This window comes from Dactylosporangium salmoneum (assembly GCF_039532525.1).
Classification (GTDB): Bacteria; Actinomycetota; Actinomycetes; order Mycobacteriales; family Micromonosporaceae; genus Dactylosporangium; species Dactylosporangium salmoneum.
The window spans coordinates 56,387-114,057 of the sequence record NZ_BAAARV010000074.1 but is presented as its reverse complement, the minus strand read 5'-3'; the positions used below and the strand labels follow the sequence as shown (position 1 = coordinate 114,057).

Below are 57,671 nucleotides of genomic sequence, written 5' to 3'. Positions count from 1 at the left end.
GGACGAGCTGGCGTCGGTGACGGCGCCGGCCGTGGTGGTCTGGACCAGCGACGACCCGTCAGGGCCGGCCGCCGCCGGCATGGCGATGGCCGAGCAGCTGCCGCACGGCACGTTCGCGCTCATCGACCGGGCCGGCCACTGGCCGCAGTGGGAGCAGCGCGCGGCGTTCGACCGCGTCGTCCTCGACCACCTCCTGGTGGCCGCATGAACCGGCAGGTCGTGGCGGCCGCCGACCGGCTCGACCGGGCGGCCGCCGACGGGGTGCCCTGCGCGCCGGTCGCCGACCTGATCGGCCCGACCGACGTCGACGCCGCCTACGCCGTGCAGTCGCTGCTCACCGCGCGGCGGCTGGCCCGCGGCGCGCGGATCGTCGGCAAGAAGATCGGCCTCACCTCCGAGGCCGTCCAGCGGCAGATCGGCGTCGACCGGCCCGACTTCGGGGTGCTCTTCGACGACATGCGCTTCGGCAACGGATCCGCGGTACCGCTGGAATCCCTCCTGCAGCCGAAGGCCGAGGCCGAGATCGCGTTCGTGCTCGGGGCCGACATCACCGAAGACGACCCGGCGGCGGTGCGGGCGGCGGTGGACCACGCCGTCGCCGCGCTCGAGGTCGTCGACAGCCGGATCGCCGACTGGCGCATCGGCATCACCGACACCGTCGCCGACAACGCCTCCAGCGGCGTCTTCGTGCTCGGCGACACCCCGCTGCGGCTGGCCGAGTTCACGCCCGCCGACGTGCCGATGCGCATGTACCGCAACGGCACCCTGGCCAGCGAGGGCGACGGCCGGGCCTGCCTCGGCGATCCGCTCAACGCCCTGACCTGGCTCGCCCGTACCGCGATCACCCTCCAAGCGCCGCTGCGCCGCGGCGACATCGTGCTCTCCGGCGCCCTCGGGCCCATGGTCCCCGTCGGCGACGGCGACCGGTTCGAGGCAGAGATCGGCCCGCTCGGTCGCGTGTCCGCGACGTTCTCGAAGAAAGGCTGACAAGGCTCACATGGTGCATCACGTGGCGATCATCGGGTCGGGCAACATCGGCACCGACCTGATGATCAAAATCAAGCGCGCCCGGGGACCGCTGGAGGTGGCGGCCATGGTCGGCATCGACCCGGCGTCCGACGGCCTGGCCCGGGCGCGGCGCATGGGCGTCGCCACCACCGCCGAGGGCGTCGACGGGCTGATCCGGATGCCCGAGTTCGAGAAGGTCGGGATCGTGCTCGACGCGACCAGCGCCGCCGCGCACGTCGCCAACGCGGCGGCGCTCGCCCCGTACGGCCGGCGGATCGTGGACCTGACGCCGGCCGCGCTCGGGCCGTTCGTGATCCCGCCGGTGAACCTCGACGAGCACCTGTCCGCCCCGAACATCAACATGGTCACCTGCGGCGGCCAGGCGACGGTGCCGATCGTCGCCGCCGTCGCACGGGTCACGCCGGTCGCCTACGCCGAGATCGTCGCCACCGTCGCGTCGCGGTCGGCTGGTCCCGGTACCAGAGCGAACATCGACGAGTTCACCGAGACCACGGCGCACGCGATCGAGTCCGTTGGCGGGGCCCGCCGGGGCAAGGCCATCATCATCCTCAACCCGGCCGACCCGCCGCTGATCATGCGGGACACCGTGCTGTGCCTGATCGGCGACGCCGACCATGCCGAGGTCCGCGAGTCGGTCGAGCGGATGGTCGCGGAGGTCGCCGCATACGTGCCCGGGTACCGGCTCAAGCAGGCGGTGCAGTTCACCCCCGTCGACCCGGCCGAGGTTCGGCTCCTCGTCCCGGACGACGCCGACGTCCGGTGGAAGGTCAGCGTGTTCCTGGAGGTCGAGGGGGCCGCGCACTACCTGCCGGCGTACGCGGGCAACCTCGACATCATGACGTCGGCGGCCATGCGGGTCGCCGAGCGCATCGCGGAGGTGTCGGCGTGACCTCGATCTATCTCCAGGACGTCACACTGCGGGACGGGATGCACGCCATCCGGCACCGCATCACGCCGGAGCGGGTCGGCGCGATCGTCGCCGCCCTGGACCGGGCCGGCGTCGCCGCGATCGAGGTGACCCACGGCGACGGGCTCGCCGGGTCCAGCCTCACCTACGGCCCGGGCAGCCACACCGACTGGGAGTGGATCGACGCCGCGGTCGCCGCCGCGTCCCGGGCCACGATCACCACCCTGCTGCTGCCGGGCGTCGGCACCGTCGCCGACCTGCGCGAGGCGCACGCCCGCGGAGTCACCTCGGTGCGGGTCGCCACGCACTGCACCGAGGCCGACGTCTCCGCGCAGCACATCGCGGCCGCCCGCGACCTCGGCATGGACGTGTCCGGCTTCCTCATGATGAGCCACATGCTGCCACCGGCCGAGCTCGCCGCGCAGGCCCGGCTGATGGAGTCCTACGGCGCGCACTGCGTCTACATCACCGACTCCGCCGGCCGGCTGACCACCGAGGACGTGCGGCTGCGCGTCCGGGCCTACCGCGAGGTGCTCGGCGCCGGCACGCAGATCGGCATCCACGCCCACGAGAACCTGTCGCTGTCGGTCGCCAACTCGCTCGCCGCGGTCGAGGAGGGGGTGTACCGCGTGGACGCGTCCCTGGCGGGCCAGGGCGCGGGTGCGGGCAACTGCCCCATCGAGCCGTTCGTCGCCGTGGCCACGCTGCGCGGCTGGGAGCTGGGCTGCGACCTGATGGCGCTGGAGGACGCGGCCGACGACCTGGTGCGGCCGCTGCAGGACCGGCCGGTGCGGGTCGACCGCGAGACACTCACGCTGGGCTTCGCGGGCGTGTACTCCAGCTTCCTCCGCCACGCCGAGGCTGCGGCGGCCACCTATGGCGTCGACCCGCGCCGCCTGCTCGTTGAGGCGGGCCGGCGCAAGCTGGTCGGCGGTCAGGAGGACATGCTCGTGGACATCGCGCTGGAGCTGACGTCGCGCTAGGTTCTGGACCGCCCGGGCGCTGGCCGGCCCGGGCGGCCTGGCCGAGGAGGACGTCGAGTGCCCGGCCGCTGTTTGCCTAGGCTCCCCGCTCTGCGAGCGTGACCTTCCGGCCGGTCCGGGCCGCCTGCCGGATCTGCTCCAGCATGCGATGGCGCCGGACGGCGTGCTCGAAGCCGGGAACGCCGTCCGTGTCCGGCGGGAGGCTTCCGGTGATCTGGTCGCGCAGCAGCGCGTACGCGTGAGCGACGTTGTAGGCGGGCTCGGCGGACCGCCCGGTCCATTGCGGGAGTGACCGCTCGTAGTGGGCGGGAACCGGAAGTTCGGTCAACCCGCCGCCGTTTCCCCGGGTGCCGTACAGCCGCAGGCGACCCCCGAACAGACTACGGTCGGCCTTGACGACGAGATCGCCCTGCGTGCCGTTGATCTCCCAGTGAAACCTGGTCGCGGAGGGCATGCCACCGCGGAAATGCATTGCCGCCACGGCCCCCGACTCGAGCAGACCGGTGACGGCGACCTGGTCCTCGGTGTGCTTGGGCGCGACCGCCCCGCTCGTCGCGTGCGTGACCTCGGGACACAGATTCTCGATGTGCGCCGATACCTCACGGAACTCGCCGAGCACCATGGCCAGCGCGTCGACCGAGTGCCCGAAGGGAATCGACAACAGCGTCGCGCCGTTCCCGGCGTACAGCACGTACGCATGGCCGTCGTCGTAGGTGGCGCCCCAGGCCCCGCCCGACCCGAGCATGCTGGTCGACAGCACCCGGCCCACGTAGCCCTCGGCGACCAGATCCCGCAGATAGCGAAGCGGCGGAGCCGACCGGGCCTGCAGGCCGACAGCCGTCAGCAGCCCCCTGCGGTGCGCAAGGCCGGCCAACTCCTCGGCCTGCGCGAGGTCGACACCGAGCGGCCACTCGCTCAACACCGGGTTTCCCGCTTCGAGCGCAGGTCGGATGAGCTCCAGGTGCTGCGGAACCTTCACCGTCACCACCACGAGATCGACTTCCGCGTGGCGGGCCATCTCCGCTGCACTGCTGAAGGTCAGCGGCACCGCGTACTTCTCGCCGGCCGCCCGCGCCGACTCGATGCTGCTGGCAGCGAGGGCCCGCAAGTCGTAGCCGTCGAGCCCGGCCAGCGCCGGCACATGGGCGGAGGCCGCCCACCCGCCGCTCGCGCTCAGCCCTACGACACCGACGCGAATCGGCTGCTGGTGCGAAGCGGTGGATGTCATGGGTATGCACCTCCGTGTTCGTGGTCGCCCGTTCGATCAGCTCCAAACCCGAGCCGGCAATTCCCGTGCTCCCGATTCTCCGGCGGCTTGGTGCCCACGTGCACGGTCAGACCGCAGTTGCGCAACGCCTCGTACGGCGGCCGCCTGCAGGTTCACGACGGTCGGCGCGCCGGAGGTGTGCCTTCTCAGGACGTCGTGGCAGGAGTTCCCCCTCACCGGACGCTCAACCGCGCTCATGAAAGTCGGAAGCCTGACGGCATCGATGCCGGTCGGTCCAGGCGCTGCGAACCTCGGTTCCGGGCCATCGCGGCATCGGACTTGGGTCACGCGGGCCGGGCGCCGCCGTCGCGTACCTACGTTGGAGGTTCAGGCAACCGCGGAACTTCAGGAGGACTCGTCATGACGCAGGTCAAGAGCCCGCCTCACCCCATCCGGGAGTCCGACGGCAAGGGATGGCTGGACCTCGGCCCCCGGGACATCCGGCGCGACCAGGAGAACCCGGACATCTTCATCCCGCCGGCCACCGACAATGGCACGTTCCCCAACATGCGGTACTCCTTCTCCGACGCGCACCAGCGCCTGGAGAACGGAGGGTGGGCCCGCGAGGTGACCAACCGCGAGATCCCGGCGTCGCTCGACCTGGCCGGCGTGAACATGGCGCTGGAGCCGGGGGCCTACCGCGAGCTGCACTGGCACAAGGAGGCCGAGTGGGGGCTCGTGCTCGTTGGCAGTTGCCGCTTGACGGCGATCGACGAGCAGGGCCGTTCGTTCATCGACGACGTCAAGGCGGGCGACATCTGGAACTTCGAGGCGGGACTGCCGCACTCCATTCAGGGCCTGGAGGACGGCGTCGAGTTCCTGCTGGTGTTCAGCGATCCGGACTTCTCCGAGAACTTCACGTTCCTGCTGTCGGACTGGTTCGCGCACACGCCGCAGGACGTCGTGGCGGCCAACCTGAAGAAGTCGGTGGCCGAGATCGGCGAATTCCCGAAGAAGGAGAAGTACATTTTCCAGGCCGATCTGCCGGGGCCCATCGCCCAGGTCGACCGTCCGGTGCCGCAGGGCAAGGTTCCCTCGCCGTTCACCCTCCACATGGAGGACGTCGAGCCGATCGAGTCCGAAGCGGGGCGGGTGCGGATCGTCGACGTCAACCGGTTCCCGGCGGCGAAGACGATCTCGGCGGCGATCGTCGAGGTCGAGCCGGGCGGCATGCGCGAGCTGCACTGGCACCCGAAGGCCGCGGAGTGGCAGTACTACATCCAGGGCAAGGCCCGGATGACCATCTTCAACTCCAACGGGCTGTCGCGGACGTTCGACTTCACGGCCGGTGACGTGGGCATCGTGCCGCTGGTCGCCGGGCACTACGTGCAGAACATCGGCGACGAGAAGCTGATCTTCATCGAGGTGTTCAAGCACCCGGAGTACTCCGACATCTCCGCCAACAAGTGGCTGGCGTCGAACCCGGCCAAGGTCGTCGCCGATCACCTCGACGTGACCACCCAGTTCGTCGAGTCGCTGCCGCTGGAGGAGACGCCGGCGCCGGTCGTCTGGTACGACCAGTCCAAGGCGCGGCGGTGAGGCCATGGCACGGTACCGGCCATCGCCGGACTTCTCACCTGAGCGTGGCGCCGGGGCGAGATCCGGGGGCAGGCCCCACAGCCCCCGGCGTACGGGCGGCGGGGATCGGTAGGTTCCAAGCGTGACCGAGCCGATTCCTGGGACGACCACGGCGCTCGACGTCGGGGTGACGGCGTGGTCGGCGCCGAACCCCTTCGGTGAGCCCACGGCCTTCGTCATGGTCCACCCGAGCACCGCCCCGGACGACGGGACGTTCGCGGACGCTGTCGAGCACCTCGGGTTGCGGCGGCTGGACGCCGGCCGGGACATCCTGCCGATCGGCACCGACACCCTCTACGCCTCGCTGAAGGCGATGCGGGTCGAGCTCTGCACCCCCGACCGGGTGTGGCTCAGCCATCAGGTCACCGACGAGTGGACCAAGAACGCGATCGGCCGGCGTTACATCGTGCTCGTGATCGGCACCGCACCCCTGTCGGGTGGCGCCGACGCCGACGCCATCTCGGCCTACCTGGCCGACCGCACGAGCGTGTACGCCGCCCTGGTCAAGATCCGGGTGCGCTTCGACCAGGGGTGACCCTCACGGCCGGGCGACATGCACCCGTCCGGGGCGGGTACTGCGGGCCGGTGTGTGCTTCCGATCGCCTCCACGCCGAGTGCTCCATCGTGACCGGCGGGTTCGGCGCGATCACGGGGCTGCTGCTGGGCAGGCCCTCGCGCGAACCGCGGCTGCTGCTCGTCCATCGCCTCGACGAGCGCGACCCCGGCAACCCGGCCGCCGGACCGCCGGGCTCCCTGCTGGTGACGCATCCGCGGGCGGTCCCCCCGGAGTCGCGGGGCGGCCGCACGCTGGCCCTCGCCGCGCCGCTGACGCGGGTGACGAACGCTTCGCTGGCGCCGGCGACGAACCTGCACCAGACCCCTCTCGTGCGCGCGTCGCGCTCGATGATGGCCGGCCTGCTGAACGACCTGGACCACGGCGGCCGCCGGTTCGGGCTCGGCGTCGACGACGTGCTCCTGAGCCTGCTGCGCGGCATCGTGCTCGAACACCCGGACGCGAGCCGTCCGGCGCCGCCGGAGGCGACGATGGCGGCGCGGCTGCGGGCGTTCGTCGAGGCCCGCCATACGGACTCCCGGCTGGACGTTGCGCAGGTCGCCCGCGAGCTGGGGATCTCCCGGCGGCAGCTGCACCGGCACGCCCCGGACGGCGGCGTCGCGGCAATGCTGGCCGAGCGCAGGCTGGCCACGGCCCGCGACCTGCTGGCCGCGCATCGTGCGCTGACCGTGGCCGAGGTCGCCGAGCGGTCGGGGTTCGGCACTGCCTCCCGCTTGCGGGCGCAGCTCGCGCGGCGGGCCGGCGGCACCCCCAAGACCCTTCGCCAAGCGGCATCGGGCTGACGGGATGCGGACGACTGCGGTCCTCGCACCGCCGTTCCGGCTCGACGACGCGGCTCGGGATCGGCTGCACGGTTTGGGCATCTCGGTCCGTGGCGACGGTGCTCACCCGGAGGTCCGGGGCGAGCCGGCCGCGGGCGAGCTGCCCGACCTGGCCGGCGCCATCCGGTTCGGCGCCGCGCACGACGCGCTGGCCGTGGTCGTCGGCGGCGGACGGGATGCGCCCGCATGGCGTACCGGTGGTGCCGGCGGCCTGGCGGCGGCGACGGAGGCATCCGCGGAGTTGGCGAACTCGCGGCTGCTGATGGTCGTGGTCATCCCGGCCACCGTGGCGCCCCGGCCCGGACCGGTGGCCGTGCTCTCCCCGGGCGGATCGGTCTCGACACACGAGCTGTACGTCGGCGCGGCGCTGGCGGCGGCGAGCGGCCGCCGGGTCGAGCACGTCAACGGACGCGGCGCCGCTGCCTCGGCCGCGCAGAGCGGCGTCCCGGCCCGTGCTGGCCTGCGCGCCGCCGTGATGCAGTGGCGCGAGCGCGCCGAGCCCCGCCCGGAGCGGTCCCTGCACAAGCTCTCCGTCCGGCCCGCGGTCATCGTCATGGCGGTCCCGCCCGGATCGGCCGAGGCGCCGGCGGTCATCGCCGCCCACCCCGACGCCGACGTCGTGCTCGTGTTCGACGCCGTACACGCCCGCCACGGCGCCGAGGTGGCGCGACAGGTCGCCTCGCTCATCGAGCTCGCGGTCGGGGTCGGACAAGGGGCCTCGGCCGCCCGGCCCGCCCCGCCGCCTCCGGCGCCGCCGTCCGTCGCTTCACCCGCCGTGCGGGCATCCGACGTCATCCACATCCGGCTCACCGATACGGCGCTGGAGCTCACCAACCGCACGTGCGAGCGGGTGCGGCTGCGGGTCACGCTGGGGTCCGCGGCCGCGCCCGGGGAGCCGCTCGCCGCGTTCGAGATGCTCCTGCGGCCGCAGGAGCGTCACGCCGAGCCGATCACCGCCGCACCCGCCATGGCCGAGCTGACGCCCCCGACGGCGGTACTGCGGCACTGGAGCCACGGATCGGCCGAGGTCTACGAGGGCGGCGAGCGGAGGATCCTCCGGGTCGAGGCCTCCGTGCTCGACCCCGACGACCGCGTGCGCGCCACCCGCACCTACGACGCAACCAACGGGCTCGACTTCTCGGTGACGGCGCGCGATCTCGAAACCCTGCTGGGCCGCCGGGCCGAGCTGTTCGCGGAGGTCCGCCCGCGGGCCGTGCCCGCCCCGGCCCGGGACGTGCTGGCCGCGCTCGAGTCCGCGCTGCGGGTCGGCGCGACCGCTCTGGCCGTCCTGGACCGGCCGTGAGCGCATGGCAGTGGACGACAACGACGCTGTGCGTGCCGATGCATGGGGCCTTTGCGAAGCTGGCCGAAATTGCCGGGTCGCAGCGCGGCGTCGTCGACCGGCGGGCTGGCTACGACTGACCTCCACGCCGCGCGGCCCGCGAGCGTGCCCGGCAGGGAGCCGAGGAGCTGGGCGGCGACGTAGGGCGCGACTGCGGCGCGGGGAGGCCCGAAACGCCACATGGCGAATGAGAAGCACCAGCGACCACCGGCCCACCCACGGCGGCCAGCGCGAACCCCAGATGCCTGACGCCGCCACGGGAGCACTGCAGCCCCATACCGGCGATCGCGTCACCGGCCCGAGCAGGAGAATGGAAATTGCAGGCACGGCGGCGGGGCGAGGTGATCCGACCGTGCCGCAGTACGCGTCCCGGGAGAATGGGGCCGGTTATGGAGGCTTGGCTGGTGCGGGCGAAGCCCCCGCCGCTTGCGCTGGGGATCGCGGCCGGGGCGCTGTTCGTCGTGGTTGAGACGCTGCTGGTGTACGTGTTCGCGCGCGTCGCGTCGCCAGATGCCCTGGTGGTGATCTTCATCCTCGGCGTGCTGGTGGTCTCCTGGATCTGGGGCCTGTGGCTCGCAATGGCGGTGACAGTGGCGAGCGCGGCTACCTACAACATCTTGTACGTCCCGTCCGTTCGCAACCTCGACATCACGAACGCCGAGGAGTGGGTGGAACTCGCGGTGTTTCTCGTGGTGTCGCTGCTGGCCGGCTCGATGGCGCGGCTGGCCCGTGCCCGAGCGGCCGGGCTGGCCGAACGCCGCGAGGAGGCCGACCTCCACGCCGAATTGGCGCACCTCATGCTGGGCGCGGAGGATCTGGGTGCGGTACTGCCAGAGGCTTCGCGCTGCCTGGCGCGGGCAATGCGGCTGCCGTACGCGGCGATCGAGCGCGACGGCGTCCCGGGCGACGAGCCCCGGCTGGCGCTCCCGCTGCGCTACGGCGCCCGCACCAGCAACCTCATCCTTCCCCCCGACCTGCCGGAGCCGATCCAGCGGCGGCTGCGCGAAGGAGTGGTGCCGGGCCTGGAGCGGCTGCTCGTGACCGCGATCGACCGTGAGGAGATCGGCATCTCCCTCCGGGCGAGCCAGGACGAGCTGCGCGCGCTCGCGACTGAGCAGGCGAGCTTGCGGCGGGTCGCGGTACTCGTCGCGCGTGGTGAGCCGCCAGCCGGCGTCGTCGCCGCCGTCACCGCCGAGACGGCGTCGCTGCTGGACGCGGACGCCACCATGCTGATGCGCGAGGAGAATCCCGGCACCGCCACCGTCGTCGCCGAGCACAGCACGGCCGGCGTCGAGCCGTCGCTGGGCCAGCGGCTTGCCGTCGAAGGCGGCGTCACGGAACTGGTACTCCGCTCCTCCCGCCCGGCCCGCGTGGACAGTTACGACGGTCGCCGCGGCGCGCTCGCCGACGTGGCGCGGGCGCGTGGGTACCACTCGTCGGTCGCCGCGCCGATCACGGTGAGCGGCCACGTGTGGGGCGCGCTCGTGGCGCTGTGGTCGCGGCGCGAACCACCGCCGTCCGGCGCCGAACAGCGGCTGGCGCAGTTCACCGAGCTCCTGGCCACCGCGGTCGCGAACACCGAGAGCCGCAGGCAGCTCAACGCGTCGCGGGCCCGGATCGTCGTCGCCGCCGACGAGGCCCGCCGCGGCATCGAACGCAACCTCCACGACGGCGTACAGCAGCGCCTGGTGGCACTCGGCCTGGAACTTCGCGCAGCGGAGGCATCGCTGCCCGCCGAGTCCGGCGAGCTCAGGGCCCAGCTGTCCCGGACGAGCGAGGGCCTGGCGAACGTCCTCGGTGACCTGCGGGAGATCTCCCGGGGCCTCCACCCGTCCATCCTTTCCCAGGGCGGCCTCATGGCCGCGCTCAAGACGCTTGCCCGTCGAAGTCCCGTCCCGGTCACTGTCAGTCCGGGGCCCAATCGCCGGATGCCCGACTGCGTCGAGGTCGCCGCGTACTACGTCGTATCCGAGGCGCTTACGAACGCCGCCAAGCACGCTGAGGCCTCCGCGGTCGACGTCGACGTGGACATCGCGGTCGACGACACGACCGGGCGGGAGATCCTCGTGGTCGCGGTCCGCGACGACGGTGTCGGGGGAGCGGACCCAGACCTCGGCTCCGGGCTGGTGGGCCTCACCGACCGGGTGGAGGCGCTCGGCGGGCAGCTGCGCTTCTCGAGTCCGGCAGGTCACGGGACATCGGTATCCGCCACACTGCCGATCGACATCGACAGCCAACGGCTTCACGCCGCATCGCAGACGCCCGCTGAGTAAAGGTGTGCTGCGGGTCGACTACTTATGGCCTGGCCAGTGGCCGCCTCCTGCGGCGGCTACGCAGGCGACCACCGAACTTGTCGGCCGGCTCGCCCAGCGGCGGCCCGACGCGCTGTTCGTGGACGCGCCCGTCTCGGGCACCAAAGGTCCCGCCGAGAACGGTCAGCTGCTCATCCTCGCCTCCGGTCCGGCCGCCGCAGAGCCAACTGTGCGCCCCGTGTTCGCCGCGATCGGCCGCAAGACCCTGTGGCTGGGCGACGCCGGCCGAGGCAGCGCGACGAAGGTCGTCCTCAACGCGTACATGTCCATCCTGATCGAAGGCGTGGCCGAAGCCCTCGTACTCGCCGACCGGCTGGATGTCGACGCCGGCGTTGCGCAGGACGCGATGGGAGGCGGCGACCTCCTCGGCCCAGAAGCCGGTCGGGTGGGTGGTGCCGTCGGCGAGGGTGAGGCTGTCGGCGGCGCTGACAATCATCAGGACCCTGGTCATGGCTGGTTACTCCTCAGGGTTTCGTACGGGCTCAGGCGGCGGTGCCGGCGTGGACGGCGGCGGCCGCCGGTTGGGTCTGTTCGGGCGAACGGCGCCGTGTGGCGTGCCCGGTGGCGGCGAGCAGAACGAGCAGCCCGAGGAAGCTGAGCGCCGCTCCGGCCCACAGCGTCGAGGTGTACCCCAGTCCGGCGGCGATGGTGACGCCGCCGACCCAGGCGCCGAGCGCGTTGCCGACGTTGAAGGCGGCGATGTTGGCTCCCGAGGCCAGGGTCGGTGCCTGCCCCGCGTACTGCATGATGCGCATCTGCAGGCCGGGGACGGTGGCGAAGCCGAATGCGCCCATGAGCGCGAGCGAGACGATCGTCAGTACCTGGTTGGGCGCGGTGAGCGCGAAGAGGACCAGGACGGCGGTGAGCGCGGCGAGGACGACCATGAGCGTCTTGGTCACTGACCGGTCAGCGGCCTTGCCACCCAGGCTGTTGCCGATGAACAGGCCGGCGCCGAAGAGGACCAGCAGCCACGGTACGGTGCCGGCGGCGAATCCGCTGACCTTGGTGAGCGTGTATGCGATGTAGGTGAACGCGCCGAACATGCCGCCGAAGCCGAGGATGGTGATCAGCAATGAGAACCAGACCTGCGGATGTGCGAAGGCCTGGATTTCGTGGCGCAGGCTCACCGGTGCGGTGGCGGTGCTGGTGCTGGCCGGGACGAGGGTGGCCATGCCGATCAGGGCGAGGACGCCGATGCCGGTGATGGCCCAGAAGGTGGAGCGCCAGCCGAGTTGCTGGCCCAGGAATGTGCCGAACGGGACGCCGAGGACGTTGGCGGCGGTCAGACCGGTGAACATCATGGCGATGGCGGCGGCTCGCCGAGCCGGGGCAACGAGACTGGCGGCGACGACGGCGCCGATGCCGAAGAACGCCCCGTGGGAGAGGGCGGCAACGACCCGTCCGGCCAGCATCACCGAGTAGGTGCCGGCCAGCGCGGAGGTCAGGTTCCCGGCGATGAACAGCACCATCAGGCCGGTGAGCACATGTTTGCGGTTGAACCGCGTGACAGCGGCGGTCAGGCCGATCGCGCCGGCGGAGACCGCCAGGGCGTAGCCGGAGATCAGCCAGCCGGCGGCGGACTCAGTGACACCGAAGTCGGTGGCGACTTCGGGGAGAAGACCCATGATCACGAACTCGGTGAGGCCGATGCCGAAGCCTCCGATGGCCAGGGCGAGAAGGCCGAGGGGCAGGCGCTGCGTCGTAGCAGACATGATGGTTCTCCAGGTAGCAGTACATGCAGCGCGTTTGCAACTACCAGCGCGCACAACTTGATACTTGCACGCGCCTCATATCGGCGCAAGCGTGCCGTGACCCACAAGCCAAGCGTCTGCAACTATCGGCGTACGCGCCTATAATCGGGACAGGACTCAGGAGGGCGACATGGGCATCGGCGACGACGCGGTCGAGATCCGTGCCCAGGGCTGGCGAACCCTCGCCGCGCTGCACGGCCTCATCGACGCGGCCCTGGAGAAGGCGCTGCAGACCGAGCACCAGCTGTCCGTAGTTGAGTACACGGTGCTCGACGCCCTCTCCCGCCAGGACGGCTGGCACATGCGCATGCAGCAGCTGGCCCGCGCGGCCGCGCTGTCCAGCAGTGCCACCACCCGCCTGGTCAACCGGCTGGAAGACCGCAGCCTGCTCACCCGCGTGCTGTGCCAGGACGACCGCCGGGGCATCTACACCGAGCTCACCGCCAGCGGTCGGGCCCTGTTCGAAGCGGCCCGCCCCACCCACGACGAGGTCCTCGCCGCCACCCTCGCCGAGGCCGAGCGGCTGCCGGAGCTGGCGCCGCTGGTCGATGCGCTGCACCACCTGCCCGCCAAGGTGCCGGCCAGGACCAGTGCTTGATCATCCCGGTTACCCGTCGCGCCTCGGCTGGTACCGCAGCACCTTGAGCCGCAACCGGCGTTCATGCCTCGTCGATTGGAATCTTGACCAGTAGCGCCGTGCCGTGGCTGGCCGGGCTCAAGACTTCCATGTGGCCGCCGAGGGCCTCGATGCGGTCCTGCAGGCCGATCAGCCCGGTTCCCTTGCCGAGGCTGGCTCCGCCGATCCCGTCATCCTGTACCGAGAGCCGGAACACCGCATCCTCCGCCTCGGCGTTGACCTGGACCATGGTCGCCCGGGCGTGCGTGGCGGCGTTGGCGAGCGCTTCGGACACGATGTGATACGCGGCCACCTCGGTATGTTCGGGCAGCCGCCGGCCGATGTTGAGGTTCAGTTCCACCGGAATCGCGCTGCGGCGGGCGAGCGACTTGATTGAGGCGCCGAGGCCGCCCTTGCACGTGATCGCCGGATGGATCCCCTGCGTGACGTCCTGCAGGCTCGTGAATACGCTGTTCAGGCCCTGCGCAATATGTGACAGCTGAGCCTTGTACCGGTTCAGCTCGGGCGGCATCGACGCCTCGGCCATGCTCGTTTCGAGCCCGAGCGAGACGACACGCTGCAGTACGCCATCATGCAGCTCTCGTTCGAACAGTCGTCGAGCGTTGTCGGCGGCGGTGACGATGCGGGCGCGGGAAGCGGCGAGCTGCGCGCGACTCTCGACGTTGGCGACCGCGGTTGCGATGAGGTCGCTGAAGTCGGCCAGGCGTGCTTCGGTGTCGGGTGGCATGGCATCGGCCGTGAACGACATCACGGCGAGCACTCCCCAGAGACGGCCTTGAACCATCACGGGAACGCCGACCGTTGAGTGTATGCCGAGCCCGCGCGTGGTCGCCGCCGCCGGGCCCGTGGCACTGTCGTAGCTGTTGATCCGGGCCGGACGCCTGGTGCGCCGTACCGTCCCGACGACGTTGTCTCCTTCGAGCAGGATGGACGTCGGGCCATGCAGCTCGTCGAGATCTGCAAGGCAAGTGGCGGTGCAGTTCGGCTCGTAGCGCATCAGCGCCGTGCGGACTCGACCAAGGGTTCGGCAGAGCTCTTCCGCCATCGCGTCGAACACGTCGGTGAGTGAGGCCCCACGTACGACCAGCGTGGCCACGCGCCGCCACGCGAGTTGTTCTTCCGTGAGCATCGTGGACGCTTTGCGGCTCGCCTTCAGCGAGTGGACGATCGCCTCATGCTCACGTGCCGCGGACAGCAGCGGCTCCAGCGCCGGCACCACCCGTTGCCGCAGGCGTTCCATTGTCTGTTCGGGCAGGTCCGCCGGAACCAGCAGGGTGCCCAGGCGCCTCGCACCGTCACACAGCGGGAATGCGGCCCGCTGTCCATCCCCCGCAATCACATCGAGCTCGATTGCCGCTGATGGAAGTTCAAGCACTTGCGCGAGCCGCTGTGATGCCGGGCCGAGCGCCGAGCGCAAGTCATCTGCGCACAGCAGACGTTTGGCCAGATCGGTAGTGAGGGTGGCTTCCGGGCGGCGGTCAGGTGCCTCGGCGGCACGGGACCGGGCCAGGTCTGCAAGGCGGCTGGTCACCAGCCCAGCCGCGATGAAGACCACGAGGGCCGGCAGATCCCGGCGCGTGGTGAATTCGAACGCCCAGAAGGGCGGGACGTGAAAATAGTTGAAGGCAAGGGCGCTGGCCGCCGCCGTCGTGACGCTGAGCCAGCGTTTCCACACCATCGAGATGGCCAGGATGCCGATGAGATAGATCAGGCCTGAGGCGGCCATCTGAGAGTTTCCCCTGAGGGGAAACAGCACGAGGGTCTCCGCCGCGATGAACGCCACGGCGACGACCAGCCCGATCCAGGGCGGTGGCGGCTTCGGCCTCAGCAGCAACGGAACCAGGTTTGCGGACACCAGCGACGTCTCTCACTCGCTGTCAACACGCGACGCCTGCGCTTACGGTCACCGCGGGTGTGATCCGTGGATCGCTGGGCGTGCTGACGCACCTTCCTGCAGGGTCATTTTCACGTAACGCGAGGCAGCGCTTTGATTGAGACAGCGCTCCACGATGTACCCGCATCGAACGACGATCAGCCGCTACACGGGTGCGCCGGCCGCCCCGGAACTCACTAGCCTGGTCGCCCTTCGCCCGGTGTCTGCTGACGCGATGAGGCGTGTCAACGCGGCGCCAGCCGCTTCAGCCAAGGATTGAAGTCGGCTCAGTTCCTCGTCGGTGACGTGGTGCGGCTGGATCCAGTAAGCGCCGATCGCCCCGAGCGGGTCCTCGACGCGCATCGGGACGATGGCCAGGCTCTTCACGAACGTCGGTCGGTACGCCTCTTGCGGCACCCGTTCGTCGACCTGGATGTCCGGCACGATGGCCGGCTGACGATGGAGGATCGACCATCCGCTGATGCACTGCCGCACCGGGAATCGCTGACCCTTCCACAGCGGGCTCACCGCGTCCTCGTCGGCGTAGAAGCAGTAGCCGTGGTCCAGCAGTACCACGCTGGACCCGTGAGCGTTCGCCAAACGCCTGGCGGTGCGACGGATGATCTGTTGAGCCTGCTCCAGGTCCTGTACCAGGGCCAGGTCGGCCACCGCGGTGTTCAGCAGCTCGGACGCATCCATCATCGATGGTCCTTCCCATTACGATGCCGCACGCCGTAGACAACGACCCCTACGTACGACACACACAAAATGCCGGTGTCCGGCGTTTTAGCCTATTCCCGCCTGTGCGCAAGGTGTTCTCGTTCTTTCGGGTGATCGTCGCGGTATCCTCCGCTGCGGGTGAGGTGTGAGCCGGGTCCTGGACGCGCTCAACCCGATTCGGTGCTTCAGTACGCCGAAACGGCAGCGCGATGCCGTCCGCGGCGTGACGATCGGCCGGGTGGCGGGGAGATTGGGCGGTGTTTGGTGGCTGCGACCTGCCGCTGGGTGAGCCGACCTGGGTACGCTTGAACTATGCGTTCGGAATTCCTGTTTCGAATGGTGCGTCCGACGCCTCCACCAATTGGCGTGGGGATCGCGGTGGCTGTCCTCCTGGTCGCCGTAGAAACTCTTTTGATCTATCCGCTCGAGTTGATAACAAGCGGGCCTTCATTGGCTCAGATATATCTCCTCGGCGTCGTCATCGTATCGCTGGTTTGGGGAATGGCGCTAGGATTCGCCACCTCACTGGTAAGCGTCCTGGCATACTACTACTTCCACGTCCCACCCATTCTAGGGTTTGCGGTCGCCAATACCCGGGACTGGGTCATGCTCGGTGTCTTCGCTGCAGTCGCCGCGGTGATCGGCGCGCTGGCGGACCTGTCCCGATTGCGAGCGGTACAGGCTCAGGAATCCGACCTCACCGCTGAGATGGCCGGTCTGCTGCTCAACACGGACGATGTTGCCGCCGCGCTGCCCTCGGCCGCGCGACGGATCGCGCACGCGCTCGACCTGTCGGGTGTAGTGATCAAGCTCGGAGCCATGCCCGGCGCCGGCCAGCAATCGGTATTTCCGCTGCGCGACGGCGCGACCGTGCTCGGGACCCTGCAGGTCCCTGCCGGCATTCCTGTGGCGTCGCTCCAGCGTCTGCAGGAGAAGGTCATCCCGTTGGTCGAGTCGCTGCTGCGCGTGGCGCGTGAACGCGCGGCCATACTCGACTCCCTCCGAGAAGGGCGCGATGAGCTGAGGCTGCTCGCCGATCAGCAGGCCGCGTTGCGACGGGTGGCGACGTACGTCGCGCGCGGCGTCAGTCCGGCCGAGATCTTCTCCGCGGTTACGGAAGAGGTCAGCCAACTCCTGGGCGCGCGTGACACGATGCTGCTGCGCTACGAGTCCGGCGCCATGGTCACGATCGTCGCGACGAGTCAGCCCACACTGCCGCCGTCTGTCCGCAACGGATGGTCGGCCACCGGCAGCAACATCGCAGCCCTGGTGCGCCGAACCGGTCGCGCCGTCCGGATGGACGACGACGAAGACATCGACAGCCCCGGCACCCGTAACCGTGCACCGGGCATCCGTGCAGCGGTCGGTTTGCCGATCTCCGTCGAGGACCGGCTGTGGGGCGTCATCGTCGTCTCGTCGATGCGAACCGAGCCCTTGCCGCCCGACGCCGAGGAACGCATCAAGGACTTCACGGACCTTGCCGCCACCGCCATCGCGAACGCCGGCAGCCGCGCGGAACTCATCGCGTCCCGTGCCCGTATCGTCGCTGCCGCCGACGAGGCACGTCGGCGCATTGAACGCGATCTGCACGACGGAGCCCAGCAACGGCTCATCGCAATCGGGCTCGATTTGCGCGCGGCCGAGAATTGCACATCGCTTGAGCAGGTCAAAGTACAGGTGTCGGATGCCGCGACAGAACTCAAAAGCATCCATGAGAATCTGCGAGAAATCTCGCGAGGCATTCACCCCCCGATTCTGACCACCGGCGGACTGGAGCTGGCGCTCAGATCGCTCGCCCGCCATTCTGTAGTCCCGGTGGAGCTTGACATCCATCTTGATCGACGTTTGTCTTCGAGTGTCGAAGTGGCCGCCTACTACATCGTGTCGGAATCACTGACGAATGCGGCAAAGCACGCACACGCGTCCCTCGTGCGCATCGTCGCGGAGCTGCAAGGCGAGACGCTTCAGCTCTCGATCCGCGACGACGGAGTCGGGGGAGCCGACCCCGACAAGGGATCCGGACTCACGGGCCTGGTCGACCGAGTGGTGGCGCTCGGTGGGCAGATGACCATAACGAGTCCTACGGATGGCGGGACATCATTGTCGGTCGCCATTCCGACCCGTTCGCCCTCCGGTCAAGCGCTGAAGTGAAGACAGACCCGCCAGAAGCGGCTGGGAGGTGGGTTGCGACGGAGCGCATCCGCTACCCGGTGATCAGGGAAGTACCGTAGAACGGTGGCCGACGACGGTACTCGGGCTGAGCTGGAGCAGTTGCGCTCGGCCGTCGCCGGCGAGGTGAACGGGCTTGAAGCGGACCTGCGGGCCGTGTTCGAGGCGAGTCAGGACTCCAACGCCGACGACGAGCACGATCCCGAGGGCAGCACGATCGCGTACGAGCGCGCGCAGCTCACCGCCGTGCTCGCCGCGACCCGCCGCCGGCTGGCCGACCTGGACGAGGCCTTGGCGCGCCTGGACTCCGGCGGGTACGGCATCTGCGAGCGCTGCGGCCGTCCGATCCCCGCCGGCCGTCTGGCAATCCGCCCGTTTGCTCGCACCTGCGTCGCCTGCGCATGAACTCACCGCGTGCGTCGGTGCAGCGAAGCTGAGCATCGCGAGATCCGCGACTCGCCGTCCGGTTTAACCGTGTTCCCGCCGGAAAGTACGCGGCCGGAACGCAGGCCGCGGAGCGCGCAGCGGGGGAGCCGGAATGGCGACGTACGGTTATCGATGCCCGCGCGACGGTGACTTCGACGTCTCCTTCCCGATCGGTGATGCCGCCGCGCGTGTGCCGTGCCGGGTCTGCGGCGGCGAGGCGGTGAGGGTCTACACCGCGCCGCTGCTCGGCCGGGGGCCCGGCCCGCTGGCCGCGCACATCGAGCGGTCGGAGCGCAGCGCGGAAGAGCCCGAAGTGGTGTCCGGCCCGCCCGTGCGGCACCGACCTCGACGGCCGGTCCATCCCGCCACCGCGCGCCTGCCGAAGCCCTGACCGCGACCGTGCCGAGACGAAGGGGTACCGATGCCGGAGCTGCTGTTCCCGCTGGACTCGACGCGCAGGTTCACCGACCAGGAGAAGGTCGGCCACAACCGGTGGCACCCCGCCATTCCCCCAGCGGTGACGGTACGCCCGGGACAGTGCTTCCGTGTCCACTGCCGGGAGTGGTTCGACGGCGCGATCCACAACGACGACTCCGCCGAGGACATCCGCGACGCGCCACTGTCGGTGGTGCACGCGCTCAGCGGGCCATTCGCCGTGCAGGGCGCCGAGCCGGGTGACCTGCTCATCGTCGACATCCTCGACCTCGGCCCCATCCCGCAGGAGGACTCCGGCCCGCTCGCCGGCCAGGGCTGGGGGTACACCGGCATCTTCGCCAGACGCAACGGCGGTGGCTTCCTGACCGAGCAGTTCCCCGACGCGTACAAGGCGATCTGGGACTTCCGCGGAGAGCGCGCGACCTCGCGGCACGTGCCGTCGGTCTCGTTCACCGGGATCACGCACCCCGGGCTCATGGGTACCGCACCCTCGGCCGAACTGCTGGCCAAGTGGAACCAGCGGGAGGGCGCCCTGCGGGCCACCGACCCCGATCGGGTGCCCCCGCTGTCGCTGCCGCCCGAACCCCGCGATGCGATCCTCGGCAGCCTCTCCGGCGCGGACTTCGACCGGGCGGCGGCCGAGGCGGCCCGCACCGCACCGCCGCGCGAGAACGGCGGCAACCAGGACATCAAGAACTTCACGCGAGGCACCCGCGTCTTCTACCCGGTCTACGTTCCCGGCGCCAACCTCTCCGTCGGCGACCTGCACTTCTCCCAGGGCGACGGCGAGATCACCTTCTGCGGCGCGATCGAGATGGGCGGCTTCATCGACCTGCACGTCGACCTGATCAAGGGCGGCATGCAGACCTACGGCGTCGAGGAGAACGCGGTCTTCTTTCCCGGCAACACCCCGCCGCAGTACAGCCAGTGGCTCGCCTTCTCCGGGCTGTCCGTCACCACCGAGGGCGAGCAGCGCTACTTGGACTCCCAGCTGGCGTACCAGCGCGCCTGCCTGCACGCCATCGACTACCTCACCAAGTTCGGGTACGCCCCGGAGCAGGCGTACCTGCTGCTCGGCGCCGCCCCGATCGAGGGACGCCTCTCCGGCGTCGTGGACATCCCCAACTCGTGCGCCACCGTGTACATCCCGACCGAGATCTTCGACTTCGACGTGCGACCGTCGGCCCGCGGACCGGCCCGCATCAACCCGGGCCAGGGCGCGCCGAGGGCCCGCTTCTGACCGGACGGCGCGGGCCTACCCGCCTGGGCGGGTTCCCGGGCGGGCCAGGCCCGACTCGTACGCGAACACCACGGCGCCGATGCGGTCCCGCAGCCGCAGCTTGGCGAGGATCCGGCCGATGTGCGTCTTCACGGTCGTCTCGCTGAGGAACAGCCGGCCGGCGATCTCGGCATTGCTCAGCCCGAGCGCGACCAGGCCGAGCACCTCCCGCTCCCGCTCGGTCAGCAGGTCGGAGCGCGGATCGGGCTCCGGCGCGGCGGCCCCGGTCAGGTACCGCTCCAGCAGCCGCTGGGTCACCGACGGCGCCACCATCGCGTTGCCGCGCAGCACGCCGCGGATTGCCACCAGCAGTTCCGCGGCGGGCGCGTCCTTGAGCACGAACCCGTGCGCGCCGGCCCGTAATGCGGCGTAGACGTACTCGTCCAGGTCGAAGGCGGTGATCATGAGCAGCCGCGTCTCGGGCACGGCCGCGGCGATGCGTGCCGCCGCGTTCACCCCGTCGAGGGTCGGCATCCGTACGTCGAGCAGCACCACGTCGGGCAACGTCTGCTCGGCCTGGCGCACCGCGGCGGCCCCGTCGGCGGCCTCGCCCACCACGGTCAGGTCGGGCTGACTGTCCACCACCATCCGAAGCCCGACCCGCATGAGCTCCTGGTCGTCGCAGATCAGTACCCGTGCCGCCACATGCCGATCCTGCCAGCGCGCGCCTGTGCCCTCGCTGTGCGCGGCTGAGAGCCGGCTGTGGAGTCGTACGGCAGCGTCGCGACCACGCGGAAACCGCCGCCCTCGACCGGCTCGGCGGTCAGCGTGCCGCCGACGAGGCCGGCCCGCTCCCGCATGCCGGCCAGCCCCCGCCCGGACGACGGCAGGCCCGCGACGGCGCCGGTTCCCCCGGGGTCGAGCACCTCGATGCGCAATGTGCGGCGTTCCGGAGTACCAAATCCAACAACGACATCGGCCCGGGCACCCGCTCCGGCGTGCTTGATGACGTTGGTCAGGGCCTCCTGGACGATGCGGTACGCCTGGGCAAGCACCTCCGGCGGAACCTCGTCCGCGGTCCCCGAGACGCGCAGCCCGGCGCCGCAGCGGCGTACCAGGTCCTCGAGGTCGGCCGCCGTGCACGCGTGCTCGTCCAGCGCCGCCAGCAGACGGCGCAGCTCCTCCAGCGCGGCCCGCCCGGTGGTGCTGATCAGCTCGAACGTCCGGTCGACGACGGCCGGGTCGGCGTGGCGCATCAGCCGGGCACCCTCGGCGTTGACCACCATGACGCCGACGTTGTGGGCGAGCACGTCGTGCAGCTCGCGGGCGATCCGGGCGCGCTCGGCCGCGGCGGCCGTGGCGGCAAGGGCCCGGCGCTCGGCCGCCGCCCGGGCCTGCCGTGCGCGCAGGTACTCGCCGAGCAGCCATGCCACGGCGAGGGACAGGCAGAACCCGGCGGAACCCCAGAGCGCGCCGATCCCGGGGTACCAGCGCACGGCCCAGGCGACGAAGAACCCGGCGCCGACCGCGGAGACCACCGCCGCCGCCTTGCGCCGGCCCGCCTGCACCACCGTGCACACCACGACCTCGACGGCGAAATGACCTAGCGGTAGGTGCTCGCGCCAAACTGTGCCGAGCAGCCCCAGCCAGGCCGCGCCGAGCACCACCGCGGCCGCGGCGAGCGGTCGTTGCCGGCGCCACAGCAGCGCCGAGGCGAGCACGACGAGCAGTGCCACCTGGACCCAGCGCGGCCGCCCGTCGGGCAGGGCGGTCAGTGAGACCCCCGTCAGCGCAGTGGCGAGCGCCGCGTCGCGCGTCCACCCCATCCCGTCCAGCCCGTACACCCGACCTAGAGTACGGGCCGGCTCCTCCCGCGGAAGGACCTTCGCGAGCCCACAGCACGACGCCCGGTTACGACGGCCCTCCATAGCGTCGCCGGCATGTCGATCTTCCAGGAGTTCCTGCTGCACCCACGCACGACCGGCGCCGTCGCGGCGAGCTCGCCCGCCCTCGCCCGCGCGCTCACCGACGGCCTGCGGCTGGAACACGCCCGTACCGTCGTCGAGCTCGGCCCGGGGACCGGCCCGGTGACAGCGGCCATCCTGCGGCGCATGGCACCCGGCACGCGGTTCGTCGCGGTGGAGGCCAACGGGCGGCTGGCTGCGGTGCTGCGCCGGCGGTATCGCCTTCGACCGGTCGAGGTCATCCACGACTCCGCTGAGCGGCTCGCCGACATCGTCGACGGCCCGGTCGACGCGGTGGTGTCCGGCCTGCCATGGACGGTCCTGCCGCGCCCGGTGCGCACAAGGATCCTCGACGCGATCGGCGCGGTGCTCGCGCCGGACGGGGGGTTCACCACGTTCGCGTACGTCCACGCCGCGTGGACCCCGCCGGCGCGGGACTTCGCCGCCGAGCTCGGCGCGCGGTTCCGGACGCTGGAGCGCACGCCGCTGGTGTGGGCGAACCTCCCGCCCGCCTTCGTGCACCGCGCGCTCCACCGCCGTTAGTGCGGCCGTCGGGGGCTTCGACGAAGATCTCCAGGTCGGGTGGCCGGCCCACGGCGGCGTCGAATGCCTCGACGATGTAGCGGCGGGCGTCCGCGCGTAGTTCGTGGCGCCAGGCGTGCACCGCCGGTCCGTGCCAGTGCGACGGCAGGGCCCAGGTGCGCATCGCGTACAGCGGCGCGTCGCGCCGCCGCGCCTCGCGGATGGCGTACCGCAGGGCCGCGAGGCCGGCGAGGGATTGGGAGACACCGACGACGACGCGGCGTTCGCGCTCGAGCACACCTGTGACGGTAGACGCAGCTGTCGCCGGGACGCCGTCAAGGAAGCATCAAAAAACCGGCGCCGGCGTATGGATTCTGTCAAGGCACCTGGGCAGGGCAAACCGTCGGGTCTTCACTGGCAGCGGGCCGGATGGAAGGCCCTGGATGCAAGTGTCGAAGCAGGTGCGACTCATGCGTGGGATGTGGTCCGCGCCGACCGGCATCACGCTGGCCGGCGGTGCCGCCGCGGTCGTGGCCACGGCCGTGGTCACCGCCGCGGTGTTCGCGCCGCCGGAGCTGGTGGCGCGGCTCGTCGCGATGGCGGCATGTGTTGCCGCTGTCGGGGCGTTCGGCGGGAACCTGACCGCCGCGCTCGCCACCGGCTCGATCGCCTGGACCGTGCTCAACGGGTTTCTCGTGAACCGGCTGGGCGTGCTCACGTGGCACGGCGCGGCCGACGCGGTCCGCCTCGGCGTGCTGCTCGGCGCGGCCACGGGCGGGTGGCTGACGGCGTGGTCGAGGCAACGGCTGCGGCACCGGCGGGACGTGGTGCGGATGCGCGTCTGGCTCTACGGCGACGGATTCGCGTCGTCGATTCATGCACACAAGGAGGCGAGCCCTCGTGGCTGACGTGTGGTTCCTGCTGCTGACGATCGCGGCGTTCGTGATCCTCGGCCTGGCGGTGCGGGCGGTGGAGCGGCTGTGAATGCCGAGAACCTCGTCGGCCTCGTCCTCGCGGTCGCGCTGACCGCGTTCCTGATCGCTGCCCTACTCTTCCCGGAGCGGTTCTGATGAGCCCCACCCTGGCGGGCGTGCTGTTCATCGCCTCGCTGATCGTCGTCCTGGTGGTGCTGTACCGCCCGTTCGGCGACTACATGTACCGGGCGATCACCGCGACTCGGCACCTGCGCGTGGAGCGGGTCATGTACCGCGCGACCGGTGTGAACCCCGACGGCGAGCAGTCGTGGGGTGTCTACGCGCGCAGTGTGCTGGCGTTCTCCGCGGTGTCGATCCTGTTCCTGTACCTGTTCCAGCGCTTCCAGAACCACCTGTGGCTCAGTCTCGGCTTCGATCCCGTCAAGCCGGACCAGGCCTGGAACACCGCCGTGAGCTTCGTGACGAACACGAACTGGCAGTCGTACTCGGGCGAGTCCACGATGGGTCACCTCGTGCAGATGTCGGGGCTGGCGGTGCAGAACTTCGTGTCCGCGGCGGTGGGCGTCGCCGTGGCGGTCGCCCTGGTGCGCGGGTTCGCGCGGTCGAAGTCCGAGCAGCTCGGCAACTTCTGGGTCGATCTCGTGCGCATCAGCGTGCGGATCCTGCTGCCGATCGCGGCGCTGGGCGCGCTCGTGCTCATCGTCGGCGGCGCGGTGCAGAACCTTTCGGGTGGTACGGATGTGACCACCCTGGCGGGCACCGCGCAGCACGTCACCGGCGGGCCGGTCGCCTCCCAGGAGGTCATCAAGTTGCTCGGCACGAACGGCGGCGGCTTCTACAACGTCAACAGCGCCCATCCGTTCGAGAACCCGACGGGCTGGACGAACTGGTTCGAGATCTTCCTGATCCTGCTGATCCCGTTCTGCCTTCCGCGTGTGTTCGGCCGGATGGTCGGCGACAAGCGGCAGGGGCTGGCGATCGCCGGCATCATGGCGATCCTGGCCATCGGCAGCGTCATCGCGCTCAACGCGCTGCAGATCCACCACGGCGGCACCGTGCCGACCGCGGTCGGGGCGGCGGCCGAGGGCACCGAGACCCGCTTCGGCGTGCCGCAGTCGGCGACGTTCGCCGCGGCCACCACGCTGACGTCGACGGGTGCGGTGAACTCGTTCCACGACTCCTACACCGCGCTCGGCGGCATGGTCACGATGCTGAACATGATGCTGGGCGAGGTCGCGCCCGGCGGCACCGGATCGGGGCTCTACGGCATGCTCATTCTCGCGATCATCACGGTCTTCGTCGCCGGGCTCATGGTCGGGCGGACGCCCGAGTATCTCGGCAAGAAGATCGGCGCGCGGGAGATGAAGTTCGCGTCGCTGTACATCCTCACGACCCCGGCCCTGGTGCTCGTCGGCACGGCGATCGCCATGGGCTCGGAGACGGCGCGCAGCTCCATGGCCAACCCGGGCGCCCATGGCCTGTCCGAGGTGCTGTACGCCTTCACCTCCGCGTCGAACAACAACGGCTCCGCGTTCGCGGGCATCGGCGTCAACACGACCTTCTACAACACGGCGCTGGGCCTGTGCATGCTGCTGGGCCGGTTCCTGCCCATCATCTTCGTGCTCGGCCTGGCCGGCTCACTGGCCCGGCAGCAGCCGGTGCCCGAGTCGACCGGCACGCTGCGCACCCATCAGCCGCTCTTCGTCGGCATGGTGGTGGCCGTCACGGTCATCGTCGTGCTGCTCACCTACCTGCCGGCCGTCGCGCTCGGCCCGCTCGCGGAGGGCATCCAGTGACCACCCCGACCACCGTCCAGAGCAAGACCCCGCAGGGCATCTCGACGAGTTCCCCCACGCCGCAGCGGCGCATCGCCGGCGGCCTGCTCGACCCGGCGCAGCTGTGGAAGTCCACCCCGGACGCGCTGCGCAAGCTCAACCCGGCCACGCTGTGGCGCAACCCGGTCATGTTCATCGTGGAGATCGGCTCGGTCTTCACCACGGTCCTCGCCGTCCTGCACCCGTCCGGGTTCGCCTGGGCGATCACGGTGTGGCTGTGGCTGACCGTGCTCTTCGCCAACCTGGCCGAGGCGGTCGCCGAGGGCCGCGGCAAGGCCCAGGCCGACACTCTGCGGCGGGCCAAGCAGGACACCATGGCCCGCCGGCTCGTTGACGGCGTCGAGGAGTCCATCCCCGCCACCACCCTGCGGCAGGGCGACATCGTGGTCGTCGAGGCGGGTCAGATCATCCCGGGCGACGGTGACGTCATCGAGGGCATCGCCTCCGTCGACGAGTCGGCCATCACCGGCGAGTCCGCGCCGGTCATCCGCGAGTCCGGCGGCGACCGGTCCGCGGTCACCGGCGGTACCAAGGTGCTCTCCGACCGGATCGTCGTGCGGATCACCCAGAAGCCGGGGGAGTCCTTCATCGACCGGATGATCTCCCTGGTCGAGGGCGCGAACCGGCAGAAGACGCCGAACGAGATCGCGCTGAACATCCTGCTGGCGTCGCTGACCATCATCTTCCTGCTGGCCGTGGCGACGCTGCAGCCCCTGGCCATCTACAGCAAGGCGGTGCAGGCGTTCGCGCCCGACAGCGCGGCCCTGAACGCCGACGGCGTCACCGGCATCGTGCTGGTCTCGCTGCTGGTCTGCCTCATCCCGACCACCATCGGGGCGCTGCTGTCCGCGATCGGCATCGCCGGCATGGACCGGCTGGTGCAGCGCAACGTCCTGGCGATGTCCGGCCGCGCGGTCGAGGCGGCCGGGGACGTGAACACGCTGCTGCTGGACAAGACCGGCACGATCACGCTGGGCAACCGGCAGGCCGGTGAGCTTCTGCCGGTGCAGGGTGTGGCGGCCGAGGACCTGGCCAGTGCCGCGCAGCTGTCGAGCCTGGCCGATGAGACCCCGGAGGGCCGCAGCATCGTGGTGTACGCCAAGCAGCATCACGGCCTGCGTGAGCGGACCACCGGCGAGCTGGCCCATGCCACCTGGGTGCCGTTCACCGCCCAGACCCGCATGTCGGGCGTGGACCTGGAAGGTGACCGGCGCGTGCGCAAGGGCGCGGCGACGGCGGTCATGAAGTGGGTCCGGGAGAACGGGGGGCGTCCGACCGAGGAGGTGGGGTCCATTGTGGACGCGGTGTCCTCCTCCGGCGGTACCCCGCTGGTGGTCGCCGAGCACGTGGAGGGTCAGCCGGCCCGCACCCTGGGCGTCATCCACCTCAAGGACGTCGTCAAGCAGGGCATGCGCGAGCGGTTCGACGAGATGCGCCGCATGGGCATCCGCACGGTCATGATCACGGGCGACAACCCGCTGACGGCCAAGGCGATCGCGGAGGAGGCCGGCGTCGACGACTTCCTCGCCGAGGCCACCCCCGAGGACAAGATGGCCCTCATCAAGCGGGAGCAGGAGGGCGGCAAGCTCGTCGCGATGACCGGCGACGGCACCAACGACGCCCCGGCGCTCGCCCAGGCCGACGTCGGCGTGGCGATGAACACCGGCACGTCGGCCGCGAAGGAGGCCGGCAACATGGTCGACCTGGACTCGGACCCGACGAAGCTCATCGAGATCGTGGAGATCGGCAAGCAGCTGCTCATCACCCGCGGCGCGCTGACCACGTTCTCCATCGCCAACGACATCGCCAAGTACTTCGCCATCATCCCGGCGATGTTCGCGGCCGTGTACCCGGGTCTGGACGCGCTGAACATCATGCGGTTGCACTCGCCGACGTCGGCGATCCTGTCCGCGGTCATCTTCAACGCCCTCGTCATCATCGCGCTGATCCCGCTCGCCCTGCGCGGCGTGCGCTACCGGCCCGGCTCGGCCGCCGCGATGCTGCGCCGCAACCTGCTCGTCTACGGCGCCGGCGGCGTGATCGTGCCCTTCATCGGCATCAAGCTCATCGACCTCGTCATCATGAACATCCCGGGGATCTCCTGATGCGCCTCCCAGCCTGGATCGCCCAGCACCTCGCCGCCCTGCGCGCCCTGGTCGTGCTGACCATCGTGCTCGGCCTGGCCTACCCAATGCTCATGCTCGCCGTCGCCCGCATTCCCGGCCTGTCCGGCCATGCCGGCGGATCGCTGATCGACCGCGACGGCAAGCCCGTCGGCAGCGCCCTGATCGGACAGTCCTTCGTGGATGGTCAAGGACAACCGCTGCGGCAGTACTTCCAGTCCCGCCCCTCCGCCGCCGGCGACGGCTACGACCCCACGTCGACCTCGGCGAGCAACCTCGGTCCCGAGAACGTCGTGGACGGCCCCGACAAGCCGAGTCTGCTCACGCAGGTCTGCGGCCGTAGCAAGAGCGTCGGGGAGCTCGAGGGAGTCGACGGATCCCGTCCCTTCTGCACCCCGGGCGGCGTCGGCGCGGTCCTCGCCGTCTACCACCGCGACGGCACCACCGGTCCGGTGACCCGCGCGGTCAGCCTCAACGAGGCCTGCCCGGCGACGCCGTTCGTCACCACCTGGGAGGGCGTCACCGTCGAGTGCGCCAAGCCCGGCGAGGACTACACCGGCGGCATCACCACCCCGGTGCGCGGCAACGCCCCCGACGACCCGGCGGTCCCGGCGGATGCGGTCACCGCCAGCGGCAGCGGCCTCGACCCGCACATCAGCGTCGCCTACGCGAACCTGCAGGTCCCGCGGGTGGCCAAGGAACGCAAGCTGTCCGAGGACGCCGTGCGCAAGCTGGTGGCGGAGCACACCGAGGGCCGTACGCTCGGATTCATCGGGGAACCGGCCGTGAACGTGCTCGAGCTCAACCTCGCTCTGGATCGGAGCTGACATGACGGCGCGCGGGACGCTGCGCGTGTACCTGGGTGCAGCCCCGGGCGTCGGCAAGACGTACAAGATGCTGGAGGAGGGGCGGCGCCGGCTCGAACGCGGCACCGACGTCGTCGTCGGATTCGTCGAGACGCACGGCCGTCCCTTCACCGAGGCCATGCTGGACGGCCTCGAGGTCCTGCCGCGCCGGCCCATGACGTACCGGGGTGCGGCCTTTACCGAACTCGACCTCGACGCGGTGCTGGCCCGCCGGCCCGAGATCGCCCTGATCGACGAGCTGGCCCACACGAACGTCCCGGGCAGCCCGCACGCGAAGCGGTGGGAGGACATCGAGCGGCTCCTCGCGGCCGGCATCGACGTGCTCACCACCGTCAACGTGCAGCACCTGGAGTCGCTCAACGACGTGGTGGAGTCCATCACCGGGGTACCGCAGCGCGAGACCGTCCCCGACGCGGTCGTGCGCCGCGCCGAGCAGATCGAGCTCGTCGACATGACACCCGAGGCGCTACGCCGGCGGATGGCCCACGGCAACATCTACAAGCCGGAGAAGATCGACGCCGCCCTCGGCAACTATTTCCGCGTCGGCAACCTCACCGCCCTGCGGGAACTGGCCCTGCTGTGGCTGGCCGACAAGGTCGACGACCAGCTCGACCGCTACCGCGCTGAGCACGGCATCGACAAGACGTGGGAGACCCGCGAGCGGGTGGTGGTCGCGCTGACCGGCGGCCCGGAGGGCGACACGCTCATCCGCCGCGCCGCGCGGATCGCCGCCCGCACCAAGGGCGCCGACCTCATGGCCGTCCACGTCGTGCGCGGGGACGGCCTGGCCGCAGCGGACCCGGCCAACCTCACCCGGCAGCGGCTGCTCGCGGAGTCCCTGGGCGGCACCTACCACCAGGTCCTCGGCGCCGACGTCGCCGGCGCGCTGCTGGACTTCGCCAGCGGCGTCAACGCCACCCAGCTCGTCCTCGGGGCCAGTCGCCGCGGCCGCCTCGCCCAGATCCTCTCGCCCGGCGTCGGCGTCACCACCACCGCCGCGTCCGGCGCCATCGACGTCCACCTCGTCACCCACGAGCAGGCCCGCCAGGGCCGGCTGCGCCTGGCACGTCCCGGCGGCGGCCTGACCCTGCGCCGGCGGCTGCTGGGTGTCGCCGTCGCGGTGACGGGCCTGCCGCTGCTGACCCTCGGCCTCGGCACCATCCGCGAGGACATGTCCCTGCCCAGCGACATCCTCGCCTACCTCGTGCTGGCCGTCGGAGCCGCGCTCGTGGGCGGGCTCCTGCCGGCGCTGATCTGCGCCGTAGGCGGGTTTCTGCTGCTGAACTGGTTCTTCACGCCGCCGCTGTACCAGTTCACGGTGGCCGAGCACGAGAACCTCTTCGCGCTCGTCGCGTTCGTCGGGGTCGCCGTCGCCGTCGCCACCGTCGTCGACGGCGCCGCCCGCCGGGCCCGCGACGCCGCCCGCGCCTCGGCCGAGGCCCAGACCCTCGCGACCCTGGCCGGCAGCGTCCTGCACGGCGACAACCCGCTCGACGCGCTGCTGGAACGGGTGCGCGAGTCCTTCGGCCTGACCAGCGTCACGCTGCTGGAACGGGACGCCGAGCACGCCCCGTGGCGCATCGCGGCCACCGTCGGCGGACAGCCGTGCACCACACCGTCGGACGGGGAGAGCGAGGTTCCCATTGACGACGACGCCGCCCTGGTGCTGCGCGGGCATCCGCTGCAGGCCGCCGACCGGCGCCTCGTCGAGGCGTTCGCCGCCCATGCCGCGATCGCGCTGCGGCAGCGCCGCCTCGGCGAACAGGCCGCCGCGGCCGGCAGCCTCGCCGAGGTCGACAAGCTGCGCACCGCCCTGCTCTCCGCCGTCAGCCACGACCTGCGCACGCCGCTCGCGTCGGCCAAGGCCGCCGTCGGCAGCCTGCGCAGCCCCGACGTGCACTTCTCGCCGGAGGACACCGAGGAGCTGCTCGCCACCGCGGAGGAGTCCCTCGACAAACTCACCCGGCTCGTCGAGAACCTGCTCGACATGTCCCGGCTGCAGGCCGGTGCCCTCGCCATGACCCTGCAGCCGGTCAGCATCGCCGAGGCGGTGCCGCGAGTCATCGACGATCTGGGGCCGCTCGGCACCGGTGTGCGCATCAGCCTCGCCGCCGACCTCCCCGAGGTCCACGCGGACCCTGCCCTGCTCGAACGGGTGCTCGTCAACGTCCTGGCGAACGCGGTCCGATACAGCCCGCCCGGCAACCCACCGATCATCGGCATCAGCGAACATGCGGGCAAGGTGGACATCCGCATCATCGACCACGGCCCCGGGATCCCGGCCGCCGACCGGGAACGCGTCTTCCAGCCCTTCCAGCGCCTCGGCGACCGCGACAACGCCACCGGGGTCGGCCTCGGCCTGGCGCTGTCGCGCGGCCTGGCCGAGGCGATGGGTGGCACGCTCGCCCCGGAGCCGACGCCCGGCGGCGGGCTCACCATGACCCTCACCCTGCCCAGCGCCGACATCATCGGCCCCGTCCGCGCCGATCCCGTGCTCCCTACCTATCTCGACACCTCAGCCGTGGGAAAGGCGGAGCGATGACCCGGACCCGTATCCTCATCGTCGACGACGAGCCGCAACTGCTGCGCGCCCTGCGGATCAACCTGCAGGCCCGCCAGTACGACGTGGTCACCGCCGGCGACGGCACCACCGCCCTTCGCGCGGCCGCCGATCAGCATCCGGACGTCGTGGTGCTCGACCTCGGGCTGCCCGACCTCGACGGCATCGAGGTCCTGCGAACGCTGCGGGCCTGGACACCGGTCCCGGTCGTCGTGCTGTCCGGTCGGCTCGGCAGCAGTGAGAAGGTCGCCGCGCTCGACGCCGGCGCCGACGACTACGTGACCAAACCGTTCAGTGTGGACGAGCTTCTGGCGCGGCTGCGCGCGGTGTCACGCCGCCGCGCCGAACCCGAGCCGTCCTCGGCCGTGCGTATCGGCGACTACGAGGTCGACCTCGCTGCTCACGACGTGCACCGCGCCGACGACCCCGTTCGGCGCCTGCACCTGACCCGCACCGAGTGGCGACTGCTGGAGCTGTTGCTGCGCAACCCGGGCCGGCTGGTCGCGCACCGGGAGCTGCTGGCGCACGTGTGGGGTCCGACGTATGTCGAGGAGAATCACTATCTGCGCCAGTACATGGCCCAGCTGCGCCGCAAGCTCGAGTCCGACCCGGCCCATCCCCGGCACCTGCTGACCGAGCCGGCCATGGGGTACCGCTTCCAGCCCTGAGGGCCTCCACCAGCCGGGCGTCGGCCGTCTCGTCGAGCAGCACTCGGGCGGCGAGGGACAGGCGAGCGCGGCACGGCACGGTGGAAGGCACGTCCCGCACTGTGCCACCGGGCGCCGCTGCTGCCTACCGATCCTGACGAAAGCTGTACGCCGCCCCGGCCAATCTTCACGAAATCCCGACCGGGCACCGGATTCGCGCGTAGAGATTGCGTCAGGGCACCTTGGCGTCCGGCCCCGCCGGTGCCAGCGTTGCCGGTATGACGCTCACCGAAATTCTCCCCTCCTTGCGGGCATCGCTGCCGTTGCACCTGGACGCCGGCGTCTGGCCGGCGAATGCCCGTTGGGGGGCGGACGGCGACCTGCAGGTCGGCGGCGTGAGCCTCGCCGCGCTGGCCGCCGAGCACGGCACCCCGACCTATGTCGTGGACGAGGCCGGAGTGCGGGACCGCTGCCGGGCCTACACCGCCGCGTTCGGCCCGCAGGCCGTCGCCTACACCGCCAAAGCCTTGCTCAGCCGCGATATCGCCCGCTGGATCGCGGAGCAGGGGCTCGGGCTCTACGCGGGCTCCGCCGGCGAGATCCGCATCGCCGAACTCGCCGGCTTCGACATGGCCCGGGTCACGCTCTACGGCAGCGCCAAGACCCCCGAGGACCTCGACGCCGCCTACGCCGCCGGGGTCGGCACCATCGTCGTGGAGTCGCTGGGCGAGATCACCCGGCTCGCCGCGACCGCACCCGACGGCCAGCGCGTGCTCCTGCGCGTCCTCGCCGGGCCGGAGCCCGCGGGCGGCCACGACCGACGCTTCGGTGTACGGGTCGCCGGGGGAGAGGCCGCCGCGGCGGTCGCCCGGATCGCGGCCCAGCCCCGGCTACGGCTCGCCGGGCTCGACTGCTCCCTCGGCCACCAGCTCAACCGCTTCAGCCTCTACGAGCGCGAGATCGGCCGGCTGTGCGAGTTCGCCGCCGCGATGAGCCGCGCACACAACGTCGAACTCGGGCAGCTCAACCTCGGTGGCGGGCACGCCGTCGCCTACCGCCCGGCCGAGCTCGATCTGGCCCTGGACGCGTTCGCGGCCCGGATGCGTACCGTGCTGCACCTGGAGGCCGACCGGCACGGCCTGCCCACCCCGGCGCTGTCCGTCTCACCCGGCCGCGCCGTCGTGGCCCGCGCCGGCGTCACCGTGTACCGCGTGCTGGCCGTCACCCGGACCCAGAGTGGCGAGCGCCTTGTCGCCGTCGACGGCGGCATGTCCGACTGCCCGGCCACCGCCCTGTGCGGCAGCCGGCACAGCGCCGTGCTCATCGGCCGCACCGGCCGGGCCGCCGGCGGGCCGGCCGTCGTCGTCGGGCGGCACAACGACGCCGACGATGTCGTGGTCCCTGACGCCGACCTGCCGGCCGACGTTCACCCCGGCGACCTGCTCGCCGTCGCCGGCACCGGCGCCTACCACCATGCCCGCGCGACGAACTTCCACCTGGTCGCCCGCCCCGCGCTCCTCAGCGCCGCCGACGGTCGCGCCCGGGTCCTCGTGCGCCGCGAGTCCCTCGACGACCTCCTCGCCCGTGACCTCGGACGATGACATCCAGGCAGTCGTGCTGGTCCGCGCCGCGGACCCTGGCGCCGCACGGCTGCAGCGGCTGCTGCGGCGCCTCCCCGCCGTCAGCGCCGCCTGGCTGCTGGCCGGTGACGCGGACCTGCTCCTGCCGACCCGACCACCTGGGAGTTCACCCTCCACAGTGGCGTGAAGTTCTGGAGCAGGGCGCCGGTGGACGCCGCCGCGGTGAAGGCGTCGCTGGAGCGGCACAAGGCGAAGAACTCCCGCGCCAAGCCGATCCTCGGCGCGACGACTTCAACCGCAACCCCGATCTGACCGGATTCATGAAGCCGGTCCAGTTCGTGCCCGGCGAGACCCTGATCGCCGAGGCGAACCCCGACTACTGGGACAAGCCCGCGGCCGGCGTGAAGCTCAAGCGGATCGAGGCACGGCTGGGCACCGACGCGCAGGCGCGGATGCTGGCGCTGCGTTCGGTACCGACAACTACGGCCGTGACCTGCTCGCCCGCGTGCTGTACGGCGGACGCGCATCCCTGGCGACCGCAGCGGTCACCGTCGCCGTCACCGTGGTCGCCGGCACGCTTGCCGGCGCCGCGGCCGGTTATCTCGGCGGCTGGCTCGACCTGGTTGTCACCCGGATCGTCGACGTGCTGCTGGCGTTCCCCCGGCTCATCCTGGCGATCGCGGTCGCCGCACTGCTCGACGCCGGCCTCGCCGGACTCGTGCTCGCCGTCACCGTCGTGTCGTGGCCGAGCTACGCCCGCGTCGTTCGCGGCTACGCCCTGCGACTGCGCGACGAGCCGTACGTCGCCGCGGCCCGCATCGCCGGCCTGTCCTTCCTGGGCCTGGGAGTGCGGCCGCCGAACCCGGAGTGGGGCGCCATGCTCAACGAGGCGCGCGGCTTCGTGGAGGACGCGCCGTGGATGTTCCTCGCACCGGGCCTGGCGATCGTCGCCGTCGTCATCGCTGTCGCCTACCTCGGCGACGCCGTCCGCGACGCTCTCGCGCCGGCGAGACCCGCATCCTCGACGACGTCACACTCGAACTGCGCGCGGGGGAGTGCCTCGGCCTCGTCGGCGAGAGCGGCTCCGGCAAGTCGACCCTCGCCGGAGCCCTGCTCGGCCTGCTCCGCCCGCCGCTGGCGGTATCCGGTGGCCTGACCCTGCCGCGTCATCGTGTTGCACCACGGCCGGATCGTCGAGGAGGCCGCCACCGCCGATCTGCTCGCGGATCCGGCCCACCCACACAGCCGTGAACTCGTCGCCGACACCCCGACGCTGCGGTACGGCCCGGCATGAACCGGCCGCCGCTCGATGCCCGGTTCACCGCACCACGCGGGGCACCCGAGGGACGCGGCTGGCACCACTCGACGGTCCTGTCCGGCCCGATGCTGCCGGAGCTGGTCGCGGACCACGCCCGCGCCCGGGACACCGGCCACCGGGTGGCGGCCGCGTCGCTGCTGTTCTGCCAGTACGTCAACCAGGTCACCGGCCCGGTCCTCGCCCGCTGCTTCCTCGAGGACCGCATCGTCGACGCGTCGGCGGCCAACACGTGGATCCACATTGCCGGCGGCCGTCTCGACAACGCCGCGTTCGCCAGTGACGCCGCGGACGACCGGCCCCGCGACGACACGACCATGGGCTGGCTCGTCGAGCGGATGCTGGACGAGAACTTCGCCCCGGCGATCGAGGCCTGGCACCGCATCACCCGCGTCGGCCGCCGCACCCTGTGGGGCAACGTCGCCAGCGGCATCGCCACCGCGATGCGCAGCATCTCCTGGACGCAGGACGACCCGGCCCGCTACCTGACCGACACCGCCGGGTTGCTCGACCGGCATCCGCGCACCCGGGACCTGTGCGGCGTGGCGGACCTGCCGGCCGGTGACAGCCGGTGGCAGGTACACCATCGGCGCACGTGCTGCCTGATGTACAAGACCGGCGACGGCAGCTTCTGCGCCACCTGCAGCGTGCTTCCGGCGCAGGAGCGAGCGGCCCGGACACACCGCATGGTGGACGCCGCTGCTGCCCGCTGGTGCTCGCCGGCACGGTGAGATCGTGCTACAACCTGCGGCATGACGTGGCGCGATGTGACCCGGCAGGAGCCGTCACGATCCCGGGCACTGATCGTGGCAGGCGGGGTGCTCGCCGCTGTCGGCGTGATGGTGACGGTCTGGGCGGCCGGCACCAGGTCGTGGTGGTTCGCGGTCGTGCTCGGGGCATGGTTGCTGGCGCTGGTCACGATCGGGGTGGTCACGATCGTCGCCAGCGTGCGGGCCATGGGCGGCGCGGCACGTCTCGCGCGGCCGATGCGGTTCGGGGTGACGCGCGGCGGGTTCGGCGTCGGTCCCCTGATCCCCGCCTGGCTCACGGCCGTACCCCCGATGCTCCTCAGTGGGTTCATGACGGCGATGCTGGCAGGACTGTGGCGCCAGGCCGTGGCCGGTGACCCGGACCCGGCGAGGTCGGCGCTGGACAAGGGATTCGCCACGCTCATGACCGCCCTGGTAGCGATGATCATCCTGCTGGCGGTCGTGACGGTGGTCTTTGCCTGGCGGGGTTTGGTGCTGGAGCTGACCCCGGCCGGGCTGTCCTGGCGGGGCCCGCTGTTTCGCCGCACGGTCCCGTGGGAGGCGCTCGCGCCGGGCGGACCGCCCCGCCCGCGACTCGACGCCGACCGGCTCCATCTGGCCGTCACGCAACCCGACCTGGTCGTCCAGCGCGGACTGGCGCTCGGCTTCGGTCCGCGGCAGCACCCGGCGGTGGCGCTGCAGGTCGCGGTGCATCCGTGGTTCCTGGCGGACGCGATCCGCTGGTACGCCGAGCATCCCGAGCACCGCGCCGCCATCGGCACCGACGCCGAACACCAGCGGTTGATCACCGAACTGGCCACAGCGGCCCCGGAACACGAGCAGCCGGCCGGAGCGTCGATGCCCCGCCCACCGCGCCCACGAGCCGTCACCGTCGCCGCCGGGCTCACCTACGCGGCGGTCGCGGTCGGACTCGTGGCGGCAGCGACGAACCTGGTCGTGGCGATCGTCTTCGGCGAGCAGCTCACCGCCGCCGAGCATGCCATGAACGCCGAGGAGCAACGGATCACCGGCGAACCGGTGGGCGAAACGCTGCTGAACGCCGCCGAGTTCGCTCGAGCCTGGACGATCGGCGGGCTCGTGCTGGCCGCCGTCGCCGGCATCGCCGCCGTCGCGCTCGCACGGGCGACGGCACGGGGCAACGACCACGCACGCACCGGCCTCATCACACTCGCCGCCCTCGTCGGCGTCTGGGCAGTGTGCCCCTGCGGGTCGCCCACCCTGGATCTGCCCGACACGACCGGCGTCATCATGTTGCTGCTGTGGCTGCTCGAACGCGGCGCGCTGCTGGCCCTCGGCGCGACCGTCATCGTGCTGCTCCGTCTCCCCACGGCCAACCGATACTTCAGGCCTCCAACCATCAGCCAGGCGTGAAGTCCCGGCCCGATAGGCGGCTGGTAAGCGCGATTCACGGGTGATACGGCGAGCGGGCCTGCGAACGCGCGGCCGGACCCATGCTTCGCGGCGGCCGGGGCGCGGGTCGCGCCCGTCAGGGGACTGACCACGCCGGGGCGGAGTGCCCCGTTGCCGCGCCCGGGCCGTGGCAGCAGCGGAGCGGCGATGACGGTGCGACATCGTCGATGGCCTGGGCAAACACCCAGCCGAACGCGGCGCAACAGGTCCGTAACTTGATGTTGACGACGCCGAGACAACGGGCTAACTTACCTGCCAGGCGGCTGTCGAAGCGCTTCGACAGTTGCTTCGAACATTCTTACCAAGACGGAGCTGGCATGAAGCGGATCATGGCATCGGCCGCCGCGGCGGCTTTACTGCTGAGCGGCTGCGGTAGCGCTAAGAGCGAGGGGGCGAACGGCCCGGCGGCCACCTCGTCCAAGGACGTCATCATCGGGTGGATCTCGCCCGACGCTACCTCGTCCACCCGGTGGGACACACAGGATCGGCCCGCGTTCGAAAAGGCCGTGCAGGCGTTGGCGCCGGGCGCGAAGGTCATCGCCAGCACCGCCCCCAACGACCAGGCGATGTTGCAGCAGGCCGAGTCGGCGATCACCCAGGGTGCCAAGGTACTGGTGATCAACCCGATCACCGCCGAGGGGGCGCTCCCGGTCGTCGATCGCGCGAGGCGTGACCACGTCGCCGTCATCTCCTACGAGGGACTGATCGCCAAGGCGCCCCTCGACGGGTACATCACCTTCAACAACCTCGAGGTCGGTCGCCTCCAGGCGAAGTACATCGTCGACCACGCCGGCGCCGGGGCGACCATCGCGGTGATGAACGGCGCCCAGGTGTGCGAGGCGTGTATCGCGTTCAAGAAGGGCGCGCACGAGGTCTTCGATCCGGCGGTCCAGTCCGGCGCACTCAAGATCGGTTACGAGGCGGACACCCCCGACTGGCAGGCGACCAAGGCACAGGCCCAGACCGACCAGGCGCTGACCAAGCTCGGCGACAACGTCAACGCCATCCTCGCCGCCAACGACGGACTGGCGGGCGGCGTCATCGCTTCGCTCAAGGCTCGCCAGCTCAACGGCAAGGTCGTCGTCACCGGGCAGGACGCCACGGTCGCGGGGCTTCAGGAGATCCTGCTGGGCAACCAGACGATGACCGTCTACAAGGACCTGCACAAGCAGGCTCAGGCGGCCGCCAAGGCCGCGGTGGCGCTGGCGATGGGCAAGCAGGGGGAGACGGGCCTGACCGACACCTACGACAACAGCGGCTCCAAGGTTCCCGCCCTGTTCCTGCAGCCGGTCGTGGTGGACCGTGCGAACATCAAGCAGGTGTTCGACGACGGCTTCGTCACGAAGGCCCAGATCTGCACCGGCGACGTTGCGAGCAAGTGTGACTTCTGAGCGCAGCCGCGGCTCCGACCCCGAGCTGCGCCTGGAAATGCACGGAATCCGTAAGAGCTTCGGCAACGTCGACGCGCTGCGCGGGGTCGACCTCGAAGTACGGCCAGGCGAGATCATGGCGCTGGTCGGCGACAACGGCGCAGGCAAGTCGACGCTCGTCAAGACCCTGTCCGGGGCACAGCCCGCCGATGCGGGAACCATCAGGGTCGACGGCGAGCCGGTCAGCATCACCAGCCCGCAGGACGCCGTCCGTGCCGGGATCGAGACGGTCTACCAGGACCTCGCGCTGTGCGACAACCTCGACGTCGTGGCCAACCTGTACCTGGGCCGCGAGCTGCGCAGCCCGCAGAAGGGCCTGCTCGGGCGGTTTCTCGCGCGGGGCCGGATGAGCCACCACGCGCGGCAGGTGCTCGACGAGCTGGCGGTGACCCTGCCGGCGCTGAGCGCGCCGGTCGCCGCGCTCTCGGGCGGCCAGCGCCAGGCGATCGCCGTCGGCCGCGCGGTGCTGTGGGGGTCGAAGGTCGTCGTCCTCGACGAGCCGACGGCGGCACTCGGCGTCCAGCAGACGGCCACCGTCTACCGGCTCATCCGCACGCTGAGCGAGCGCGGGGTCTCGGTGGTCCTGATCTCGCACAACATGGTCGACGTTTTCGAGCTCGCCGACCGGATCACCGTGCTGCGTCTGGGCGAAGGTGCCGGGGTCTTCACCCCGTCCGAGGCGACCCCACAGGACGTGATCGCGGCGATCACCGGCGGCAACGTAGTGCCACTCGGGGGGAGACGAGCATGAGTACCCAGGTGTCGATCGCACCGTCCGCGGCGCGGTCCCGAGCGCGGCTGTCCATGTTCCGCGGCGACCTCGGCACGTGGCCGGTGCTGGCCGGGCTGGTCTGCATCGCCGTGGGCTTCCAGGCGGCGAACGCGGCGTTCCTGACGTCGCGGAACCTGTCCAACCTCATCCTGCAGACCGGCACCCTGGTGGTGCTGACGCTCGGCATCATGCTCGTGCTGCTGATCGGCGAGATCGACCTGTCGATCGGCGCGGTCAGCGGCGTCACCGCATGCGTCATGGGCATCATGTCGGCGCTGCACGGCTGGCCGGCGTGGGCGGCGATCGCGCTCGCGATCGGCATGGGGGCCGTGATCGGGCTCGTCCAGAGCTCGTGGATCGTGGCCTTCAAGGCGCCGTCGTTCATCGTGACGCTCGCCGGCATGCTGGTCTGGCAGGGGGCGCAGCTGATGCTGCTCTCCGGCCAGAACGGCCAGCTGCGCATCGAGGATCCGGTGATCACCAGCATCGCCTCGAACTACCTGCCCCGGCCGGTCGGGTGGGCACTGACGCTGCTCGTCGCCGTGGCCGGTGCGGGATGGGTCGTCGTACGCAGGTACCTGTCCGTGCGGGCCGGGTACGGCACGAATCCTCTGGTGGCGGACCTGGGACGGGTGCTGGCCATCGTCGCGGCCCCGATCGTGGTGATGCTCGTCCTCGACAGCTACCTCGGGGTGCCGTACATGCTGGTGGCCGTCCTGGCCGTCACCGTGACGCTGGCCGTCGTCACCGGGTTCACGGTGTTCGGCCGGCACATCTACGCCGTCGGCGGCAATGCGGAGGCAGCCCGGCGTACCGGGGTCCGCGTCGGGTCCCTGCGGATCACCGTGTTCGTGATCGCCTCCGCCCTCGCCGCCTTCGCCGGCATCCTGGAGGCCTCGCGCGGATTCGCCGTATCCGTCAACTCCGGCGGTGGCAATGCCGCGCTCAACGCGATCGCGGCCGCGGTCATCGGCGGCACGAGCCTGTTCGGCGGCCGGGGCCGCGTCGTCGGCGCGCTGCTGGGCGCGCTGGTCATCAGCAGCGTCCAGAACGGGCTCGCCCTCATCGGCCAGACGGCGGCGACCCAGATCATCGCGACGGGGCTGATCCTGCTCGCTGCCGTGACGCTCGACATGAGCGCGCGCCGGAAGAACAAGGGGACACGGGCGTGACGGCGCCGGAGCACTCGAACAGCGTCGGCCCGGATGCCCTGGCAGTACTGCCGGCGGATTTCCGCTGGGGCAGCGCGACGGCCGCCTACCAGGTGGAGGGCGCTGCCCGGGAGGACGGCCGCGGCCCGTCCATCTGGGACACGTTCAGCCATACGCCGGGCCGGACGTTCAACGGTGACACCGGGGACGTCGCGGCGGACCACTACCACCGGTACCCCCAGGACGTGCGGCTCATGGCCGAGTTCGGGCTGAACGCGTACCGGTTCTCGATCTCCTGGCCGCGGATCTTCCCCCAGGGCCGGGGCACGGTGAACCAGGCGGGGCTCGATCACTACGACCGGGTCGTGGACACGCTGCTCGAACAGGGCATCGAGCCGATGGTGACGCTCTTCCACTGGGACCTGCCGCAGGCGCTGGAGGACGAGGGCGGCTGGTTCAACCGGGACACCGCGCACCACTTCGCCGACTACGCACAGGTGGTGCTCGAGCGTCTGGCCGACCGGGTCCCGCTGTGGCTGACCCACAACGAACCCTGGACCGTCATCGGGCAGGGCTATTCGCGGGGACTGCACGCCCCCGGCTACCGGGACTACCACAAGGCCGGAACGGCCATCCACCACATGCTGCTCGGGCACGGGGAGGCCGTGCAGCGCTTCCGGGCGCTGGCGCCGGATTCGGCGCAGGTGGGCATCACGCTGTCCATGGCGATGGTCCGGCCGTGGTCGGACGCGCCGGCCGACGTCGCGGCGGCCCGCCTCCTGGACGGCGAGCAGAACCGCGTGTACCTGGACCCGCTCCTGCGCGGGGCCTACCCGGAGGACCTCGACCAGCTGTTCCCGACGCTGTTCGACCCATCGGTGGTCCGCGCGGCCGACCTGGACGTCATCGGCGCCGGGATCGACTTTCTCGGCGTGAACTACTACCTCAACCACATCGTGAAGGCAGACCCGACGGTGCCGGTGCTCGGCGCCCGGCTCATCGACCCGCCCGGGCCGATGATGAGCGCCGGGATCGCGGCGGTGCCGGCCGGCCTGCACGACTGCCTCACCCGGGTCCACCGCGAGTACCGCGAGCTGCCGCTCTACGTCACCGAGGTCGGTGCCTCGGTACACGACTACGTCGACCCGGACGGCAGAGTGAAGGACCAGACCCGCATCGACTATCTGCGCACCTGCGTGGAGTCGATCGCCCGGGCGGTCGACGAGGGGGTCGACGTGCGCGGCCTCTACGTCTGGTCGCTGCTGGACAACCTGGAGTGGGACCTGGGCTACGCGATCCGGTTCGGGCTGTTCTACGTCGACTACCGAACCCAGCAGCGCGTGCCCAAGGACAGCGCGTACTGGTATCGACGGGTCATCGAGGACCACACGCAACGGGCTCGCCGGGCCGGCGAGAGGCTCCAGTAGTGGTCACCATCGCGGACGTTGCGCGTCACGCGGGGGTGTCGGTCAGCACGGTCAGCTACACGCTCTCCGGTAAGCGGCCGATCTCCGCGGAGACGCGTAAGCGGATCGCCCGCAGCGTTGCGGAGCTCGGCTACCGCCCCAACGCCAAGGCGCAGGCGCTGGCCAGCAACCGGACCAACACCCTCGCCCTGATGGCGCCGCTGCGCGCGGACAACAACGTCCCGGTCATCATGCAGTTCGTCGCCGGGATCGCCACGGCAGCCCGGGAGCACGACCACGACATTCTCCTGCTCACCCAGGGCGAAGGCGTGGAAGGGGTACGCCGGGTCAGGGAGACGGCGCTGGTCGATGCGGTGATCGTGATGGACATCGAGGCCGACGACGCCCGCCTGCCGGTACTGCGCAAGATGGGTCTGCCGGCCGTCCTCATCGGCACCACGGAGAACGCCGGCGGGCTGGTCTGGGTCGACCTCGACTTCGGCCGGGCCGCCGAAGCGTGCGTCGACCACCTGGCCGGGCTCGGGCACCGTTCGATCCTCATGCTCGGTTCGCCCAGCGCCGTGTACGAGCGCCGCAGCAGCTATGCCCTGGCGTTCGCGGCCGGCTTCGAATCCGCCGTCCGGCGGCACGGTATCGACGGCCGGTGGTGCCCCAGCGAACCGGCGTACCAGGCCGTGAGCGCGCTCGTCGAACAGGAGCTGGCGAGGCGGCCGGACACGACGGCCCTCGTGGTACACAACGAGGGCATCCTCGGTGCGGTCCTCGGCACGCTGCGCCGCCTCGACCTTCGCGTGCCCGAGGACATCTCCGTGGTGGCGCTCTGCCCGGAGCAGACGGCGGTCAACCAGGTGGTCGAGCTGACCGGGGTTGCCGTCCCGGCCGAGCAGATCGGCCGGGCCGCCGTCGAGATGGTCCTGCGGCAGGTCGACGGCGACGGCACCGCGCAGACCCGCCTCATCGCCCCCCAGCTCACGCTCCGGCAGAGCACGGCGGTGCGCCGTGCGTGACACTCGCCCCACCCCGACGACTCCTTGGGACAGATCGCGATGAAGTTCAACGACGGTTACTGGCTGCTGCGCGAGGGCGTCACGGCGCGGTACGCGACCGAGGCGCTGGACGTGCGCACCAGCGACGCCAGCGCCTCGATCGCGGTGCTGACCAAACGCAACGAGCACCGCGGTTCTGTGCTCAACTCGCCCACGATCACGGTGGAGCTTTCCGCGCCCGCCCCGGACGTGGTGCGTGTGCAGGCCAGCCACCGCACGGTGCTCGAACGCCCGTCGGTACGGTTCGAGGTCTCGCCGGACCCGGTCGACGTGCGCGTCGAACGCGACGACACGGCGGTTCGGCTGACCGCCGGGCGGCTCAGCGTCGAGGCGACGGCGGGCGGTCAATGGGGGCTGCGTTTCCTCGGCGCCGGGACGCCGCTGACGTCCTCGGGCTTCAAGTCGCTGGCCTCGATGACCGACGTCGCCAGCGGCGAGTTCATGGTGGAGCGCCTGACCCTGCCGGTGGGGGCGAACGTCTACGGGTTCGGTGAGCGCTTCACGCCCTTCGTCAAGAACGGCCAGGTGGTCGACAGCTGGAACCAGGACGGCGGGACGGCCAGCGAACAGGCGTACAAGTCGGTCCCCTTCTTCATCACCGACGCCGGCTTCGGGGTCTTCGTCAACTCGCCGGCACGGGTCTCGTTCGAGGTGGCGTCCGAGGTTGTCTCCGCCGTGCAGTTCTCGATCCCCGGGCCGCAACTCGAGTACCTGGTGATCTACGGCCCGACGCCGGCGGAGATCCTGCGCAAGTACACCGCGCTGACCGGCCGCCCCGCCCTGCCGCCGCGGTGGTCGTTCGGCCTGTGGTTGTCGACCTCGTTCACCACCGACTACGACGAGGCGACGGTCACGCACTTCGTCGAGGGGATGGCGCAGCGGGACCTCCCCCTGAGCGTCTTCCATTTCGACTGCTACTGGATGCGCGCCCTGCACTGGTGCGACTTCGAGTGGGACCGGCGGGTGTTTCCGGAGCCGGACAAGATGTTGCAGCGGCTCGGCGACCGCGGCCTGCGGCGCAGCGTCTGGATCAACCCGTACATCGGCCAGCGCTCACCCGTGTTCCAGGAGGCCGCCGCGGCGGGCTATCTGGTGCGCCGCCCGGACGGCACCGTGTGGCAGTCCGACATGTGGGTCGCCGGCATGGGCATCGTGGACTTCACCAATCCCGCCGCGCGCGAATGGTTCGCGGGCAAGATCCGGACACTGCTCCAGTCCGGGGTGGACGCCGTGAAAACCGACTTCGGCGAGCGCATCCCCACGGACGTGGTGTGGTTCGATGGGTCGGACCCGCAGCTCATGCACAACTACTACCCGTTGCTGTACAACCAGACGGTCTTCGACGAGGTACGCCGGCACCGGGGCGCCGGCGAAGCCGTGCTCTTCGCCCGCTCCGCCACGGTCGGCAGCCAGCAGTTCCCCGTCCACTGGGGCGGCGACTGCGAGTCGACGTACACCGCGATGGCCGACTCGCTGCGCGGCGGGCTTTCCCTCGGCCTGGGCGGATTCGGCTTCTGGAGTCATGACATCGGGGGATTCGAGGGCACGCCGTCCGCCGCGCTCTTCAAGCGCTGGGTGGCCTTCGGACTGCTCTCCTCGCATTCGCGGCTGCACGGCTCGGAGTCCTACCGGGTGCCGTGGGCGTTCGACGAGGAAGCGGTGACGGTCACCCGGCAGTTCGCGCAGCTCAAGAACGCCCTCATGCCCTATCTGTGGGCGGCGGCCGTCGACGCGCACCGTCACGGGATACCGGTCATGCGCGCGATGCTGCTCGAGTTCCCGCAGGACCGGACATCATCGTTTCTCGATCGGCAGTACATGCTCGGACCGGACCTGCTCGTCGCGCCGGTCTTCAGCGACCAGGGAGACGTCGAGTTCTACCTGCCGGCCGGGGCATGGACGAGCTATCTCGACGGCGCCACGGTGAACGGACCCAGCTGGGTGCGGCAGCGGCACGACTTCTCGTCGCTTCCCCTGCTGGTCCGGCCCGGATCGGTGCTCGCCCTCGGTTCACGCACCGACCGGCCCGACTACGACGACGCGATCGCGCCGGTGTTCGAGGTCTTCGGGATGGCCGACGGCGACCGGCGCGTCGCCACGCTCTTCGACGCGGCCGGCGACGAGCGGGTCGTCGTCGAGGTGACCCGGACGGGATCGCAGCTGCGGGCAGTTGTCACCCACGGGCTGGAACACCTGACCGAGGGCTGGGCACTGTGCTGGGTCACCGGGCCGCGCGGCCCGCAGCGAGGGCCTCGTGCGGCCGGCTCCTGCACGGCGCGCACCCTGACCCTGACCCTGGACTGAGCAACGGCCGGCCATCCGCCGGGACCCCACGGATCCGGTGGTCCGTGGGGTCCCGGCACGACCGGATCGCGAGCGAGCTCAGCCGCCCCCGCGGCGGCGGAGCCGCTCGGCCGCGATGCACTCGGTCAGGCTGTCCAGGTCCTGCAGCGCGTCCTGCGTGAAGTCGACGGCCACGTCGTACTCCGTCTCGATCGCATCGACGAGGCGGACAACCGCCAGCGACGACACGCCCATGGCGACGAACGAGCAGTCGGCCGTGGCGACGTCACCCGGTGTGAGCCGGCCATCGCACGCCTCCGAGACGGCTCCGGTCAGCCAGGCGCGGATTCGTGTACGGGCCGGGGTCTGGTCGGTCCAGACCCGCTCGATGTGGTCGAGGCACTCGTCGCGGGTGCCGCGGTGGCCCTCGGCTACCCAGCCGGTCGGCAGGTTGTCGGCCGCGGCCCAGATCGAGTACTGATCGTCGGCGTTGATCACGACGCGGTAGTCCACAAGGCTCTGCTCAGGCTGGTCGACGACGGTCATCTGGTCTCCGCTTCCAGCAGGCCGGCTACCTCGTCGTCGCTGAGTGCGGCCAGATCGTCGAGCAGCCGCTGCTCGACCGTGGCAGCCAGGTCGGCAAGCCGGCGATGCGTGAAGAACAGCCGGATGGGCAGGTCGAGGTCGGTGATGGCGCGCAGCCGGGCGGCCACGCGGGTGGCGAGCAGGGAGTGACCGCCGAGTACGAAGAAGTCGTCGTCCACGCCGACGCTGTCGAGGCCGAGGACGTCGGCCCAGACGTCGGCGATCAGCTGCTCGGCGTCGGTGCGCGGCGGCGTGGACGGTCCGGTCCGGCCGTCCGCGGGCGGCGGCAGGGCCCGCCGGTCGATCTTGCCGCTGGGCGTGCGGGGGAGCGAGTCGACCGCGATCCAGCGGTCCGGCACCATGTGCCCGGGCAGCCGGGTCGCGAGCCGGGCGCGGAGCGCGTCGATCGGCGCGGCGCCGGCCACGTAGGCGACCAGGGCTCCGTCGTGGGCGACCACCACCGCCCCGGTCACGCCCGGGCACGCGAGCAGGCTGTGCTCCACCTCGGCCGGTTCGATCCGGAACCCGCGCACCTTCAGCTGGTCGTCGAACCGGCCGGCGAAGTCGAGGCGGCCGTCCGCCCGCAGCCGCACGCGGTCGCCGGTCCGGTAATGGCGCGCGCCGCGCCACGTGACGAACCGGTCCCGGGTGAGGTCGTCCCGGCCGAGGTAGCCGCGGGCGAGGCCGGCGCCGCCGAGCAGCAGCTCACCGAACGCGCCGGGTGGCACCGGGCGCAGGTCGGCGTCGACCACCGCGACGCGCACACCGGGCAGCGGCACGCCTATCGCCGGCGGGGCGGCCGTGTCGTGCGGGCCGAGGTCGGTCGCGGTCGCGATGATCGTGGCTTCGGTTGGGCCGTACGTGTTCACCAGCCGGACGGTGTCGCCGAACCGGGCGCGCCAGCGGCCCACGGCTGCCGCGTGCACCGCCTCGCCGCCGAGGATGACCAGCCGCAGCCGGGGCGGCCAGGCGATCGCGTCGATCTGGGCGACCAGGTCGTGCCAGTACGCGGTGGGCAGGTCGAGCACGGTGATGTCGGCTCCCGCCGGACCGGCGAGCACGTCGGTCAGGCTGAGCGGGCCGTCCGGGAGCAGCCGTACCGTGGCTCCGGCGCCGAGCGCGGGCCAGAGCTCCTCCGCGTGCGCGTCGAACGCGAGCGGCGCGAACTGCACGATCGTGTCGCCCCGGCCGAGCCGGTAGTCGCGGCGCATCCAGTCGACCCGGGCGGCGAGCGCTTCGTGCTCGACAACGACGGCCTTCGGGGTACCGGAGGATCCGGACGTGTAGAGCACGTACGCGGCGCCGTCCGGGGTCGCGTGGTCCGTCGCGTCGCCCTCCGGCGCTGCGGCCGGCTGGTCGAGCACCCGCAGGCCGTCCGGCCATGGTGCGTCCCCGACGGCCAGGACGGGCCGGCTGTCGGCGATGAGCGCGCTGATCCGTTCGGCCGGCTGCGCCGGATCGATCGGCAGGTACGCGCCACCGGCGCGCCAGACCGCCAGCAGCGCGACGACGGTGTCAAGGTCCCGGTGCGCGGCGACGGCGACCAGCCAGCCGTCCGCCCCGACTCCGGACGCGCGCAGCACGGTGGCGAGTGCGTCGGCCCGGCGGTTGAGTTCGCCGTACGTCAGCGACTCCGTGCCACACCGGACCGCGACCGTGTCCGCCGCCGCGAGGCGGGGCAGCGCGGACACCGGCGGCAACGTCGGTGCGCCGGTCGCCGGGGCGGCGAGGGAGTCGACCAGCGCCTCGTCGTCGGGACTCAGCAGCGGCAGGGCGCCCACCCCGGTGCCCGGATCGGCGGCGATGCCGGCGCACAACACCTCGAACCGGCGCGCCCAGCGCTCGACCGTCGCCGCGTCGAACAGGTCGGTGTCGTAGCCGAAGACGAGCGTCAGGCCGTCGGCGGTCCGCCACGCCTCCAGCATCACATCGAACTTGGCCTGGCGGTAGCCGGAGTCGAAGAACGACGCGTGCAGGTCGGCGAACCGGTCGACCCCGGTGCCTTCGTCCTGGGTGTGCAGGATGCACATGGTCTGGAACATCGGCGGCGTCGACGCGTCCCGGCCCGCGTCCGCGACGAGGTGCTCGAACGGCGCTTCCGCATGGGTCAGCGCGTCCAGCACGCACTCGCGGGCCCGGCCGAGCAGGCCGGTGAACGGCTCGGCCGGGTCGACCTGGTTGCGCAGCACGACGGTCCGGGCGAAGTAGCCGACGGCCCGCTCGGTCTCGACCCGGTCGCGGGCCGCCAGGGTCGAGCCGACCAGGATGTCGGACTGGCCGGTGTGCCGGGCGAGCAGCACCTGGTAGGCCGCGAGCAGCACGGCGAAGAGGCTGGTCCGGGCGCGGCCGGCCAGGTCCTCGAGGCGGGCGGTGACGTCGGCCGGCAGGCGGGTGCCGAGGAACGCGCCGCGGTGCGTGGGTTCGGCCGGACGGGGCCGGTCGGTCGGCAGGTCGAGCACGGTCGGCTCGGCGAGCCGTTCCCGCCAGTACGCGAGATCGGCCGCCGGGTCGCCGTGCGCCGCGGGTACCGGAGGCAGCGGCGCCGGCGGCTGGCCGGCGTAGAGCGCGGCGAGGTCCTCGCGCAGCACGTTGAGCGACCAGCCGTCCCCGGCGATGTGGTGCATGACCAGGCAGAGGACGTGATCGTCCGGGCCGAGCCGGAGCAGCGAGGCCCGCACCGGCGCGCCGGCCCGGAGGTCGAACGGCGCATTCGTCCGCTGCGCGACGGCGGCCCGGGCCGCCGCCTCGGATTCCAGGGCGAGCTCCTCGAACGGCACGGTGGCGGGGCCGACCTCGACGATCGGGTCGCCCCCGACCTCCGGATAGGCGCAACGCAGCGCGAGGTGCCGGGCGGCCAGCGCGTCCAGGGCCCGCCGCAGCGCGTGCCGATCCAGCCGGCCACGCAGGCGAAGCACCAGGAACATGTTGTACGAGGCGTCGTGCGGGTCCAGCCGCTGCAGGAACCACAGGCGGCGCTGGGCGGCGGACAGCGCCGGTGCGTCGTGCGGCGGCGCGTCGTCACCGCCGTCGCCGGCGCCGGGGATCCGCCCGGCCAGCGCCTCGACCGTCGGATGGTCGAACAGATCGCGGACCGTCAGGCCGGGCAGCCGCGCCGCGACCTTGACGGCCAGCAGCGAGTGGCCGCCCAGCGCGAAGAAGTCGTCGTGCACCCCCACGTCGGCGGCGCCGAACACCTCGGCGAACACGGCGGCGACGCGCGTTTCGGCCGCGGTGCGCGGCGGCACGTACGCCGCGGCTGCGTACGGTCGCGGGTCGGGCAGGGCGGCCCGGTCCACCTTGCCGTTCGGGGTGAGCGGCAGCGCGTCGAGCACCGTGACCGTGGCCGGCACGGCGTAGCCCGGAAGCGTGGCGCGGGCCGCGTCGCGGATCGCGGCGGGGTCGACGCCGGCGCCGGGGCGGGCCGTCACGTACGCGACGAGCGCATCGTCGCGGACCGCGGCGACGGCGGCGGCGACGCCCGGACAACCGGCGAGCACGGTCTCGACCTCGCCCAGCTCGACCCGGTGGCCGCGCACCTTGACCTGCGTGTCGAGCCGGCCGAGGAACTCCAGGGTGCCGTCCGCCCGCCGGCGGACGCGATCGCCGGTGCGGTACATCCGTGCCCCTGCCGGACCCCACGGGTCGGGCACGAAGCGGTCGGCGGTAAGCCGCGGCCGGCGGAGGTAGCCGAGCGCGACGCCGGCACCGGCGATGACGAGCTCGCCGGGCACGCCGGCGGGGACGGGCCGCATCCGGTCGTCGACGACGTAGACCCGGGTGCCTGGGATCGGGCCGCCGATCGCGACGGCCGCCGGGGGCTCGGGCACCGGCCAGTACGTCGACCAGATCGTCGTCTCGGTCGGGCCGTACACATTGATCAGCCGGCCGACGGTGCCGCGCAGCTCCGCGGCGAGCGTCGCCGGCAACGCCTCGCCGCCGACCAGCGCGGCAGGCACGTCATGGTCGAAGCCGGCGGCCAGCAGCATCCGCCAGCCGGACGGGGTGGCCTGCACATCGGTGACGCCGTTCGCGGCGATGAGCGCCCGGAGCGCCGCGCCGTCGCCGGTCTGTGCGTCGCCGGCGATGACGACCCGGCCGCCACGGCTGAGCGGCAGGTACAGCTCGAGTCCGGAGATGTCGAACGACAGCGAGGTGAGCGCGAGCCACGCGCGGCCCGCCTGCGGTCCGAGGATGTCGGCCATCGCGGCAACGAACGCGGCTAGCGCGCCGTGCGGCACGACCACGCCTTTGGGGCGTCCGGTGGACCCCGAGGTGTACAGCACATAGGCCGGGTCATCGGGGCCGATGGCGGTCACCGGCCCCGCCTCGTGCAGGGGCTCCTCGTCGGCGGCGTCGATCAGCAGCGGCGCGGCCTCGTGCGGGGGCTCCTCGTCGTCGGCGTCGATCAGCAGCGGCGCGGCCTCGTGCGGGGGCTCCTCGTCGTCGGCGTCGATCAGTAGCGACGCCGCGCCGAACCGCCCGGCGAACGAGGACTCGGTGAGCACCGTGCCGACGCCCGCGTCGGCGATGACGAACGCGATCCGGTCGGCCGGGTACGCCGGGTCGAGCGGCAGATATGCGGCGCCGGCCCGCCACACCGCCAGCAGCGCGACCACCATCGCCGGGCGCCGGGACAGCCCGACGCCGATCAGCGGTCCGCGTCCACGCAGGCGGGCGGCCAGCCGGTCGACCTCGGCGTCGAGGTCGCGGTAGGTGAGCTCGACACCGTCGCCGGTGACCGCGACGGCGTCCGGCGCGGACCGTGCCTGCGCCCGGAACAGCTCGCCGACCAGCGGAGCGGTCTGTCCGGCGCCGGTGTCGTTCCATCGGGTCAGCGCCTCGCGCCGTTCGTCGTCGTCGAGCCAGCACAGGTCACCGATCGCCGTGTCCGGCCGCCGGGCCGCGTCGTCGAGCAGGACGAGCAGGCGGCGGATCAGGCGCTGTGCGGTGCCGGGGTCGAACAGGTCGCGGTCGACCGTGAGCACACCGACCGCGGCCGCGGGACCCTGGATGACGTCGAGGGACACGTCGGTGCGGGCGACGTCGAACGGATGGTCCAGCAGCTCGACGTCGAGGTCGCCGAGGCGCGGCCGGTCCTGCTCCTGTCGCAAGTACATGATCATGGCTTGGAAGAGCGGGGTGCGGCTGCGGTCGCGGGGTGCGCCGACCGCCGACACCACGCGTTCGAACGGGGCGGCGCGGCTCAGCGCGCCGAGCACGGTCCGCCGGACGCCCCGTAGCAGCGCGCGGAACGTCGGACCGCCCGACAGGTCCGTCCGCAGCACCAGCGTCTCGGAGAAGCAGCCGACGTGGTCCTCGAGATCCGGGTCGTCGCGGCCGAGCACCGGCGTGCCGAGGCAGACGTCGTCCTGGCCGCTCATCCGGCCGAGCAGCAGCGAGAACGCCGCGACCAGCGCGGTGTACACGGTGGTGCGTTCGGCCCGGGCCACGGTCTCCAGGCGGCGCAGCAGGTCGACGGGGATGTCGAAGACGACGGAGCTGCCACGGCCGCGGCGCACCGGAGGCCGGGGCCGGTCGGTCGGCAGATCCAGCACCGGGGCACCGGCCAGCCGCTCGGTCCAGTACCCGAGGTCCGGCGGGTCGCCGGCCGCTACCGGTGGCAGCGCCGGCAGCTGCGGCAGCACGGCCGGGGCGCCGGTGGCGTATGCGTGGTACAGCACGTCGAGATCGCGGCGCAGCACCTGCAGCGACCAGCCGTCGGCCGCGATGTGGTGGGCGGCGAGCGCGAGCACGTGCTCATCGGGTCCGACGTCGACCAGCAGGCAGCGGGCCATCGGGCCGGTGGTGAGGTCGAACGGCCGCGTGACGAACGCGGCGACCAGGGCGCGGGCGTCCTCCAGGCCGGTCGCGACGGCGCGCTCCAGCCGGACGCCGTCAGCCGCCGGCGCCAGCACGGGCGCGCCGTCGAACAGCTCGACCCGGGTCCGCAGTGTCCCGTGCCGGCCGGTCAACGCATCCAGCGCGCGTCGCAACGCCGCCCGGTCCAGGCGCCCGCGCACGTGCATGACCAGCGGCAGGTGGTACGACGCGTCGGCCGGGTCCAGCTGGTGCAGGAACCACAGTCGCTCCTGGGCGGCCAGCAGTGCGCTCATCGCGGCTCCTCGTGGTGCGGGGTGGACAGGTCCTCGCCGCATCGCGAGCCGGCGCCGTCGCCGGCTGCCTGGGTCCATCCGCCGGGCCAGTCGGGCGTGCCGCCCGCGTGCACCAGCCCGGCGGCATCGCAGTCGGCGAGCACGTGCGCCAGCTCGGCGGGGGCCGCGTCGGCGGAGACCGGCACGGCGACCGCGCCCAGGCGTTGCACCGCTACGTACGCGACCGCGTAGTCGAGCCACTCGGCAGCACCGAACCGCAGGCCGACGCGATCGCCCGGCGCGACGCGGCGCTGCATCAGCCGTTCCGCGAGGTCGGCCGCACGGCGCTGCCAGGAGCCGAATGTCAAGGCGCCGATGCCGTCGACGACCAGGGCCTCGCGGTCCGGCTCCGATGCGGATCGGGCGGCGAGGAGGCGGGGCACCGTTGTCGCGACCGCGTGCAAAACCACGGCGACAGGGTTGCACGGCGCAGTGAAGTCCTGCAATATTCCACCCGGTCGACTGTAGAAACTGGACGGGAACGCGAATGAACTCGACTCGACGTGGGCCGCTGACATGCGCGCAACGTGAGTGGTTCATGGACGTCGGTATCGACGCGGACTCGCCGTGGTCGTACGCCACGAACTTCACCAGCGTGGTCAACGGCTCCGCCGCACAGGTGGGTGTCGTGCTGGCGGCGATCGGTGATCTGCTCGATCGGCACGAGGGGCTGCGGACGCTGCTGCCCGCGACCGATTCCGGCCATCGCGAGCAGCACGTTCTCCCGGCAGCGGAGCGGCTCGGCGACGTGGTGCGGATCGCGCCGGCCGGTCCGGCGGCCGACCAGGCGATCGCGGCGGCCTCGGCCACGGTGTTCCGGCTCGCGGAGCAACAGCCGATACGCTTCGTGCTGGAGGCCGCCGAGGACGCCGTCCAGCGGATCGGCATCGTCGTCGACCACTCCGCGATCGACGGATGGGGCATGCGGGTGCTCCGCAGCGACTTCGTGCAAGCCTTGCGCAGTCGCATGAGCGGACGTCCGGCGTTCGACGGCCAGCCCGCGCCGGAGCAGCCCTTGGAAACGGCCGAGTGGGAGATGTCCGAACCGGGCCGCGCCTATGCCGAGCGTGCGGAGGCGCACTGGCGGCGCCAGCTCTGCGCAGTGCGCGACGGACTGTCCGGCTGGCGGCCGAACAGCGGGCCGGCACCGGCGGACCCGGTGCTGCAGTCCCGGTGGCTCGCCTCGGCGCGCGCCGCCCGAGCCGCACAGGCCGTCGCCACCCGCACCGGAATGCCGGTATCGGCGATCTACCTGACCGCGTTCGGCTCGGCGATCAGCCTGGTCGAGGGCGCACCGTGCGCCGGTATCCGATCACTGGCCGCGAACCGGTTGTCGGCGGGCACGCAGGCCTCGGTCCGCAAGGCGGTCATGCCGGTGCCCGTCCTCGTGCCGGGGACGGGCGACCTGGCCGCGCGGCTCGCCGCCACGGCCAGCAACCAGCTGCACGGCCACCGGTTCGCCAACCTCGACCCGGGCCGAGCCGCGGCGATCAGTGCCGAAGTCCTCGGTGAACTGGCTGCGACGGGCGCGGCCATGGCCCGGTTCAACTACATCGACGCATCCATCGTGGGCAGCGCGGCGAACAGCCGATCACTCGGCGCCGAGGCCATCCCCTTCATGGACCCAGCCGTACAGGACCGGATCACCGAACAGCCCGACCGGCCCGGCGGGTCGCGATACATCCTGTCGGTGCAGCACCGGCCGGTCGCGGCGCTGATGACGATCGCCTGTCACCGCGACACGGCGTGGGCACCGGCGGCCGGCGACATGCTGCGCCATGTGGAGGACGTGCTGGTGCGCGCGTCCGAGTAGGTCCGCCGCAATGCTGTCGTCACGCTCCGATTCAGCCGGCCCGTCAGGTCTCGGCCTTGACGCATTCGCGCGTCCCAGTCGAGTTTGATGACGGTGCCGCCGCCGAGCCGTCCGGAGCATGCGAAGTCGTGGCTGACGACGCTTCCGCGGTACGCGTCGAGGGGTGGGCCACGGCCGCCGGTGGCAGCCGCCTCGACCGGCGACGGGACCAGACCTGGATCAGCACGATCGCGCCCGCGGCGACGGCCGGGACGAGGCCGCAGACGGCCATCCCGAAGCGCGCGCCGACGTGGTTGGTGAGTGCCCCGATGAGGGGTGCGCCGAGCGGGGTCCCGCCGGTGAACACCAGCATGTAGAGGCCCATCACGCGGCCGCGCATCTCCGGGTCGACCCACAGCTGGACCGACGAGTTCGCCAGCGCCTGGAATGCCAGGTTGACGAACCCCATCACGACCAGCAGCGGCAGGAACGTCGGCAGGTTCGGCGCGGCGGCGGCGAGTGCCTGCAGCACCCCGAACAGCCCGGCGTACAGGACGATGGGCCGCAGCCGGGTGGACGTCCCCGATCCGGCGGCGAGCGCGCCCATCGCGGAGCCGGCGGCCAGCACGACGTTGAACAGTCCGTACATGCTGGCCGTCCCGTGGAACGTCTGGGTCGCGATGGCCGTCAGTACGATCGGGAAATTCAGGCCGAACGTACCGATGACGCCGACAAGAAGGACCGTCCAGAACACGTGCGGGCGTTGTCGCACGTACCTCGCGGCATTGCGGAACGCTCGAGGCTCGCGGCTCGCCGGCGGCGCGGGCGTCATGTCACCCGGTCGCAAGCGGAGCAGCGCGATCGTGGGGCCGAGGTAGCACAGGGCGTTGCATGCGAAGACCCATCCGGTGCCGGCGGTGTCGATGAGCACGCTGGCGACCGCCGGGCCGATGAGCCGGGTGGCCTGGAAGGCCGTCGCGTTGAGGGAGACCGCTTGGCGCAGATGGTTCATCGGTACGACCTCGGTCGCGAAGACCTGGCGGGTCGGGGCCTCGACGGCGAAGACGAGCCCGGTCAGCAGGGCGATCAGGAACACGTACTGGATGCGGACCACGCCGAGGACGGTGAGGACGGCGAGCGTGCCCGTCAGGCAGGCGTTCAGCGTCTGTGTGATGAGCAGGATCCGGCGTTTCGGGTAGCGGTCGGCGAGCTGGCCACCGTGGACGCCCAGGAAGAGGATGGGTAGGAACTGCAGGGCCATCGTGATGCCGACGGCCGTTGGGCTGTCCGTGAGCTGCAGCGCCAGCCAGTCCTGCGCGATGCTGCCCATCCAGGTGCCAATGCTGGCGAGGCTCTGTCCGATCAGATAGGTGCGGTAGCCGCGGTACCTCAGTGCGGCGAACGGGTTGTCGGCGGTGGTCGATTTCGAACTTCGGACGGCTGAAGCCGTACTCACTAGAAATCCTCTCGCGCGCTACTTGCCGATTCATCCTTCCTGGAAAGGCGACCCATACAGAAGACCGATAACCCGTCAGACAGTTATAGGGTTCCGTTATGACAGTGCCGTACGACCCCGAACTGCTGGCCACGCTGCTGGCGGTGGAACAGACCGGCAGCTTCACCCAGGCCGCGGCCCGGCTGCGGATCCGTCAGCCGACGGTCAGCCAGCACATCCGCCGGCTGGAGCAGCAGGTTGGTCGCACACTCGTGCACCGCACGACGCACTCGCTGTCCCTCACGCCGGACGGCGAGGCCATGATCGGCTTTGCGCGCACGATTCTGGCCGCGCACGAGCAGGCCGCGGCGTACTTCACCGGCGCGCAGCCGCGCGGCCGGCTCCGGATCGGGATGTCCGACGATCTCGCACTCACTCGGCTGCCGCAGATTCTCCGGGAGTTCCGCCGCGACTATCCGATGGTCGACTTCTACCTCACCGTCGAGCAGAGCAGGGTGTTGCACGAGTGGCTGGCCAACGACAAGCTCGACGTGCTCGTCGGCAAGCGGACGCCCGGCGACGAGCGTGGCCGGCTCGTCAAGCGCGACCGGCTCGTCTGGGTCGGCACCCCCGCCACGAAGCTCGACCTGACGAAGCCCGTGCCGCTGGTCGTCTACGCCGCACCCAGCCTGTCACGCTCCGAAATGCGCAAAGCGCTGATCCGGGCGCAGATCCCGTACCGCAGCGTGTGTGTCTGCCGCGGGGTGAACGGGCTGATCGCGGGGGTCGCGGCCGGCATCGGCATATCCGTCATGGGCGCCAGCCTGGTGCCTGCCCAGCTCACCACCCTGGGCCCGGCGTATCGCCTTCCCGAACTCGGACATATCGACCTGGTGCTCCTGGCCAATCCGCGGGCCGAGGAACGTCCCGCCACCAAGGCGCTGATCGCGGCCATCTTGGCCAGCGGGTCACGGTCACTGAGCGCATCGACCACGTGACGGGTTGCTGCGGCGGAAACCCAACGCGATGCACCGATGGCGGCCGCTCGGGGGTCTGCCCACCGCGATCGGTCGTCCGGCGCCGGTCGAGCGGGTGGAGATGCAGCGGTCGGCCACGGAAGGCACGCGATCGGGCTGCGTGCCTTCCGGGCCGGACGGGACTCCGGCGCGTTAGATGCAGACCACGCCCGAGCAGCCCAGCGGGTCGCCGGTCGAGTCGTTGCCGCCGCCGTCGATGACCGTCGACGGGTCGGCGAAGATGCCGTACCGGCCGTTGCCCTGCGTGAGGTTGTTGGCCACCGTCACGGCGGCCCCGGCCACCGTGGCGAAGTGGGCGCCGTCGGCCAGCGGGCGGCCGAGCCGGTCGTTGACCCCGCCCACGAGGCCGTTGCCGATGAACGAGTTGCCGGACACCGACGCCGTCCCGCCCGTGGTGGACGAGACCTCGAACAGCACGCCGGCCGCGGTGTTGCCGGTGAACGTGTTGCCGGAGATGACCGTGCCGGAGACGGGGGCCAGGTCGGGCACCGTCGTGCGGACGCCGATCGTGTTGCCGGTGAACGTGTTGCCCAGGATCTGGCCGCCGGTGCTGGAGGCGTTGATCCGCACGCCCTCGGCCGCGCCCTGGATCGTGTTGCCCTGGATCAGGATGTTCTTCGACGCGGTGCTGTAGGAGATCGGCGCCCGGGTGAAGGTGCTGGTGGTCAGCTTCACCGAGTTGGACTCGCCGATCGAGACCGCGCCGTCGGTCAGCCCGCTCAGCGTCACCTTGAAGGTGTTGGCCTCGAAGGCGGTGAGCGGGGCGTGGTCGAGCGTGTCGTGGCTCAGCATGACGCCGGTGCTCGCCTGGACCTGTACCTGGGCGTTGGTCACCGTCGTGCTGAGGATCGTCGAGTCCGAGGCGTTGAGGAGCTTGATGCCGACACCGTCGCTGATGTGCAGGTTCCGCAAGGTCTGGCGCTGCGACAAGAAGCCGTAGAAGCCCTGCGTGAAGCCGCTGATGCCGCCGTTGGTCACGGTCACGTCGTTGGCCGAGGAACTGCGCACCGCCGTGCCGGTGCCGGTGCCGATGATGTTGTAACCGCCGAGGTTGACGGTGACGCCGGCGGCCCCGACGATGAGCGCGTCGCCGGCGCAGGTGAGGTCGGCGGTCAGCGTGACGCTGGCCGTGATCGTCGAGCCGCACAGCGGGTTCGCCAGCGCGCCGGTGGCCGGCACGGCCGCGAAGGCGGCGCCAACCGCGGCGGCGACCAGGATCCGCGGCGCGAAACGGGATATCTTGCGCATGAGTCACGTCCTTCTGGATCGGGCGGAGCGGCGTGCTGTCGAGCCAGACACTATCGACGCACACCGATGCCTGAGGCCCCGTTTCACGTGACGGCAAAACTCCTATTTGAGAACGAGATCGACCACGGGCAGTGCGGACGCTGCACCGCCTCGGCCAGCTGGTCGGTCGGCGCGCTCCGCGTTGGGGTGCTGTTCGGCCTATCCGCGCAAGTGACGGTCGACGCCTGGAAACAGCCGGCGCAGTTCCTGGTCGAGGGTGGTCTGGTCGGTTGCGCGGACATGGAACGGTAGCCGGATGTCACGATGCCGGTATCCGGTCTCGGCCCGCAGGGTCAGCCCGTCGGCATCGACGGCCACTGGCACCAGCTGGGTGCCGCTGTCGGTCAGGGCCGGGTCTACCACCGAGGCGAGTAGGTGCATGCGATGGCGGTCGTGCCGGACCAGTCGGGCCAGGCGTGACAGGTGCACGGCCTCGACCGCGGCGAGCGGGTCGGGACGCGCCGCGCGATAGGCCGCGACGGGCACCTGGACGGTGGCCGCATGGCGTTCGACGCGCACACTGTCGGGCTCCACTGCCCACAGGGCTACCGGCGGCAGGTCGAGCAGCCCCGAGACGGCGTCGTCGTCGCACGAGTCGAGGACGGCTGGGTCGAATCGGCCGATCTTGCCAGTCACGGCCACCCGTGCCCGCACTCGAGCGCGTACCGCCACGGGCACCAGGTGGGTGAAATCGAGCCTGACGG

The 57,671-nt window shown here is 71.4% G+C and carries 50 protein-coding genes and 3 pseudogenes (2 of these 53 running past the window's edge); 40 read left to right on the top strand and 13 right to left on the bottom strand.

The window, feature by feature from the left end:
- The 4 genes in view from ABD352_RS38180 to dmpG are tightly spaced (at most 10 nt apart) and all read left to right on the top strand, a layout consistent with a single transcriptional unit that may run on beyond the window.
- Positions 1-208, top strand: partial view of an alpha/beta fold hydrolase gene (locus ABD352_RS38180; protein WP_344617433.1) — the final stretch only. It extends 650 nt beyond the left edge of the window; 208 of the gene's 858 nt are visible here — the last part of the coding sequence; its start codon lies off the left edge, out of view; it ends in the stop codon at positions 206-208.
- Positions 205-987, top strand: a complete 783-nt coding sequence (locus tag ABD352_RS38175) for a 2-keto-4-pentenoate hydratase (protein ID WP_344617432.1) — start codon at positions 205-207, stop codon at positions 985-987. The genes ABD352_RS38180 and ABD352_RS38175 overlap by 4 nt, the downstream gene beginning before the upstream one ends.
- A gap of 10 nt (positions 988-997) precedes the next feature.
- The gene (locus ABD352_RS38170) at positions 998-1,918 is read left to right on the top strand and encodes an acetaldehyde dehydrogenase (acetylating) (RefSeq protein ID WP_344617431.1); all 921 of its coding nucleotides are present in this window, start codon (positions 998-1,000) and stop codon (positions 1,916-1,918) included.
- Positions 1,915-2,919 (top strand): 4-hydroxy-2-oxovalerate aldolase, encoded by a 1,005-nt coding sequence (gene dmpG / locus ABD352_RS38165; protein WP_344617430.1) that lies wholly within the window; start codon positions 1,915-1,917, stop codon positions 2,917-2,919. The genes ABD352_RS38170 and dmpG overlap by 4 nt, the downstream gene beginning before the upstream one ends.
- Before the next feature lie 76 nt (positions 2,920-2,995).
- Here the strand turns inward: dmpG and ABD352_RS38160 are convergent, their stop codons facing one another.
- Entirely contained in the window at positions 2,996-4,147 is a 1,152-nt protein-coding gene (locus ABD352_RS38160; RefSeq protein WP_344617429.1) for a Gfo/Idh/MocA family protein, read from the bottom strand.
- A 399-nt stretch (positions 4,148-4,546) separates the two neighbouring features.
- On the opposite strand from ABD352_RS38160, the gene ABD352_RS38155 reads away from it, so the two are divergent.
- The 7 genes from ABD352_RS38155 (at position 4,547) to ABD352_RS57840 (ending at position 11,411) form a co-directional block, all read left to right on the top strand.
- Positions 4,547-5,725, top strand: coding sequence for a cupin domain-containing protein (locus ABD352_RS38155; RefSeq protein ID WP_344617428.1), 1,179 nt, complete (start codon positions 4,547-4,549; stop codon positions 5,723-5,725).
- A gap of 121 nt (positions 5,726-5,846) precedes the next feature.
- A complete protein-coding gene (locus tag ABD352_RS38150; protein ID WP_344617427.1) occupies positions 5,847-6,299 on the top strand; it encodes a hypothetical protein in 453 nt (150 codons plus the stop codon).
- A 50-nt stretch (positions 6,300-6,349) separates the two neighbouring features.
- Complete coding sequence (locus tag ABD352_RS38145; protein WP_344617426.1) at positions 6,350-7,120, top strand: AraC family transcriptional regulator; 771 nt, start codon at positions 6,350-6,352, stop codon at positions 7,118-7,120.
- Between the two features lie 4 nt (positions 7,121-7,124).
- Positions 7,125-8,462, top strand: coding sequence for a hypothetical protein (locus tag ABD352_RS38140; protein ID WP_344617425.1), 1,338 nt, complete (start codon positions 7,125-7,127; stop codon positions 8,460-8,462).
- On the top strand, positions 8,459-8,581 hold the full coding sequence (locus tag ABD352_RS38135) for a hypothetical protein (RefSeq protein WP_344617424.1): 123 nt from the start codon (positions 8,459-8,461) through the stop codon (positions 8,579-8,581). The genes ABD352_RS38140 and ABD352_RS38135 overlap by 4 nt, the downstream gene beginning before the upstream one ends.
- Positions 8,582-8,890: 309 nt before the next feature.
- Positions 8,891-10,774, top strand: a complete 1,884-nt coding sequence (locus ABD352_RS38130) for a sensor histidine kinase (protein ID WP_344617423.1) — start codon at positions 8,891-8,893, stop codon at positions 10,772-10,774.
- A gap of 4 nt (positions 10,775-10,778) precedes the next feature.
- On the top strand, positions 10,779-11,411 hold the full coding sequence (locus ABD352_RS57840) for an NAD(P)-binding domain-containing protein (protein ID WP_425553832.1): 633 nt from the start codon (positions 10,779-10,781) through the stop codon (positions 11,409-11,411).
- Here ABD352_RS57840 and ABD352_RS38120 read toward each other — a convergent pair.
- Positions 11,296-12,525 carry an MFS transporter gene (locus ABD352_RS38120; protein WP_344617421.1) on the bottom strand — a complete coding sequence of 410 codons (1,230 nt, stop codon included), beginning with the start codon at positions 12,523-12,525 and terminating at the stop codon, positions 11,296-11,298. The genes ABD352_RS57840 and ABD352_RS38120 overlap by 116 nt on opposite strands.
- 169 nt (positions 12,526-12,694) lie before the next feature.
- On the opposite strand from ABD352_RS38120, the gene ABD352_RS38115 reads away from it, so the two are divergent.
- The gene (locus tag ABD352_RS38115) at positions 12,695-13,162 is read left to right on the top strand and encodes a MarR family winged helix-turn-helix transcriptional regulator (protein ID WP_344617420.1); all 468 of its coding nucleotides are present in this window, start codon (positions 12,695-12,697) and stop codon (positions 13,160-13,162) included.
- A 61-nt stretch (positions 13,163-13,223) separates the two neighbouring features.
- Here ABD352_RS38115 and ABD352_RS38110 read toward each other — a convergent pair whose 3' ends face one another.
- Both ABD352_RS38110 and ABD352_RS38105 read right to left on the bottom strand, forming a co-directional pair.
- Positions 13,224-15,056, bottom strand: coding sequence for a sensor histidine kinase (locus ABD352_RS38110; protein WP_344617419.1), 1,833 nt, complete (start codon positions 15,054-15,056; stop codon positions 13,224-13,226).
- A gap of 183 nt (positions 15,057-15,239) precedes the next feature.
- On the bottom strand, positions 15,240-15,776 hold the full coding sequence (locus ABD352_RS38105; protein ID WP_344617418.1) for a GAF domain-containing protein: 537 nt from the start codon (positions 15,774-15,776) through the stop codon (positions 15,240-15,242).
- Positions 15,777-16,106: 330 nt separating this feature from the next.
- Here ABD352_RS38105 and ABD352_RS38100 point away from each other — a divergent pair, with 330 nt between their 5' ends.
- The 4 genes from ABD352_RS38100 (at position 16,107) to fmdA (ending at position 20,064) form a co-directional block, all read left to right on the top strand.
- Positions 16,107-17,945: a DUF4118 domain-containing protein gene (locus ABD352_RS38100; RefSeq protein WP_344617417.1), complete on the top strand. Its 1,839-nt coding sequence runs from the start codon at positions 16,107-16,109 to the stop codon at positions 17,943-17,945.
- An 84-nt stretch (positions 17,946-18,029) separates the two neighbouring features.
- On the top strand, positions 18,030-18,368 hold the full coding sequence (locus ABD352_RS38095) for a TraR/DksA family transcriptional regulator (RefSeq protein WP_344617416.1): 339 nt from the start codon (positions 18,030-18,032) through the stop codon (positions 18,366-18,368).
- Between the two features lie 133 nt (positions 18,369-18,501).
- Positions 18,502-18,780, top strand: coding sequence for an FmdB family zinc ribbon protein (locus ABD352_RS38090; RefSeq protein WP_344617415.1), 279 nt, complete (start codon positions 18,502-18,504; stop codon positions 18,778-18,780).
- Between the two features lie 30 nt (positions 18,781-18,810).
- Positions 18,811-20,064, top strand: coding sequence for a formamidase (gene fmdA, locus ABD352_RS38085; protein ID WP_344617414.1), 1,254 nt, complete (start codon positions 18,811-18,813; stop codon positions 20,062-20,064).
- A gap of 15 nt (positions 20,065-20,079) precedes the next feature.
- Here the strand turns inward: fmdA and ABD352_RS38080 are convergent, their stop codons facing one another.
- Complete coding sequence (locus ABD352_RS38080; protein ID WP_344617413.1) at positions 20,080-20,748, bottom strand: response regulator; 669 nt, start codon at positions 20,746-20,748, stop codon at positions 20,080-20,082.
- Positions 20,730-21,887, bottom strand: coding sequence for a sensor histidine kinase (locus ABD352_RS38075; protein WP_344617412.1), 1,158 nt, complete (start codon positions 21,885-21,887; stop codon positions 20,730-20,732). The genes ABD352_RS38080 and ABD352_RS38075 overlap by 19 nt, the downstream gene beginning before the upstream one ends.
- A 96-nt stretch (positions 21,888-21,983) precedes the next feature.
- Here ABD352_RS38075 and ABD352_RS38070 point away from each other — a divergent pair, with 96 nt between their 5' ends.
- The gene (locus tag ABD352_RS38070; RefSeq protein WP_344617411.1) at positions 21,984-22,550 is read left to right on the top strand and encodes a class I SAM-dependent methyltransferase; all 567 of its coding nucleotides are present in this window, start codon (positions 21,984-21,986) and stop codon (positions 22,548-22,550) included.
- Positions 22,551-22,632: 82 nt separating this feature from the next.
- Here the strand turns inward: ABD352_RS38070 and ABD352_RS57835 are convergent.
- Positions 22,633-22,827, bottom strand: a pseudogene (locus ABD352_RS57835) (universal stress protein); the annotation flags it as partial.
- A gap of 172 nt (positions 22,828-22,999) precedes the next feature.
- On the opposite strand from ABD352_RS57835, the gene ABD352_RS38065 reads away from it, so the two are divergent.
- From ABD352_RS38065 to yicI, 21 genes and pseudogenes are all read left to right on the top strand, one after another.
- Positions 23,000-23,437 carry a hypothetical protein gene (locus ABD352_RS38065; RefSeq protein WP_344617410.1) on the top strand — a complete coding sequence of 146 codons (438 nt, stop codon included), beginning with the start codon at positions 23,000-23,002 and terminating at the stop codon, positions 23,435-23,437.
- Between the two features lie 72 nt (positions 23,438-23,509).
- Entirely contained in the window at positions 23,510-23,599 is a 90-nt protein-coding gene (kdpF, locus tag ABD352_RS38060) for a K(+)-transporting ATPase subunit F (RefSeq protein ID WP_344617409.1), read from the top strand.
- The gene (kdpA, locus tag ABD352_RS38055; RefSeq protein ID WP_344617408.1) at positions 23,599-25,260 is read left to right on the top strand and encodes a potassium-transporting ATPase subunit KdpA; all 1,662 of its coding nucleotides are present in this window, start codon (positions 23,599-23,601) and stop codon (positions 25,258-25,260) included. The genes kdpF and kdpA overlap by 1 nt, the downstream gene beginning before the upstream one ends.
- A gap of 38 nt (positions 25,261-25,298) precedes the next feature.
- Positions 25,299-27,404: a potassium-transporting ATPase subunit KdpB gene (kdpB, locus tag ABD352_RS38050; RefSeq protein ID WP_425553836.1), complete on the top strand. Its 2,106-nt coding sequence runs from the start codon at positions 25,299-25,301 to the stop codon at positions 27,402-27,404.
- The gene (locus ABD352_RS38045) at positions 27,404-28,249 is read left to right on the top strand and encodes a potassium-transporting ATPase subunit C (protein ID WP_344617407.1); all 846 of its coding nucleotides are present in this window, start codon (positions 27,404-27,406) and stop codon (positions 28,247-28,249) included. Before kdpB ends, ABD352_RS38045 begins: the two co-directional genes overlap by 1 nt.
- A gap of 1 nt (position 28,250) precedes the next feature.
- On the top strand, positions 28,251-30,830 hold the full coding sequence (locus ABD352_RS38040; RefSeq protein WP_344617406.1) for a sensor histidine kinase: 2,580 nt from the start codon (positions 28,251-28,253) through the stop codon (positions 30,828-30,830).
- Complete coding sequence (locus ABD352_RS38035; RefSeq protein ID WP_344617405.1) at positions 30,827-31,516, top strand: response regulator; 690 nt, start codon at positions 30,827-30,829, stop codon at positions 31,514-31,516. The genes ABD352_RS38040 and ABD352_RS38035 overlap by 4 nt, the downstream gene beginning before the upstream one ends.
- A gap of 257 nt (positions 31,517-31,773) precedes the next feature.
- Positions 31,774-33,096 carry a diaminopimelate decarboxylase family protein gene (locus ABD352_RS38030; protein ID WP_344617404.1) on the top strand — a complete coding sequence of 441 codons (1,323 nt, stop codon included), beginning with the start codon at positions 31,774-31,776 and terminating at the stop codon, positions 33,094-33,096.
- A complete protein-coding gene (locus ABD352_RS38025) occupies positions 33,080-33,262 on the top strand; it encodes a hypothetical protein (protein WP_344617403.1) in 183 nt (60 codons plus the stop codon). The genes ABD352_RS38030 and ABD352_RS38025 overlap by 17 nt, the downstream gene beginning before the upstream one ends.
- Positions 33,259-33,387 (top strand): hypothetical protein, encoded by a 129-nt coding sequence (locus tag ABD352_RS38020; RefSeq protein ID WP_344617402.1) that lies wholly within the window; start codon positions 33,259-33,261, stop codon positions 33,385-33,387. The genes ABD352_RS38025 and ABD352_RS38020 overlap by 4 nt, the downstream gene beginning before the upstream one ends.
- A gap of 193 nt (positions 33,388-33,580) precedes the next feature.
- A pseudogene (locus ABD352_RS38015) lies at positions 33,581-33,895 on the top strand (ABC transporter permease subunit); the annotation flags it as partial.
- Positions 33,817-34,191: pseudogene (locus ABD352_RS38010) on the top strand (ATP-binding cassette domain-containing protein); the annotation flags it as partial. The pseudogenes ABD352_RS38015 and ABD352_RS38010, both read left to right, overlap by 79 nt.
- Positions 34,192-34,246: 55 nt before the next feature.
- Positions 34,247-34,369, top strand: coding sequence for a hypothetical protein (locus ABD352_RS38005; protein WP_344617401.1), 123 nt, complete (start codon positions 34,247-34,249; stop codon positions 34,367-34,369).
- Positions 34,366-35,121 (top strand): IucA/IucC family C-terminal-domain containing protein, encoded by a 756-nt coding sequence (locus tag ABD352_RS38000; RefSeq protein ID WP_344617400.1) that lies wholly within the window; start codon positions 34,366-34,368, stop codon positions 35,119-35,121. The genes ABD352_RS38005 and ABD352_RS38000 overlap by 4 nt, the downstream gene beginning before the upstream one ends.
- A 21-nt stretch (positions 35,122-35,142) precedes the next feature.
- Positions 35,143-36,531 (top strand): YjgN family protein, encoded by a 1,389-nt coding sequence (locus tag ABD352_RS37995; RefSeq protein ID WP_344617399.1) that lies wholly within the window; start codon positions 35,143-35,145, stop codon positions 36,529-36,531.
- Positions 36,532-36,737: 206 nt separating this feature from the next.
- Positions 36,738-37,961, top strand: a complete 1,224-nt coding sequence (locus ABD352_RS37990) for a sugar ABC transporter substrate-binding protein (protein ID WP_344617398.1) — start codon at positions 36,738-36,740, stop codon at positions 37,959-37,961.
- Positions 37,951-38,751: an ATP-binding cassette domain-containing protein gene (locus tag ABD352_RS37985; RefSeq protein ID WP_344617397.1), complete on the top strand. Its 801-nt coding sequence runs from the start codon at positions 37,951-37,953 to the stop codon at positions 38,749-38,751. Before ABD352_RS37990 ends, ABD352_RS37985 begins: the two co-directional genes overlap by 11 nt.
- Positions 38,748-39,944 carry a sugar ABC transporter permease gene (locus ABD352_RS37980; RefSeq protein ID WP_344617396.1) on the top strand — a complete coding sequence of 399 codons (1,197 nt, stop codon included), beginning with the start codon at positions 38,748-38,750 and terminating at the stop codon, positions 39,942-39,944. Before ABD352_RS37985 ends, ABD352_RS37980 begins: the two co-directional genes overlap by 4 nt.
- Positions 39,941-41,350, top strand: a complete 1,410-nt coding sequence (locus tag ABD352_RS37975) for a GH1 family beta-glucosidase (RefSeq protein WP_425553828.1) — start codon at positions 39,941-39,943, stop codon at positions 41,348-41,350. Before ABD352_RS37980 ends, ABD352_RS37975 begins: the two co-directional genes overlap by 4 nt.
- Positions 41,350-42,357, top strand: coding sequence for a LacI family DNA-binding transcriptional regulator (locus tag ABD352_RS37970; protein ID WP_344617395.1), 1,008 nt, complete (start codon positions 41,350-41,352; stop codon positions 42,355-42,357). Before ABD352_RS37975 ends, ABD352_RS37970 begins: the two co-directional genes overlap by 1 nt.
- A 39-nt stretch (positions 42,358-42,396) precedes the next feature.
- Positions 42,397-44,700, top strand: coding sequence for an alpha-xylosidase (yicI, locus tag ABD352_RS37965; RefSeq protein ID WP_344617394.1), 2,304 nt, complete (start codon positions 42,397-42,399; stop codon positions 44,698-44,700).
- A gap of 78 nt (positions 44,701-44,778) precedes the next feature.
- Here yicI and ABD352_RS57830 read toward each other — a convergent pair whose 3' ends face one another.
- From ABD352_RS57830 to ABD352_RS37945, 3 genes are read right to left on the bottom strand one after another with little or no spacing between them, the layout of a single operon-like run.
- On the bottom strand, positions 44,779-45,225 hold the full coding sequence (locus ABD352_RS57830) for an MbtH family NRPS accessory protein (protein WP_425553827.1): 447 nt from the start codon (positions 45,223-45,225) through the stop codon (positions 44,779-44,781).
- Entirely contained in the window at positions 45,222-51,377 is a 6,156-nt protein-coding gene (locus ABD352_RS37950) for an amino acid adenylation domain-containing protein (RefSeq protein ID WP_344617393.1), read from the bottom strand. The genes ABD352_RS57830 and ABD352_RS37950 overlap by 4 nt, the downstream gene beginning before the upstream one ends.
- Positions 51,374-51,826, bottom strand: coding sequence for an AMP-binding protein (locus ABD352_RS37945; RefSeq protein ID WP_344617392.1), 453 nt, complete (start codon positions 51,824-51,826; stop codon positions 51,374-51,376). Before ABD352_RS37945 ends, ABD352_RS37950 begins: the two co-directional genes overlap by 4 nt.
- Before the next feature lie 77 nt (positions 51,827-51,903).
- Here ABD352_RS37945 and ABD352_RS37940 point away from each other — a divergent pair, with 77 nt between their 5' ends.
- Positions 51,904-53,229, top strand: a complete 1,326-nt coding sequence (locus ABD352_RS37940; protein ID WP_344617391.1) for a condensation domain-containing protein — start codon at positions 51,904-51,906, stop codon at positions 53,227-53,229.
- 43 nt (positions 53,230-53,272) lie between these two features.
- On the opposite strand, the gene ABD352_RS37935 is transcribed toward ABD352_RS37940, so the two are convergent.
- The gene (locus tag ABD352_RS37935) at positions 53,273-54,664 is read right to left on the bottom strand and encodes an MFS transporter (RefSeq protein WP_344617390.1); all 1,392 of its coding nucleotides are present in this window, start codon (positions 54,662-54,664) and stop codon (positions 53,273-53,275) included.
- A gap of 98 nt (positions 54,665-54,762) precedes the next feature.
- Here ABD352_RS37935 and ABD352_RS37930 point away from each other — a divergent pair, with 98 nt between their 5' ends.
- Positions 54,763-55,641, top strand: coding sequence for a LysR family transcriptional regulator (locus ABD352_RS37930; RefSeq protein WP_344617389.1), 879 nt, complete (start codon positions 54,763-54,765; stop codon positions 55,639-55,641).
- 171 nt (positions 55,642-55,812) lie between these two features.
- Here ABD352_RS37930 and ABD352_RS37925 read toward each other — a convergent pair whose 3' ends face one another.
- Together ABD352_RS37925 and ABD352_RS37920 are read right to left on the bottom strand one after the other, a co-directional pair.
- A complete protein-coding gene (locus tag ABD352_RS37925) occupies positions 55,813-56,928 on the bottom strand; it encodes a NosD domain-containing protein (RefSeq protein WP_344617388.1) in 1,116 nt (371 codons plus the stop codon).
- Positions 56,929-57,126: 198 nt separating this feature from the next.
- A protein-coding gene (locus ABD352_RS37920) for a DUF2470 domain-containing protein (protein WP_344617387.1) crosses the window boundary here: on the bottom strand, positions 57,127-57,671 show its 3' portion. Its footprint extends 235 nt past the window's final position; the window shows 545 of its 780 coding nt (coding positions 236-780); its start codon lies beyond the right edge, outside the window; it ends in the stop codon at positions 57,127-57,129.

What these genes read in the sequence shown, in the direction of transcription:
- ABD352_RS38175 (WP_344617432.1), top strand. Translation starts at nt 205, where the DNA reads ATGAACCGGCAGGTCGTGGCGGCCGCCGACCGGCTCGACCGGGCGGCC.
- ABD352_RS38170 (WP_344617431.1), top strand. Translation starts at nt 998, where the DNA reads ATGGTGCATCACGTGGCGATCATCGGGTCGGGCAACATCGGCACCGAC.
- ABD352_RS38160 (WP_344617429.1), bottom strand. Translation starts at nt 4,147, where the DNA reads ATGACATCCACCGCTTCGCACCAGCAGCCGATTCGCGTCGGTGTCGTA.
- ABD352_RS38155 (WP_344617428.1), top strand. Translation starts at nt 4,547, where the DNA reads ATGACGCAGGTCAAGAGCCCGCCTCACCCCATCCGGGAGTCCGACGGC.
- ABD352_RS38140 (WP_344617425.1), top strand. Translation starts at nt 7,125, where the DNA reads ATGCGGACGACTGCGGTCCTCGCACCGCCGTTCCGGCTCGACGACGCG.
- ABD352_RS38130 (WP_344617423.1), top strand. Translation starts at nt 8,891, where the DNA reads ATGGAGGCTTGGCTGGTGCGGGCGAAGCCCCCGCCGCTTGCGCTGGGG.
- ABD352_RS38120 (WP_344617421.1), bottom strand. Translation starts at nt 12,525, where the DNA reads ATGTCTGCTACGACGCAGCGCCTGCCCCTCGGCCTTCTCGCCCTGGCC.
- ABD352_RS38115 (WP_344617420.1), top strand. Translation starts at nt 12,695, where the DNA reads ATGGGCATCGGCGACGACGCGGTCGAGATCCGTGCCCAGGGCTGGCGA.
- ABD352_RS38105 (WP_344617418.1), bottom strand. Translation starts at nt 15,776, where the DNA reads ATGATGGATGCGTCCGAGCTGCTGAACACCGCGGTGGCCGACCTGGCC.
- ABD352_RS38100 (WP_344617417.1), top strand. Translation starts at nt 16,107, where the DNA reads ATGCGTTCGGAATTCCTGTTTCGAATGGTGCGTCCGACGCCTCCACCA.
- ABD352_RS38090 (WP_344617415.1), top strand. Translation starts at nt 18,502, where the DNA reads ATGGCGACGTACGGTTATCGATGCCCGCGCGACGGTGACTTCGACGTC.
- fmdA (WP_344617414.1), top strand. Translation starts at nt 18,811, where the DNA reads ATGCCGGAGCTGCTGTTCCCGCTGGACTCGACGCGCAGGTTCACCGAC.
- ABD352_RS38070 (WP_344617411.1), top strand. Translation starts at nt 21,984, where the DNA reads ATGTCGATCTTCCAGGAGTTCCTGCTGCACCCACGCACGACCGGCGCC.
- ABD352_RS38065 (WP_344617410.1), top strand. Translation starts at nt 23,000, where the DNA reads ATGCGTGGGATGTGGTCCGCGCCGACCGGCATCACGCTGGCCGGCGGT.
- kdpA (WP_344617408.1), top strand. Translation starts at nt 23,599, where the DNA reads ATGAGCCCCACCCTGGCGGGCGTGCTGTTCATCGCCTCGCTGATCGTC.
- ABD352_RS38045 (WP_344617407.1), top strand. Translation starts at nt 27,404, where the DNA reads ATGCGCCTCCCAGCCTGGATCGCCCAGCACCTCGCCGCCCTGCGCGCC.
- ABD352_RS38040 (WP_344617406.1), top strand. Translation starts at nt 28,251, where the DNA reads ATGACGGCGCGCGGGACGCTGCGCGTGTACCTGGGTGCAGCCCCGGGC.
- ABD352_RS38035 (WP_344617405.1), top strand. Translation starts at nt 30,827, where the DNA reads ATGACCCGGACCCGTATCCTCATCGTCGACGACGAGCCGCAACTGCTG.
- ABD352_RS38030 (WP_344617404.1), top strand. Translation starts at nt 31,774, where the DNA reads ATGACGCTCACCGAAATTCTCCCCTCCTTGCGGGCATCGCTGCCGTTG.
- ABD352_RS38000 (WP_344617400.1), top strand. Translation starts at nt 34,366, where the DNA reads ATGAACCGGCCGCCGCTCGATGCCCGGTTCACCGCACCACGCGGGGCA.
- ABD352_RS37995 (WP_344617399.1), top strand. Translation starts at nt 35,143, where the DNA reads ATGACGTGGCGCGATGTGACCCGGCAGGAGCCGTCACGATCCCGGGCA.
- ABD352_RS37990 (WP_344617398.1), top strand. Translation starts at nt 36,738, where the DNA reads ATGGCCTGGGCAAACACCCAGCCGAACGCGGCGCAACAGGTCCGTAAC.
- ABD352_RS37980 (WP_344617396.1), top strand. Translation starts at nt 38,748, where the DNA reads ATGAGTACCCAGGTGTCGATCGCACCGTCCGCGGCGCGGTCCCGAGCG.
- yicI (WP_344617394.1), top strand. Translation starts at nt 42,397, where the DNA reads ATGAAGTTCAACGACGGTTACTGGCTGCTGCGCGAGGGCGTCACGGCG.
- ABD352_RS57830 (WP_425553827.1), bottom strand. Translation starts at nt 45,225, where the DNA reads ATGACCGTCGTCGACCAGCCTGAGCAGAGCCTTGTGGACTACCGCGTC.
- ABD352_RS37950 (WP_344617393.1), bottom strand. Translation starts at nt 51,377, where the DNA reads ATGAGCGCACTGCTGGCCGCCCAGGAGCGACTGTGGTTCCTGCACCAG.
- ABD352_RS37940 (WP_344617391.1), top strand. Translation starts at nt 51,904, where the DNA reads ATGAACTCGACTCGACGTGGGCCGCTGACATGCGCGCAACGTGAGTGG.
- ABD352_RS37930 (WP_344617389.1), top strand. Translation starts at nt 54,763, where the DNA reads ATGACAGTGCCGTACGACCCCGAACTGCTGGCCACGCTGCTGGCGGTG.
- ABD352_RS37925 (WP_344617388.1), bottom strand. Translation starts at nt 56,928, where the DNA reads ATGCGCAAGATATCCCGTTTCGCGCCGCGGATCCTGGTCGCCGCCGCG.